The organism is Pseudorhizobium xiangyangii (assembly GCF_020531965.1).
Lineage (GTDB): Bacteria > Pseudomonadota > Alphaproteobacteria > Rhizobiales > Rhizobiaceae > Neorhizobium > Neorhizobium xiangyangii.
This window is the reverse complement of sequence record NZ_JAJAWH010000005.1, coordinates 1-55,368: the sequence shown is the minus strand read 5'-3', so window position 1 is coordinate 55,368 and position 55,368 is coordinate 1. Positions and strand designations below refer to the sequence as shown.

Sequence of the window (55,368 nt, the reverse complement as noted above, 5' to 3'; positions counted from 1 at the left end):
GAGGCGGTCAGGCTGGCAAAGGCCACGGGTGCCGACAGGATAGAGCTCTATACCGGCCCCTATGGCGGCTGCTTCGATCATACGGAGCGCGCTGTGGGGATCATCGAGAAGCTCGGGCGGACGGCGGATGCCGCCCATGCCGAGGGTCTTGGCGTCAATGCCGGGCACGACCTGACGGTTGCCAACCTGCCGGCTCTGGTGAAGCGTATTCCTTCTCTCGCGGAAGTCTCGATCGGGCACGGCCTGACTGCGGATGCTCTCGAATTTGGGATGGCGGAGACGGTGCGGCGCTTCCGCCGCGCCTGCGGCCAGGAAATCTGACGCCGTTTCAAGAGTTGACGAATGCCAAGACAGATCAATGTTGCACACCTGCAGCATGAGTTGCCGGCCATTCTCGTTCAGGAAGCATCGTTGTGGGAAAGCATAAGGTCGTCGTCGTCGGAGGGGGATTCGGGGGTCTCCAGCTCGTGCATGGACTTGACGGCGCCGATGTCGAAATCACGCTGATCGACCGCCGCAACCACCATCTCTTCCAGCCGCTTCTCTATCAGGTCGCGACCACCGTTCTTGCAACATCCGAAATCGCCTGGCCGATCCGGCGGCTGTACCGCGACCGCAAGGAGGTGACCACGCTGCTGAATGAGGTTGTGGGCGTTGATCGGGGTACGAAGACGGTTACCTTGAGGTCCGGCCAGTCCGTCCCCTATGATACGCTGGTTCTCGCCACTGGCGCTCGTCACGCCTATTTCGGAAGGGACGAATGGGAGGACGTAGCACCCGGCCTGAAGACGCTCGAGGATGCGACCACGATCCGCCGTCGCGTGCTGCTTGCCTTCGAGCAGGCGGAATCTGCGGTGAAAACCTCCGAACTCGACGCGCTGCTGACTTTCGTGATCATCGGGGCCGGACCAACCGGGGTCGAGCTGGCCGGCATGATTGCGGAACTGGCCAATGCCATCCTGCCGCCGGAATTCCGCAAGATTGACACGACCCGAACTCGCGTCCTGCTGGTTGAAGCCGGCCCGCGTGTCCTGCCTACATTCTCCGAGGATCTGTCGGCCTATGCCAAGGCATCGTTGGAGAAACTTGGTGTCGAAGTGCGCCTGGGGCAGCCGGTCACGGCGATCAGCGAGGAGGGCGTCACGATCGGTGACAGCTTCGTCGCCTGCCGGACAGTCATATGGGCCGCCGGCGTGCAGGCATCACCGGCCGCCAAGTGGCTCGACGTGCCGGCGGATCGTGCCGGTCGGGCGATTGTGAAATCCGATCTCACGATCGAAGGGGACGAGAATGTCTTCGTCATCGGCGACACCGCACTCGTGATGCAAGACGACGGCAAGCCGGTGCCGGGTATCGCCCCGGCGGCCAAGCAACAGGGCGCCTATGTGGCAAAAGTGATCCGCTCGCGGCTCGGCGGCAAGGCGGCGCCTGGCCCGTTCCGCTACCGGCATCAGGGGAGCCTTGCCACCATCGGCAAGCGGGCGGCGGTCATCGACTTCGGCCGGATCAAGCTGAAGGGCGGCCTTGCCTGGTGGATATGGGGACTGGCTCACATCTACTTCCTGATCGGCACCCGGTCACGGCTTGCAGTGGCGTGGAGCTGGCTGTGGATCTATCTGTCCGGGCAGCACAGCGCACGCCTGATTACCCAGAAGGAGACGCTCAAGAGCGAGCGTTGACCCCTGCATTTACTCGGCAGCGAGCAGGCCTTCCTGACGCGCCAACGCAAATTCCACCGCGGCGCGCGCATGGACCGTGGTCGAATCGATGCCGGGGAGTGGCAGGTCCTGAGGGTCGAGCAGCATGCATATTTCGGTGCAGCCGAGGATAATGCTGTCGGCACCCGCAGCTTTTGCTACTTCGATCAGTGCGATGGCCGTGTCACGCGAGGCGTCGCGAACGATACCGGCGCAAAGCTCGTCGAATATGATGTCGTGCATTGCGCCGCGGCCCTCGCCATCTGGGACCATGACGTCTATGCCGAACGTCCGCATGCGCTCGGCATAAAAGCCGTGCTCCATCGTGTAGCGCGTCGCCAGCAGGAGGGGGCGCTTGAGCCCTCGGTCGAGAAGAGCGGCGGCCGTCTCGTCGATGATATGAATCAGAGGTACCGATACGCCTGCCGCGACGTCCGGGGCGATCAGGTGCATGGTGTTGGTGCAGATCAGCACGCAGTCCGCGCCGGCGTCTTCCAGGCGCCTGGCGCTCTCCGTCAGGGTTTCGGCCGCGAGGTCCCAGCGACCGGCCTTTTGCAGCGCGACGATCTCGGCGAAGTTAACGGAATGAAGGACGACGTCTGCGGAGGCCAGGCCGCCCAGGCGTTCGCGGACCAGCTCGTTGATGATTCGGTAGTAGACCGCTGTGCTTTCGAAGCTCATGCCGCCAATCAGGCCAATCGTCTTCATGTCTTTTTCCTTCTGCAGTTGGAGGAAATGATAACGCGGACCGGCAGTGGATTGCATGCGTTTGCGGTTGCCAGAGAAATGATTCGCGCACGTCGATTGCATGAAAATGGCATATCGTGCAGTTTCAATTCGAGAACGGAGACAATTGTGATGCTTGACGAGCGTGATCGCCGAATCCTCGATTTATTGCAGAAGGACGCCACGTTGCCGGTGGCCGAGGTGGCGGATCAGGTGGCGCTGTCGGCCTCTGCCTGTTCGCGGCGGATTCAGAAGCTGGAGGAGGCGGGCTACGTCGAACGGCGCATCGCGGTGCTTGATCGCGAACGCATCGGCGTGCCGACGACCGTGTTCGCGCTGATAAAGACGGCGCACCATTCGGATGACTGGATCGAGAGTTTCCGCAAGGCGATCAGCGATATAGGCGAGATCGTCGAGGCGCATCGCCTGACCGGCAGTTACGACTACATCCTCAAGGTGGTGCTGCCCCGGGTCGAGCACTATGATGTCGTCTATCGCCGCCTTGTGAAACGGATCGAGCTTTTCGACGTATCCGCCTTCATTTCCATGGAAATCCTGAAGAGCGGACACGCGTTGCCGGTCGATTACGCAGAATAGGCCGTGCGGACGCCTGAATAGGCGCCCGCGTTGGGTTCAGGAAAATCTGGAGCGATGCTCCGTAAGAAAGTTCCTGAGGGTTTGCGGCTCGGCGCCTGTCAGCGTCTCGAAATCGTCGGTGACAAGGTCGAAATTGCCTGCGCGAATGTTGGCGTCGGCGGAGACCAGCATCGAGACGACGAAGTCGGGAAGGCCTGCGGCCCTTATCCCCTGCGCCAGTTGCTCGTCCGAAACGGGGACCACAGAAAGCGGCTTGCCAGTGACTTCCGATAGCAGTGCGGCGATCTCGGATGCGGCGAGGGCTTGCGGCCCGGTGAGCGTGAGCGTCTGGTTTCCGGCTGGTGGATTGGTGAGCGCGACCGCTGCGGCCTTTGCGCAGTCATCTCTCGAGATGTTCGACACTCTGCCATCGCCCATCGCGGTGAACCATTGACCGGATGCGAGATTGTGCGGCATCGAAGCGAAGTAGTTGTCGGAATACCATGCGTTGCGCAGGATCGTGTAATTCAGCCCGCTAGCCTTGATCGCCTCTTCGGTTCCAAGGTGATCCGGAGCGAAGCTGACAAGAGAGCGGTCAGGGTTTGGCATCGAGGTGTAGACGAGGTGCTTTACGCCGGCCTCAACGGCTGCCGCCACGGCATTCCGATGCTGCGTGATACGTTTGCCGGGGGAGGCCAGTTCGTCGGTGGAAATGATAAGGACGCGGTCCAGACCGGTGAATGCGTTTACCAAGCTTTCGTAATCGTCGAAGTCGGCCTTGCGGGCTTCGATACCACGAGCTGTAAGCTCGGCGAGCTTCGACGGATCGCGGCTCCCAGCTACGAGTTCAGCCGGTGCGGCCCCTTTTGTCTCCAGAAGGTGACGTAGAACGGCACGTCCGAGATGGCCGTTGGCGCCGGTAACGAACAATCTTGTCATTAGTCTTCTCCAGATCTTCTAGTATGGTCTCAAAAAGAGACTAGCACTATAAAAGGATTTGACGAGGATCTGTAAAGAAGGCAGGTTTCCGGGAGATTGTTACCAAAAGGGAACCACCCATGACCGCAGCGGCGCACAGCCAATCGGCTTCCTTTAGTGCGAATAACGATGGCGAGCGGAGTGATTGGGACGCAGGCAATTGCCCGGTGCGTGACGTGATGAACCAGATTTCCGGAAAGTGGTCGACCCTGCTGTTCGAGGCACTGGCGGCAAAGCCGCATCGGTTCGGCGAGTTGCGGAGGATGGTGCCGGATATTTCGCAGCGTATGCTGACGCAGACGCTGCGCGACCTGCAGCGGGACGGCTATATCGAGCGGACGGTGTTTCCGACGAAGCCGCCGAGCGTCGAGTATCGGATGACGCCGCTCGGCAGTTCGCTGTTCGAGCCACTGTCGAAGGTCCTGGAATGGGCTGCCGCCAATCACGCTTCCATCAAGGACGCGCGGAAGGTGTACGACGAGAGCGGGCTGGCGTGAACGGAAAAGGGCGACCGAAGCGGCCGCCCTTTGTGCTTTCGTTGATGCCGGTCGTCAGGCCGCCAGCGACGCCATGTCGATGACGAAACGGTAGCGGACGTCGCTCTTCAGGACGCGCTCATAGGCTTCGTTGACCTGCTGTATGTTGATCGTCTCAATCTCGGAGACGATGTCGTTCTCGCCGCAGAAGTCCAGCATTTCCTGGGTTTCCTTGATCGAGCCTATCGTCGAGCCGGAAATGCTCTTGCGGCCGGGAATGAGGGAGAATGCGTGGACCGGCACCGGATGTTCCGGGGCGCCGACGACGACCATGGTCCCGTCGATCTTCAGGAGCCCGAGATACTGGTTCCAGTCGATGGCGACGCCGACCGTGCAGATGATCAGATCGAATGTGCCGGCCAGCTTCGTGAAGGTTTCGGCGTCGCTGGTCGCATAATATTCCCTGGCGCCGAGCTTCAGGCCGTCGTCCTTCTTGGACAATGTCTGGGAGAGGACGGTGATATCCGCGCCCATCGCCGCGCCGAGCTTGACGCCCATATGGCCGAGCCCACCCATGCCGACGATTGCGACCTTCTTGCCGGGGCCGGCATTCCAGTGGCGCAGCGGCGAATAGAGCGTGATGCCGGCGCATAGCAGCGGGGCGGACGCGTCGAGCGGCAGGTTTTCCGGGATCGACAGGACATAGTCTTGCTTGACGACGATATGGTCGGAATAGCCGCCCTGGGTCGCCGTCTTGCCGTCAGCCTCGACGCTGTTGTAGGTCAGGACCAGACCCGGCATGTACTGCTCGCGGTCGAGGTCGCGGCTGGCGCAGCCGACGCAGCTATCGACGAAGCAACCGACGCCGACGCGGTCGCCGACTTTGAATTTCGTAACCTTCGAGCCGATGGCAGTCACGATGCCGGCGATCTCGTGGCCGGGAACGATCGGGTAGACGGCGTTGTGCCACTCGTTGCGGACGGTGTGGATGTCCGAATGGCAAATGCCGGCAAACTTGATGTCGATAACGACGTCGTCGTCATTCGGCTCGCGCCGTTCGAACGTGAAGGGTGTTAGAGGTTTGGATGCGTCGGTAGCGGCATAGCCTCTCGCGATTGCCATGAACAGCTCCATTCGTTTTGTGGGTGCGGGGAATTGGACAAATGGGACTATGCCAGCAAGAGGCAAGGGTCACTAGACCGATCCCGCGAGGTTCTTGCACGATCCTGCGAAATGCCTCGTTGAGGCGTATCCGGCGGCACGAGCAAGGATGCCACACATTGCAAATTCCACTTGACGGGCCGCGTAGGTTTCACCTAGAAGGATCACGAACCGTACCGTACGGTACCTACTTGGGGGCTATTGCAGTGATCGCTGACGCGAGCCAGATGCCGGATTTCACGCCGCGCCAGAACGAGGTTCTGGAGCAGGCGCTGCGTCTTTTGGTGGAGGGCGGGGACAAGGCGTTGACGACCTCCGGTCTGGCGCGCGCTGCCAACTGCTCCAAGGAAAGCCTCTACAAGTGGTTCGGCGACCGGGATGGGCTGCTGGCGGCCATGATTGCGCACCAGGCAAGCAAGGTGCGGACGTTCGAGCGCGGCAAGGAGCGGCTGACCGCCGAGAGCCTGCATGACCACCTCGAGCTTTTTGCCCGCGATCTTCTGGAAGTCCTCTCGGGCGACGTATCGCTCGCGCTCAACCGACTGGCGATCGGCCAGTCCAGCCGTGACGGATCCAAGCTCGGCAAGCTGCTCGTCGAGCACGGGCGACGCCAGATCGACCGGCGTGCAATGGCGCTGATCGATTCCGGCAAGCGCGCAGGCCTTTTGCGTTTCGACGACGCCGATGGTGCCTATCACACGCTTTACGGCCTGATCGTTTCCGACCTGCATGTGCGCATGCTGCTTGGCGAACCCGGCCTCAAGGACAATGCGCGCCAGGCGGAGAAGGCGGTTGCCGCCTTCCTGACGCTTCATGGCACGCGGCAGGAATCGGGGGAGACGCTACGCTTCTCCTCCGGAAGATGAATACCAGCAACAACGAACACGCATAGGGAAGGAACACTACGATGCGCGTCTATTACGATCGCGATGCCGATCTCAACCTCATCAAGTCCAAGAATGTTGTCATCGTCGGCTATGGCAGCCAGGGCCGTGCGCACGCGCTGAACCTCAAGGACTCCGGCGCTACCAATGTTGCAATCGCCTTGAAGGCTGGCTCTGCCACCATCAAGAAGGCCGAGGCCGACGGTTTCAAGGTCATGACCGTTGCCGAAGCCGCCAAGTGGGGCGATCTCGTGATGATGGCAACGCCTGACGAATTGCAGGCCGACATCTACAAGGCGGAAATTGCCGACAACATCCGTGACGGCGCAGCAATCGCTTTCGCACACGGCCTGAACGTTCACTTCGGCCTCATTGAGCCGAAGGCTTCGCTCGACGTTGTCATGATCGCACCAAAGGGCCCTGGCCACACGGTTCGCGGTGAATACCAGAAGGGCGGCGGGGTTCCTTGCCTCGTTGCCGTTCACCAGAATGCGTCGGGCAATGCTCTCGAAGTTGCTCTCTCCTACGCCTGCGGCGTTGGCGGCGGTCGTTCGGGCATCATCGAAACCAACTTCCGCGAAGAGTGCGAAACCGACCTCTTCGGTGAACAGGTCGTTCTGTGCGGCGGTCTCGTCGAGCTGATCCGCGCCGGTTTCGAAACCCTGACCGAAGCCGGTTATGCACCGGAAATGGCCTATTTCGAATGCCTGCACGAAGTGAAGCTGATCGTCGACCTGATCTATGAAGGCGGCATCGCCAACATGAACTACTCGATCTCGAACACGGCCGAGTGGGGCGAATACGTCACCGGTCCTCGCATCATCACGGCCGAAACGAAGGCTGAGATGAAGCGCGTTCTCAACGACATCCAGACCGGCAAGTTCACCTCGGACTGGATGCAGGAATACCGCGCCGGCGGCGCCCGCTTCAAGGGCATTCGCCGCATGAACGACACGCACCAGATCGAAGAAGTCGGTGCAAAGCTGCGCGGCATGATGCCCTGGATCGGCAAGAACAAGCTGGTCGACAAGGCTGTCAACTAAGCTACGTCTTGGATTTGAATACCGAAGGCCGGGGCGAAAGCTCCGGCCTTTTCTTTATGACCGGCCTTTTCTTTATGAAATGAATGCGGGCTCTCTTCCTACCGGAGAGTAACCCTCATCCCTTCGGCGGAATGACGCCCTTGGTGATGAGGAAGCAGCCATAGAAGCGGGTTTCGCCGGTGGCTATGACGCAGTAAGCCTGCTTTGCCTGCTCATAAAATGCAAAGCGCTCGATGCCGTACATCGGGGCCGAGCCGCCCTCGGCGGCATCGATTTCTTTCTGGACCTCCTGCTGCACGTCGGTGATCGTCTCGCGCTCTCCCATCACTTCCATGCGGCCGACAGACGGTTGCAGAGGCGTATCCAGCGGCAGGACCGAGAGGATCGCCTTCATGGCGCGGGTTGCCGAAACGTTGTCGATGCGCAGGAGTTCACCGAGGATGGTGTGACGCGCGACGGAATCGGCCGGGAAATTGGTGTCGACGAGCGCCAGCGTATCGCCGTGTCCCATGGACCGCAGGGCGTGCAGGACATCGGCGTTTAGCGCGGGATCGAGATTCTTGAGCATGGTGTTCCTCCGTTCATGCTGCAGGTTCGGTATCCTGCTAGCACATCCGTCGCGCTCGTGCTCGCGGTGATACCCATACAATTTTCTCCCCGAGCGTACCAAAAGTCGATAGGTCAGCATTGTTGACCTATCGACTTTTGGTTAGCGTCGGCGCCATCAAGTCAGCTGGAGGAACGCAGGTGCTCGACTGGGAACATATCTTTGCAAACCGGTCCATGAGGATGCGGGCATCGGAAATCCGCGAACTGCTGAAACTGCTGGAGCAGCCAGACATCATTTCCTTCGCCGGCGGCATTCCCGATCCGGCCCTGTTTCCCGGCGAAGCGTTCGGCCGAGCCTATGCGGAAATTTTCGCCGGGCCCCAGGTGAATGCCGCGCTCCAGTATTCGGTCAGCGAATTCTACAAGCCGCTTCGTGAGTGGCTGGTCGGCGAGATGGCAAAGATCGGCATTCCCTGTGGTGTCGATAATGTCTTCATCACCTCCGGGTCACAGCAGGCGCTGGATTATCTCGGCAAGCTCTTCCTGTCGCCGAAGGATACGGCGCTGGTCACATGGCCGACCTATCTCGGAGCGTTGCAGGCCTTCAATGCCTATGAGCCCAGCTATGACCAGCTTTCGGTGACCGGCAACCGGACGCCGGAAGGTTATCGGGAAGCAGCAGCCAAGGCCGGCGGCGCGGTCAAGTTCGCCTATCTTTCTCCCGAATTCGCCAACCCGACAGGGGAAACGGTGAACCGGGCGGAGCGTGAAAAGCTGCTCGATCTTGCCTGCGAACTCGACATCGCCCTCATCGAAGACGGCGCCTATCAGAACCTGCGCTATGACGGCGAGCCTGTACCGCCGATCATGGCTCTCGACATCGCGCGGAGCGGTGGGATCGAAAAGACCCGCACGATCTACAGCGGCAGCTTCTCCAAGACGCTGGCACCGGGCCTGCGGGTTGGCTTCGTGGTTGCCGCGATGCCGGTCATCCGCAAACTCGTGCTGATGAAGCAGGCGGCCGACCTGCATTCCTCGACGATCAACCAGATCGCCATTGCCAATGTTGCCGAACGGATTTTCCCCGAACAGGTGGCAAAGATCAGGCAAGCCTACAGCGCCCGGCGCGACGCGATGCTTGCCGCGCTTGCCAAGCATATGCCTTCCACCGCAAGCTGGACGAAACCGGAGGGTGGCATGTTTATCTGGGTCCGGCTGCCGGAGGGAATGGACGGGGCCGAACTTCTGGCCCGTTCTATAGAGACCGAGCGGGTGGCGTTCGTTCCCGGCCGAGCCTTCTACGCGGACGGCTCTAACAACAATACGCTGCGGCTGTCCTTCTCCTGCGCCAGCGAGGCTATGATCGAGGAAGGTATCCAGCGGCTCGGCAGGCTGATCAGCAATGTGGTGGCGGAGGCCGCCTGAATAGGTCCCATATTTTCCGTTGGTTGAGTTGTCTCCTTGGTTGCGGTATTTTGGTTGTGCTGCGACGGAGGGGACCATGGATGAGAATTCATTGCAGGAGGTCCAGAGCAGGGTATTCAGCGAGGTTCTGGGCTTCGAGGAACTGCCGTTCATGGCCGCGGCCTCGCTGGGAACCAATTTTGCTTCCGCCTTCGTCGATCACGAGTTGCTCAACCCGCTATCTGCGCGAACTGTGCGGCGTCAGCGCCGATTGCAGCGCGACATCGCGCTCGGCACCGCTCCGGGAGCGGATGGCAAGGATCTGAGGCTTGCCGTCCTTGTGCAGGATCGCGCCTTGATGGCCGACGCGTCGGTGGCGCAAGTCAGTTCGATTGCCAAAGGCGAGGTGGAGGTCATCTTCATCGGACGTCAGCAGCCGTTTTGGACAAGGAGCAAGCAGCGTCCGCTCAAGATGGGCTCGAGCATATCTCCCGCCGACGCTGGCTATAGCGGCACCTTGGGCTTCTTCGCTCGTTCGACGACGAACGGTCACGTCGGCATAGTCTCCAACAACCACGTCCTCGCGAACGTCAACAAATATCCCCTGGGCACCACGATCGTGCAGCCGGCCGACGGAGATGGCGGTGGAAGTCCCACGGACGATATCGGCATACTTTCGAATTTTATCCCTATCCAGTTCGGCGGTTTCGCAAACGCCGTCGATGCTGCCTTCGCGGAGTTGGGCAATTCCGTTGTCTATGACGCCATCAACATATACGGAAACGGCAACACGCCCCCGGCCGTCGGCTCATTGAGTCCTGCAGGGACGGCAGCGGTTCTCCCGCGACTTGAAGTCATGAAAACGGGCCGCACGACCGGTCACACGCAAGGCCAGGTCAGGGCGATCAACGTCAACAACTACGTTGTGAACATGGGGCGGCAAGGTCTTGCCCGCTTCGATGGACAGGTGCTGTTCGAGGCGGATCCCAATTCTGGCGGGCGGTTCTCTCGTCCGGGCGACAGCGGTTCGCTGATTACCGATCGAACGGGCATTCCGGTCGCCCTGCTGTTTGCCGGCTCCCAGTCCGGTGGACAGGGAAACCTTGGTATTACGGCCGGAAATCCTATATCCACCGTACTGTCTCAGTTACAGGTGTCGTTCGTCTAGAGGTGATGAATGTCGATCGAAGCGCGTGCATTTGAAGCGGCGATGGCGATCCAGAAGGAATTCGAGGATCGATTTGCTGCCATGCCTGATATACTCGGCGTCGGGATCTGTCTGAATACGACATCCGACGGTCCGGCTCTCAATGTCCAGGTGACCGATGAACCGGCAAAGGCACATTTGCCTCTCACCTTCCGCGAATTGGAAGTGATCGTGGATGTGGTCGGGGAAAATCGGCGTTTCTGAAGTGCTGCAATCATACAGCGTAAGACCTGCCACACCGTCGGCCCGTCGTTGCCGGCGTTCGCCAGCCTGTGCGGGAGGAGGAGGTCTTTTTCCGTGATCATTCACTCGGCTTGGCGGTTGTAGGGTGTCGGTTCCGTGGGCATAACGGAAGGGCTCAATCGGGAAATGCGCATGTCCGTTCGCCTTGCCACCTTCAACGTCGAAAATCTCATCACGCGTTTCGATTTTTCCGGCTTGCACAATCAGTTGCGGCAGGATCGGGTGCTGCGCCTCTATGACGTGACGAGCAAGGAAGCCTACCAGCAAATGGAGCAGGCCCGGGTGATCGCCGCTACCGACGACACGCGGCAGCTATCCGCACTCGCGATCGCCGATACGGACGCCGATATCTTGTGCCTGCAGGAAATCGACAACATGCCGGCGCTGCAGGCTTTCGAGTATGGCTACCTGTTCCGGATGGTCGGGCACGGCTACCGGCAGAAATATCTGGTCGAAGGCAACGACTCTCGCGGTATCGATGTCGCCGTGCTGATGCGGGAGAAAACCCGCAACGGAGAACCGATCGAACTCGTGGACATCCGCAGCCACGCTATGCTGACTTATGGGGACCTCGATCTCTTCGATGAAACCCTCGCCGGCAAGGCGAACAGTTACGACAAGATCTTCAAGCGCGATTGCCTGGAACTCGACCTCAAGATCGGTGGAAAGCCGCTCACCCTCTATGTGGTTCACTTCAAGTCTATGGGTAACGCGCGCGAGCCGGGCGACGGGCGCCTGACCACGATGCCGATCCGCCAAGCCGAGGCGAAGGCGGTCAGGAGGATCATCGAGAAAAGGTTCGGTGCGGAGCGATGTGCCGAGATGAACTTCGCCATCTGTGGCGACATGAACGACTATCAGGAGAAGGTCATCGTTTCGGGGGCACGGCGCTCCGGATACGAGTTTACCTATCAGCGCGAGGAAGAGAGTGCGCTCGACGTCTTCAGCACAGACGGATTTGCGGAGAACGTCGTCATGCGTCGCGATGCGCTCGATCGGTGGACCCTCTATCATGCTCGCGGACCGGAAGAGCAGCATCTCTGCCAGCTCGATTACATCTGGCTGTCGCCTGCACTTGCGGCGCGCAACGCGCAAGTGAGCCCGGAGATCATTCGCGGCGGGCAGCCCTATCGCACGCCGTTTCCGCCCGGCCAGGAGGTCGAGCGATATCCGCGGATCGGCTGGGATCGACCGAAGGCTTCCGACCATTGCCCCGTCGTGATGGAAATCGCCCTTTAGGGCGGACTGTAACAAGTCGCTAAAATAACACATGCGGGCGGTTGCGCAGCCATGCCGCGTCGTGCAGGTTGCGGGAGATTGACTGTGAGGAGGGGACATTGCCGCGGCGCTACGGTATCTACGACGTTTTCACCGACAAGGTTCTGGCCGGCAACCCGTTAGCCATCATTTTCGATGGAGAGGGACTGGATGACGAGGTCATGCAGGCTGTCGCGCGGGAAATGAACCTCTCTGAAACAGTGTTCGTCCTGCCGGCCACCAATCCTGCCCATACGGCCAAGCTCAGGATCTTCACACCGGGGCGGGAACTGCCCTTTGCCGGCCACCCGACCGTCGGGACGGCCGTTGCACTTGCCGAACTGCATAAGGGCGGCGAAGGGGATGTCGACATGGTCTGCATGCTGGAGGAAAATGTCGGCCCCGTGCGTTGCGCCGTCCGACTTCGCAGCCGGGCCGCTAGTTTCGCCGAATTCGACCTGCCACGAAAGCCGGCACGGATCGACCTGCCGCTCGACCGGCAGGGGATCGCAGATGCCTTGAGCATGAATGCCAATGCCATCGGCTTCGAGAACCACAAGATCTCCGTCTGGACGGCTGGGGTGCCGTTCGTGATGATCCCTGTGCACAACGTCAACAGCATCCAGACGCTCGATTTCGATCCGACGCTCTGGGAGAAGGTTGCTCCGTTCGTCGAAGGGGCTCTGACATCCGCCTTCGTCTACTGCAGAGGTGGCGTAAACCATCAGGCGCGTTTCCATGCGCGGATGTTTTCTGCCGACATGGGCACTGAGGATCCGGCGACCGGCTCGGCAGTGGCAGCCCTGGCAGGCGCCATCCATCATTTCGACGCATTGCCGGATGGCCATCACCCGGTTTTGGTCGAACAGGGCGTGGAGATGGGACGACCCTCCTACATTCATCTGCATATCGATGTGAAAGAAGGGGAGATCGCCAAGGCAAGGATCGGCGGCCAGGCCGTACGCCTTGCTCGCGGGACGCTTGAGCTCTGATTTACTTCGTAAATCCGCTCATGCACAGGTTCTTGCGCAAGTGTCGAATTATTTTCGAGGAAGCGCTAGACAAGAGAAACGTTCCCCTTTATACGCGCTCACACACCGGCGGCGCACGGAGCGCGCCACAGACGGTTACGGGTGATTAGCTCAGTTGGTAGAGCAGCTGACTCTTAATCAGCGGGTCGTAGGTTCGAGCCCTACATCACCCACCACTATTTTTCTCACGACAGATCATAGAATGCCAAAGGGCTTGCAGACGCAAGATCCCTCGGGGTGTCGACTGCGATTTTTATCCGGACGAGCCTACATCGAGGCGTGCGATGCCGGGATCGCGACGCTTTCGGCGCTTCAGGTCGGCGCGTCTCACTTGCGGGCGACTTTGAAGGGGCGGGCGCATGGTTTCCTCGACGAAATGCCCGCCCTTGTTCGATCCATCTGAAAGTCTGGACAAGGGGGCACGCCGCCAAGGCTCCCCATTCATGTTCGACCACGCGTGAATGATCGGATCTGGCGATTTGGTGCCTATTTGGAATTGAAACGATCACGCATTCTCCTATGTCGCTCAAAGGCTAGGAGGAATTTCTTGATGTTGAAATTGGCACTGACGACAGCTCTTGTGGCGGCTCTCTCGTTCGGTCTCTCGCATGCTTCCCAACCTGGAAAGGTTCTGGAAGGGCAGAAGATGCAGAGCACGATCCTGAAGAAGGCGGTGGATTACACCATCTACTTCCCGCCAGGCTACGAACCGGGAGAACGGGACTACCCGGTCATTCACCTGATGCACGGCGGTGGAGATGGCCAGAACCAGGACTGGTATCGCTACGGCGCTGCCAATCAGGTTTTCGACCGGCTTATCGAGAGCGGTGACGTTCCGCCATTCATAGCCGTCACGCCCGAGGGGCGTCGAGACGAGGACAACAAGTTCAACACCTACTACATGAACGACGCGGACGGCGCCTACCTGTGGCAGGACATGTTCGCCCAGGAATTCGTCAGCTACGTTGAAGAAAAGTACGATGTAATTCCTGGTAAGGAGAACCGCGCGATATTGGGGCTTTCCATGGGTGGCTATGCCGCCATGGCGTTTTCGCTCAAGTATCCCGACATGTTTGTCGGTGCAGCGGCGCTGAGCGCAGCGTTCCGCACGGATCAGCAGATCGTCGAACTGGATCAGCCGGGCTACGACAGGCGGTACGGCAAGGCGTGGGGTGTCGGGCTTAAAGGCAAGGACCGCCTCAACGATGCCTACTATGCCAACAGTGTGCTCGATCTGGTCGACAAAACGCCGGCCGACAATATCAAGGAGACGGCCATCTATATCGATTGCGGCGCCAGCGACGACTTCTTCGTCGGTAATTCCGAGCTGCATCTCAAACTGCAAAAACTGGAGATCGAACACCGGTTCATGGCTCGCGAAGGCGGGCACGACTGGACCTATTGGCGCACCGGACTTCCAGAGGCCACACGCTTCATCGGCGAGCTGTTCAGGAAGTAGACAGACGTCGGGGAGGCGGTCGATGAGGCCCCGAACGATTGACTTCCTCCCGAAGTGACCCATGTTCCCATCAAAGGGGCGAATAACATGGCATACGGAATCGACGGCAGACTATCAGCCGAGCAAATCAGCGTCATATCGGGTGCTCATCGCGAATGGTGCGAGCTACGGTCCATTGATCCGCAAAGCAGCCACGGTCTTGATGCTGCACGCGGGATGACGACCCTGTACCAGAGCGGCAAGATCTGGCGACACGAATTGGTCGCCTATTCCTGCGCCGAGCAGGTCAAGCGGCCAGCCTCATCGGCCTGACCGTCACGGTCGGCTTGATCGCAGTCATGCGATGTCGACGGTAGAGAAATCCCAGAAGTAAGAACGGAAACGGGCCGGACTGTTGAATCAGTCCGGCCCGTTTCCATTCATATGTGTCTGCGGGTCTAGTGCAGGATCTGGCTCAGGAAGAGCTTGGTGCGCTCATGCTGCGGATTGTCGAAGAATTCGGCAGGTGAATTCTGCTCGACGATCTGTCCCTGGTCCATGAAGATGACACGGTTGGCGACCTGACGGGCAAAGCCCATTTCGTGGGTCACGCACAGCATGGTGATGCCGTCTTCGGCAAGGCTCACCATGGTGTCCAGTACTTCCTTGACCATTTCCGGGTCGAGAGCCGATGTCGGCTCGTCGAACAGGAGGATTTGCGGCTTCATGCACAGCGAGCGGGCGATTGCCACACGCTGCTGCTGACCGCCGGAAAGCTGGCCCGGATACTTGTGCGCCTGCTCCGGGATCTTGACGCGCGTCAGGAAGTGCATCGCGACCTCTTCAGCTTCCTTCTTCGGCATCTTGCGAACCCAGATCGGTGCCAGAGTGCAGTTCTCCAGGATCGTCAGGTGCGGGAAGAGGTTGAAGTGCTGGAACACCATGCCGACCTCGCGGCGCACTTCGTCGATCTTCTTCAGATCGTTGGTCAGTTCCTTGCCATCGACGAAGATGCTGCCCGATTGGTGTTCCTCCAGGCGGTTGATGCAACGGATCATCGTCGATTTGCCCGAACCCGAGGGGCCGGCAATGACGATGCGCTCACCGCGCATAACCTTGAGGTTGATGTCGCGCAGAACGTGGAAGTCGCCGTACCACTTGTTCATGGCGATGATTTCGATTGCGACATCGGTTGCTGAAACCGTCAGTTTTTTTGTTTGGGCTTCTGCCATGAGATTTCCCCTTATCGTTTAAGTCCGGTGTCGAGATGCCGTTCCATGAAGGCAGAGTAACGCGACATGCCGAAGCAGAATATCCAGAAAATGAACCCGGCGAAGATGAGGCCGGTAATCGGCGTCACGGGCGTGATCCAGGTCGTGTCGGTAAAGTTCAGGCGAACGATGCCGAGCAGATCGAACATGCCGATGATCGACACGAGCGACGTATCCTTGAACAGGCCGATGAACGTATTGACGATCCCTGGAATGACCAGCTTGATCGCCTGCGGCAGGATGATCAGACGGATCTTCTGCCAGTAGCTCAAGCCGAGTGAATCGGCGCCTTCGAACTGCCCTTTCGGAATTGCCTGCAGGCCACCGCGGATGACCTCAGCCATGTAGGCGGAGGCAAACAGCGCCACACCGATCAGCGCACGCAGGAAGTTGTCGAACGTCCAGCCAGTCGGCAGGAACAACGGCAACATCACGTTGGCCATGAACAGAACGGTGATCAGCGGCACGCCACGCACCACTTCGATGAACGTGACGCACAGTATCTTCACCACCGGCATTTCGGACCGGCGACCGAGTGCCAGAAGAATGCCGAGCGGTAGTGAAACGGCAATGCCGACGAAGGACAGGATGAGCGTCACCATCAGGCCGCCCCAGAGCGGGGTCTCGACGACGCGAAGGCCGAAAACACCGCCATGCAGCAGGAAGAAGGCGACGATCGGAAAGATTACGAAGAGCAGCAGCGCGTTGAGACCCTTGCGCGGCGCCTTCGGGATGAGCAGCGGGATGAGCAGTGCGACCATCATCAGGCCGACCAGCATCGGACGCCAGCGCTCAACGAGGGGATAACGGCCGAAGATGAACTGCGAGAACCTGTCCTGGACGAAGGCCCAGCAGGCACCGCTCCAACCATCGGGCTGGATCCCGCCCTGTGCGGCGGTGGTGCAGACCGTGCGGTCGGGTCCGAACCAGCTGGCCTGAATGAACAGCCAGTTCAGTGCACCCGGTACGATGGCGAAGATCACCAACAGGGCAAGAATGGTCAGCGCCACGTCCTTGGGCGTGGCGACCAGGTTCTTGCGGATCCAGCCGGCAACGCTGCTCTCGCTGCGCGGTGGCGGTGCCTGATCGATCATGCTGGTACGGATATATTGGATGTTGCTGGTGTTCATGAGCCTATCTCTCCACCAAAGCCATCTTGGCGTTGAACCAGTTCATGAGGAGCGATGTCCCAAGGCTGATGCTCAGATAGACGATGATCCAGATAGATACGATCTCGATCGCCTGACCGGTCTGGTTCATCGTCGTGCCGCCCGTCGAAACCAGCTCGGGATAACCGATGGCCACACCGAGAGACGAGTTCTTTGTGAGGTTGAGATACTGGCTTGTCAGCGGCGGGATGATGATGCGCATTGCCTGCGGCACGACGACGAGGCGCGTGGTCATGTTCGGCTGGAGACCCAGCGCCGTCGATGCTTCCGTCTGGCCTTTAGGCACGCCACGGATGCCGGCGCGGATGATTTCGGCAATGAAGGCCGCCGTATAGAACGACAAGGCCAGATACAGCGCGAAGAATTCCGGAAGGACTGTACCGCCGCCCGTCAGGTTGAAGCGTCCGGCAACCGGAATGTCGAAGGTCAGCGGGGAGCCGAGTGCCAGGAAGGTCAGGAGCGGCAAGCCGATGACAAGTGCAACCGCGGTCCAGATGACCGGGAACTGCTGGCCAGTCTTGCTCTGCCGGTTGCTGGCCCACTGGTAAATGCCGATACTGGCAATGATCGCTACGACAACGGATGCAGCGACGAGCCATGCGCCTTCGCCCCAGATGGGCTTCGGAAAGATCAGACCACGATTGTTGAGGAAGATGTTGAAGGGCATTTCAAGGGAATCGCGCACATTGGGAAGCGCGCGCAGAACACCGGAATACCAGAAGAAAATAACCAGAAGCGGCGGGATGTTGCGAAACACCTCGACATAGACGGTGCAGAGCTTGGCGATCAGCCAGTTATGCGACAGGCGACCGAGACCGATGATGAAACCGATAATGGTTGCGGTGACGATGCCGACGGCTGCGACAAGAAGCGTGTTGAGAAAGCCGACCATGATGGCGCGGCCATAGGTCGAGTTGCTGCTGTAAGCGATCAGCGTGTCGCCGATGTCGAAGCCGGAGCGTCCATAGAGAAAGTCGTAACCCGACGCCGTGTTGGAGCGTGCGAGGTTGGTGGCAACGTTTTGCCCGATGAACCATACGATGCCGACGACGACGACAACGGTCAGAACTTGAAAGACGATAGAACGGATTTTTGGATCGTAAGCCAATGAGCGGAACGTTAGCCCGCTGGGAGGCGCAGGTGCGCTGTAATCTGCCATGCTTTGCCAGTTCCCCGAATACGTGGCCATTTGGCCATCTTGTTATTATCCAGTGAGAAATAAGGCGGCTTGCGCCGCCTTATTCATTCGCTTGATTGCCGCTTAGCGGACCGGAGGAGCGTACTGCAGGCCGCCCTTGGTCCAGAGTGCGTTCAGGCCGCGCTCGATCTTGAGAGGGGTGCTTGCGCCGATGTTGCGCTCGAACACTTCGCCGTAGTTTCCAACGCCCTTGACGATGTTGTAGGCCCAGTCGTTGGTCAGGCCGAGGTCGGTACCGATCTTGCTGTCGACTTCAGTGCCGAGGAAGCGACGGATATCCGGGTTCTCGGAGTTCTTCATCTCATCGACATTGGCCTGGGTGATGCCGAATTCCTCGGCCTGAACCATGGCGTACTGTGTCCAGGAGACGATATCGAACCACTGGTCGTCACCCTGACGAACGGCCGGTCCGAGCGGCTCCTTGGAGATGATTTCCGGCAGGATCATGTGGTCGTCCGGAGCCGGCAGCGACAGACGGATGGAATACAGACCCGACTGGTCGGTCGTGTAGACGTCGCAACGGCCAGCCTGATAGGCCGCGTTGACTTCTTCGAGCTTTTCGAAAACCACCGGGTTGTACTGCAGGTTGTTGCCCTTGAAGTAGTCGGCGAGGTTCAGTTCGGTGGTGGTGCCGGACTGTACACAGACAGCCGCGCCGGACAGCTCGAGAGCAGACTTCACATTGAGGCTCTTCGGAACCATGAAGCCCTGGCCGTCGTAATAATTGACGGTACGGAAGTTGAAGCCGAGCGCTGTGTCGCGATTGATGGTCCAGGTGGTGTTACGGGCCAGGAGGTCAACTTCACCTGACTGCAGGGCCGTGAAGCGGCTCTGGGCGGTGGTTGGTGAATACTTCACCTTCGTTGCGTCACCGAAAACGGCGGCGGCAACAGCCTTACAATAATCGACGTCGAAACCAGTCCATTCGCCAGCGGCGTCCGGTGCTGAAAAGCCCGCAAGACCCGTGTTCACGCCGCACTGGACGAAGCCCTTTGCCTTGACGTCGTCAAGCGTGGCGGCCGAAGCAGAGGAGCCCAGACCCAGTATCGCTGCGCCAATCGTGGCCGACAGAAGCGTCTTTTTCATTTTTTCCCAACCTTTATCTTTTGATTATCTGATCTCACTACGCAGCGGTTCAGTCTGATGAACGCGGCGTAGTGGCCCGCCAACCTCCCGGATGCGGGACCGCTATCACAGTCGCAAATGGTGACATGGTCAAGCCTGCGCCGCCAAATTGTGTCCCAAAAGAGTCGAATGTCCTTAATCTGCCTTCTTCTCAGGCAATCGATCGATTTTTTGTGCGCGATGTGCCGAAAGGCGCGGCGTCTTGCGCCCCGGGCGCCCAATGCGTGTCGAACTGCCGACGCTGGAGGCTTGACCACTTTTGGCCTAGCCTGCAAACATCGAGTTCTTCCGTCCGCAAAGAAAGCTCCCCACGCATGAACAACAAGGCCATCCTGTCCGCCGACCTCGGCGTCAACACACGTCTTGCCCACATCGGACATGATCCGTCCAGCTATCACGGCTTCATCAATCCGCCCGTGGTCCATGCTTCCACCGTCCTTTTCCCGGACTGCCACACCATGGAGACACGCGGTCAGAAATACAGCTACGGCACTCGGGGAACACCAACGACTGATGCCTTGTGCGAGGCGCTGGATGAACTCGAGGGCTCGGCTGGAACCATTCTCGTGCCGTCGGGCCTGGCGGCGATTTCCGTGCCATTCCTCGCATTCCTGTCTGCGGGCGACCACGCGCTCATCGTGGATTCCGTCTATGCGCCCTGCCGGCTGTTCTGCAATGCGATGCTGAAGCGACTGGGTGTCGAGATCGAATACTACGATCCCGAGATCGGGGCAGGGATCGAGACACTCATCAAGCCGAACACGAAACTCGTCCACACGGAGGCACCGGGCTCCAACACGATGGAGATGCAGGACATTCGGGTGATCTCGGAGGTTGCCCACAAGCACGGCTGCGTCGTCACCATGGACAATACCTGGGCCACGCCGCTCTATTTCCGGCCACTCGACTTCGGCGTCGACGTGTCGATCCATGCGACGACCAAATATCCGTCGGGGCATTCGGACATCATCATGGGGTCCGTCTCCGCCAATGCGAAGTACTGGCCGCAGTTGCACGAGACGGCGATCATCATGGGGATCTGCGGTTCACCGGATGATTCCTACCAGATCCTGCGGGGCTTGAGGACCATGGGCGTGCGGCTTGAGCACCACCAGCGCAGCGCGCTCGATATCGCACGGTGGCTGGAGAGCCGCGATGATGTGGCGCGGGTTCTTCATCCTGCATTGCCGAGCTTTCCGGGACACGAGATCTGGAAGCGCGACTTCAAGGGTGCCAGCGGCGTCTTTTCCTTCGTGCTGAAGGTCGACGATTCGGCGAATTTCAAGGCCAAGGCACATGCCTTGCTGGACACGCTGTCCCTGTTCGGGCTCGGCTATTCCTGGGGTGGCTTCGAAAGCCTGGCGCTTCACGTCAATCTTTCGGACCGGACGATCCGGAAAGCGCCGAAGGATGGACCGTTGATCCGCCTTCAGATCGGTCTGGAAGACGTGGCTGACCTGAAGAGGGACCTGGAGGCAGGCTTTGCCGCGGCGGCGGCCGTCTGATCATTCGCCGATGCGGTAGCCGTAGAGCCAGTCCAGATCCGCCGCGAGAGATTGCGGCGGCTTCAACGACAGGACGATGTCGCGGCCGATCCGGATCGGGCCGCGCGCGTGATAGGCAAAGCGGTTGAACTTTCCGCGGGCACGAACGCGGGCGGCCCTTGCGGTGCGCTCGCTTTCGAATTCGGCCAGCGCCGTTGGCAGCGAGGGGCGCCGGACGACTTTCTCGGCAAGAAGGAATGCGTCCTCGATCGCCATGGCCGCGCCCTGTGCCGCGAACGGCATCATTGCATGGGCGGCATCGCCGATAAGCACGGCGTCCTTGCCATTCTGCCAGCGGCCGTTCGAAACCTGGCAGAGTGGCCAGAAGGTCGGACGTTCGGTATTTTGCAGAAGTTCGCTCACCCGTCGGTCCCATCGGCGAAACTGGGTCGCCAGCATGCGCCTTTGAGCCTCGCTTGCTTCGGCATCCCAGATCTGGCCAGCGCTGATGCCGGAGGAGATCGCCACGATATTGACGCTCTCCATGTCGTTCAAAGGGTAGGCGACCAGATGTGTGGACGGCCCGAGAAAGGCTGTCACCTGGTCGAGCGGCAGCCATGCCGGGGCACGGTCCTTCGGCACAGTGAAGCGCCATGCCACGTTGCCGGAAAAGTCCGCGGTTGGGCTGCCCTGCACCTGGGAGCGGAAATTGGACCAGACGCCGTCCGCACCGACGGCAAGGGGATATGTCTTGCCGTTTACGATCCGGGGCGAGGGGCTTCCATCGAGGCGAACGGGGGAGCCGAGGTGGAGCGTGCAAAGGGCGTTTGCCTCAACGGCGGCCAGAAGCACCTTCTGCAGCGTGGCCCGGTGAAGAACGCCATACGGCGCGCCCCAGCGCTCGCGTGCAAAGCGGCCGACAGGGACATAGGCGAGCTGCTTCAGTGAAGTGCCGGATACCAGCGCGATCCGTTCAGGTTCCGTCCAGACGGCTTCGAGAGCCGGCAGGACGTCGAGTTCCGCAAGAATCCGGGACGCATTTGGCGAAATCTGCAGACCTGCACCGACTTCGCGAAGCTCTGTTGCTTCCTCGAAAATATCGGATGCGATGCCGTGACGCGCAAACGAAAGAGCGGCTGTCAGCCCCGCGACGCCGCCGCCGATGATCGCTACGTGTTCAATGGGCATGTCGTGGACCGATCTGGGATCAGGCTGCCTTCACGTGAAAGACACAGCCGGCAGGGTCCGTCTGTCCCGGCTTCAGGGCAGGATTGTAGCGGTAAAGGGTGGAGCAATAGGAGCAGACCTTTTCGACGTCGTCACCCATGTCGATGTAGATATGCGGGTGGTCGAAGGGAACGGATGCCCCGGTGCACATGAACTCCTTCACGCCGATCTGGATCACGCGGTGACCGCCGTCGTTTTGGAAGTGGGGAATGCCGTGTCCAGCCATGATAGTCTCCGATGCTTATTCTTTGCGGCGGACATTATCGCCGCGACTCGAGAATGTGTAGTGGGAAAAACAGTCGCGGTGGGGTGGAATCTGCATGCTGCGCGGTTTACATGCGGCCAACCCACCCCCCTTGGTCCGGACAAGGTCGTCTCATGAACCTCAATGCTCCCGCTTTCACCTCCTTCACCCATGACGGGCTGGAACTCTTCTATTTTGATGAGGGCAATCCGGCCGGCGATCCGATTCTCCTCATTCACGGCTTCGCCTCCAGTGCGCTGGTGAACTGGGTCCACCCGGGCTGGCTGAAGACGCTCGGCGATGCTGGGTATCGCGTCATTGCCATGGACAACCGGGGACATGGGCTGAGCGATAAACCGCGCGACCCCGAGGCCTATCGACCTTGGGTCATGGCGGATGATGCCGCTGCTCTCCTCGACCATCTTCGGATATCTGAAGCCCATGTCATGGGCTATTCCATGGGTGCCCGGATCTCGGTCTTTCTCGCGCTCGCGCATCCCGAGCGGGTGCGATCGCTGGTTCTGGGTGGTCTTGGCAGCGGTATGACCGACGGCGTCGGAGATTGGGACCCGATCGCGGACGCGCTTCTGGCGCCCTCGCTCGACGCTGTTTCGCATGAGCGCGGGCGGATGTTCCGTGCCTTCGCTGATCAGACGAAGAGCGATCGCGAAGCGCTTGCGGCCTGTATCCGCGGCTCGCGTGACCTTGTCTCCGAGGCGGATATGGGGCGGATCGAGGCGCCGACACTGATTGGTGTGGGAACGAAGGACGATATCGCCGGTTCTCCGCAAACGCTTGCCGCACTGATGCGTGACGCGCGCGCGCTGGACATACCCGGCCGAGATCACATGCTGGCTGTCGGTGACCGGGTGTTCAAGAAGGCGGCGCTCGAGTTCTACGAAGGTTTATGAACAGGACCGATGCTCTCTGAAAACAAGCATCAACGGAATGCGATTCCGCCGCCGTTGGTCTTCTGGTAATGTTCTTCTATAATAACCTCACCTGCAAACGAGGAGACGGCCATGGCCGCAAGAACCGAGATCCGCACGCAAGAACTGGTCGCCAGTGTGGACCCGATCTGGGACACAATGCGGCAGGAGGCGCGTACGGCAGCCGAAAGCGACCCGCTGCTGGCCGCCTTTCTCTTTTCGACGGTTCTCAATCACACCTCGCTTGAAGACTGCGTCATTCATCGCATTTGCGAGCGGCTGGACCATCCGGACATGCAGGCGGTTCTGCTGCGCCAGACTTTTGCGGAAATGATGGCCGACTGGCCGGAATGGGGTGCAGTCCTGCGGGTGGACATCCAGGCGGTCTATGATCGCGACCCGGCATGCCTGCGCTTTCTGGAGCCGGTGCTGTATTTCAAGGGCTTCCATGCCATCCAGACGCATAGACTGGCGCACTGGCTGCTCAGCCGTGGAAGGAGGGACTTTGCCCTCTATCTGCAGAGCCGTGCCTCCAGCGTTTTCCAGACGGACATCAATCCAGCGGCCCGGATCGGCAGGGGCATATTTCTTGACCATGCGACGGGCCTTGTCGTTGGCGAAACCGCGGTCATCGGCGACAACGTCTCGATCCTTCATGGGGTCACGCTCGGCGGCACCGGCAAGGAAGGTGCGGAACGTCATCCGAAGATCGGCAACGGCGTTCTGATTGGTGCCGGCGCAAAGATCCTCGGCAATATCGAGATCGGCTCGTGCTCGCGCATCGCAGCGGGCTCCGTCGTGTTGAAGCCTGTTCCCACCATGACAACGGTTGCCGGGGTGCCGGCCCGCGTCGTGGGCACTGCGGGCTGCTCGGAACCGGCGCGCCTCATGGACCAGCTGTTGACCTCCGACGAATAACCGACAGGGGCGCGATGTCTTCGGCTCCGGCGCGAAATGTGCCGGAGCGTTCGTCGTCGCCTTTACTTTGGCCGCGATGGCGTGGCACAAGCCCCGAAAACGAAGCGCTGATGGAGAAGACATCGTGAAACCAGACGAAATCAAGAAGCTCGACGCCTATTTCAAGCGGACGTTCAACCCGCAGATGATCGTCAAGGCAAGGCCGCGCAAGGACGACTCCGCTGAGGTGTATCTCGGTGAGGAATTCCTCGGTGTCGTCTACATCGACGACGAAGATGGCGACCGCTCGTACAATTTCTCGATGGCCATCCTGGACGTCGACCTCTGATCATCGCTGAAGCAGCCCGCCTTCTGCCTGGTGTTTGTGCGTCGCACAAATTTAGTTGACAGGCAGCGTATCGGACCGTTCTATGAGCAAGTCCGAATGAACAAGGGGCACTGCTATGTTCAATTTTGATGATGCAAGTCAGAAGAGCAAGGAAGCCATGGAAGGGATGCTGAAAGGCTATTCCGACATGGCCAAGGGTTTCCAGGCGATCGCCGCGGAGACCAGCGACTATTCCCGCCGGTCCTACCAGGACATGGCCTCATTCATGGAATCCCTGGTGTCGGCGCGCAGCCTGGACCAGGCGTATCAGTTGCAGACGAATTATATGAAGTCCTCGTACGATGCGCTGGTTGCGGAAACGACCAAGCTCAGCGAACTTTACGCAGACCTGACGAAGTTTGCCTACAAGTCTCATGAGACGGTTGTGCCGGTCGTATCCAAGCCGGCCGTTGCGGCCGAAGCGGCCTGAACGTAGTCCATCGAAGCGCGTATGAAAGACCGGTGGCGGAAGCGTCACCGGTCTTTTGATTCCAGTGTTTGGCCATCGTTTTCCGGGGAGAGGGCGGATCGGCGCGGAATAGTGATTGCGCTGCGGCGAGGGGGGCTTAAAATTGCCGCCCAATGAACTAAGTTAGTACGATCTGATGTCCGCGCCGAGCCGATGGATCGTTTGACGGATGATTGGGGAATGAATGGAAATGATCGTACGGCCGATCTTGATGCAAGACGACAAAAGCGGCGACGGAGATAACGCCAATCGCGGCACCTCCGTTATCTCCCGCACGAAGCCGAAGACCAAGAAGCCAAATCTGTACCGCGTACTGCTGTTGAATGACGATTATACGCCTATGGAGTTCGTCATCCATATCCTGGAGCGTTTCTTCCAGAAGGATCTCGAAGCAGCCACGCGGATCATGCTCCACGTTCATAACCATGGCGTGGGGGAATGCGGAATCTACACGCATGAAGTGGCGGAGACAAAGGTCAGCCAGGTCATGGACTTTGCCAGGCAGCACCAGCATCCGCTACAGTGCGTGATGGAAAAGAAGTGAGGAACCCACGTGCCAACTTTTTCGCCTAGTCTTGAAAAGGCGCTACACCAGGCACTGACCTACGCGAACGAGCGGCATCACGAGTATGCCACGCTCGAGCACCTGCTTCTGGCATTGATCGACGATGCCGATGCAGCCGCGGTCATGGGTGCTTGTAACGTCAACCTCGAAGCCCTGCGCAAGACGGTTGCCGACTATGTCGACACCGAGCTTGCCAACCTGGTGACAGGTTATGACGAGGATTCGAAACCGACATCCGGCTTCCAGCGCGTCATCCAGCGCGCCGTAATTCACGTCCAGTCCTCTGGTCGGGAGGAGGTCACGGGCGCAAACGTGCTCGTCGCAATCTTCGCCGAACGGGAAAGCCACGCGGCATTCTTCCTGCAGGAGCAGGAAATGACCCGCTATGACGCCGTCAACTACATCAGCCACGGGATCGGCAAGCGCCCCGGCTCGTCGACCGTTCGCCCCCCGCGCGGTGCGGAGGAAAGCGACGCGGACGCCAAGCCTTCGCGCGAGCAGGAAGAGGGACCCGGAAAAAAGCCGGCCGAGGCCCTGAAGGCTTACTGCGTCAACCTCAACGAGAAGGCCAAGAGCGGCCGGATCGACCCGCTGATCGGGCGCCACGGAGAGGTCAATCGCACCATCCAGGTCCTGTGCCGCCGCTCGAAAAACAATCCGCTCTACGTCGGTGATCCGGGCGTCGGCAAGACCGCCATCGCGGAAGGCCTGGCCAAGCGGATCGTCGAGGGCAAGGTTCCCGAGGCTCTCGCCGACGCGACGATCTTCTCGCTCGACATGGGCACGCTGCTTGCCGGCACCCGCTATCGCGGCGACTTTGAAGAGCGCCTGAAGCAGGTTGTGAAGGAACTCGAGGACTATCCGGGCGCGGTCCTGTTTATCGACGAGATCCATACGGTGATTGGTGCCGGCGCAACCTCCGGCGGCGCGATGGATGCTTCGAACCTGCTGAAGCCGGCTCTGTCTTCCGGGCAGATCCGCTGCATCGGCTCGACCACCTACAAGGAATACCGTCAGTTCTTCGAAAAGGACCGGGCACTGGTGCGCCGATTCCAGAAGATCGACGTCAACGAACCGTCGATCGACGATGCCATCGAGATCATGAAGGGCCTCAAGCCGTACTTCGAGGACTATCATAAACTCCGCTATACGAACGAGGCGATCAAGTCGGCAGTCGAGCTTTCGGCTCGGTACATTTCCGACCGCAAGCTGCCGGACAAGGCGATTGACGTGATCGACGAAACCGGTGCGGCGCAGATGCTGCTGCCGGCCTCGAAGCGCCGCAAGCTGATCACCGAGAAGGAGATCGAGGTCACGATCGCCACGATGGCACGGATACCGGCAAAGACCGTTTCCAAGGACGACGAGATGGTTCTCGCCAACCTGGAGAAGGAACTTCGCTCGGTGGTCTATGGCCAGGACAGGGCCATCGAGGCGCTTTCGACAGCGATCAAGCTGGCGCGCGCCGGCCTGCGCGAGCCGAACAAGCCGATCGGCGCCTATGTCTTTTCCGGCCCGACCGGCGTGGGCAAGACGGAGGTTGCAAAGCAGCTATCGACGTCGCTCGGCGTCGAACTCCTGCGTTTCGACATGTCGGAATACATGGAGAGGCACACGGTTTCGCGGCTGCTTGGAGCACCTCCCGGCTATGTCGGCTTCGATCAGGGCGGCCTGCTGACCGACAGTGTCGACCAGCATCCGCATAGCGTTGTGCTGCTCGACGAGATCGAGAAGGCGCATCCGGACATCTTCAACATCCTGTTGCAGGTCATGGACCACGGTTCATTGACCGACCATAACGGCAAGAAGATCGACTTCCGCAACGTCATCCTGATCATGACGACGAATGCGGGCGCGTCGGAAATGGCCAAGGCTGCGATCGGCTTCGGCTCTTCGAAGCGCACCGGCGAAGATGAGGAGGCGTTGAACCGCCTGTTCACACCGGAATTCCGCAACCGTCTGGATGCGGTCATTCCGTTTGCGCCGCTGCCGACCGATGTCATCCATCAGGTTGTGCAGAAGTTCGTGATGCAGCTCGAAACGCAGCTTTCGGAGCGCAACGTCACGTTCAACCTCACGCCCGAGGCGGTCGCGTGGCTGGCCGACAAGGGCTACGACGAGCGTATGGGCGCGCGGCCCTTGGCACGCGTCATCCAGGAGTACATCAAGAAGCCTCTGGCCAACGAGATCCTGTTCGGCAAGCTCCGCAAGGGCGGCGTCGTTCACGTCACCGTCGGCAAGCAGGAAGATGGTTCGGACGGGCTGGTCCTCGAATGCGTGTCTGAAGCGACACCCGTGAAGCCGAAACCGGAGGCCGAAGTGGAGGGTGCTTCCGAAGAAGCCGGAGGCAAGGCCAAGAAACCCCGCAAGGCCAAAAAGGCGTCCAGCAAGGATGGCGAGGTCAAGGCACGCGCCATGGTCGACGCCAACGTGGCCACGTCGGCGGAGCCGCCGAAGACGCCGCCGCGAAAGGGAAGCATCGTTCCCCGCGTTCCGAAGTCGAAGTAACCTGGACAACACATATGCAATGCCGGGCTCACTGCCCGGCATTGTTCGTTTGCGCCTCTCCCCACACTCTCTGCCACCCTGGTATGTCCATGTCTCCAAGCAGTGATACTCGGCTCACCTTATTCTGGTTCCTGTCCGGAATGCGGGGTATCACATCGCTTCCCGCACTGATCCTCATGACGTCGTTTGTGGGTTTCAGCGCCTTCGCTTTCGAATCCGGCATTACCCGGGGCGAGGCGATTTTCATGACGATTTCGATCTGGGCGCTGCCCGCGAAGATGATCCTCGTCGGCATGATGGCGAGCGGGGCTCACATCGCCGCCTGCTTTCTCGCGGTGACGCTGTCTTCCATTCGTATGATGCCGATGGTCGCGTCTATCGTGCCGGAGATGCGGACGGAAAAGACGCCGACCTGGGTCCTCCTGCTCCTCTCGCATTTCGTAGCCATCACAGCCTGGGTCTTCGCCATCCAGAGGCTGAAGGATGTGCCGCATGAGCATCGGACCACGTTCTTTGCCGGGTTCGGGATCACGCTGACGCTGACCAACACGCTGATCGTCGCCGTCTGCTACGGTGTGGTCGAGACATTCCCGCCGGTTGTTTCGGGCGCGCTGTTCATGCTGACCCCCGTCTACTTCCTGGCATCCATCTGGGCGACCGCCCGACAGACCGTGGTGAAGCTTGCCTTCGTGATCGGGGTGATCGCCGGTCCTGTGATGGCTGTTCTCGAACCGGACTTCGACGTGCTCTACGCCGGCATCGGCGGTGGAACGCTGGCTTATCTCATCGACCGGTTCTGGATGCGCAAGCGCAGGCCGGCCGTCGAGGCTGGAGACGCTTCATGAACGGCGAGTGGTGGTGGGCTTACGTGGTCATTGCCGTGGCCGGCTGGCTGGCGACCGACATCTGGCGCTGGTTGGGCGTGTTGACCGGCAACCGGCTGGATGAGGATTCCGAGGCGCTCTACTGGGTGAGGGCGGTTGCCACCGCGCTCGTCATGGCGGTGACCGCGAAACTGATCGTCTTTCCCGCAGGAACGCTTGCGGACGCCCCCTTGTGGCTGCGGGTTGGCGCCGCCGGGGTAGGGTTCGCAGCCTTTCTCCTGGCTGGCCAGCGGGTGGGCGTGGCGGTCGTCACCTCGACGCTGCTGCTTGGCGCCGGGCTCTACTGGTTGGACTGAGGCCGCTTGTTGCTTGCCCCCAAATTATCGGGTGCACCGGTCGCTCATGGCTGAAAATAGGCTTGCCAGTCGTACCCCTCTTGCGCAGTCTCACGCGCATTAAGCCACTGAGCCCTCCCTGCACGGACACGACATGACAGACACGATGCTCAACCATCAATCGCAGACGCCCGCCGATGCGGCCGAACGGCGGGCTCGCAAGCCTGTCGTCGTCTATCCCAACGGGACGCTGGTTCCCCCGGATCTGGCTGTTCTGGCGCAGGCACGAAGAACACTGGAGAAGATCGACGAGGTGATCGTGCCGCCGCGCGATGGCCGGGCCTTCTCGGTGCCGAAGGGGCATTTCTTCCGGATCGTCAGCATCGACGGTCCACAGGTGGGGGACCTCAATCTCTGGAACGCGAACGATCTGAACGAACGCTTCTTCAGCGGCAAGACGCGGGCGCTGCATGCCACGCACGTGTCCGCCGGCGATCGGTTGTGGAGCACGCTGCCATCGTTGCAACCGATGGCGACGATCACCCATGACACGCTTGGCTGGTATGGCTGGGACGATGACGGGGCCGGCGTGCATGATGTGATAGGAACGCGTTGCGATCCCTACACCAATCAGCTTCTCAACGGCACCGAGTATCACAATTGCTGCCATTCCAATCTCAGCCGGGCGTTGGCGGGCGCGACGGGGTTGCCGTTCGGCGAGGCCGAGCCCCATGTGCATGACGTGCTGAACGTGTTCATGTGCACCGGTTTCACCAAGGACACGCATCAGTACTTCATGAAGGCAAGCCCGGTTCGTCCTGGCGATTATCTGGAGTTCTTCGCGGAAATCGACCTGCTGGGAGCGCTGTCGGCCTGCCCTGGCGGCGATTGCGGCGCGACGCACTCCAGCGATACGGCGGCGTGCCATCCGCTGAAGGTGGAGGTCTTCCGACCGGATATGAATCTGTTGAAGGAGTGGCCGTTTCCGCAGCGGAGCGGCTATGTGAACCCTGCCTGATGACTGCCGGACAAGAGATAGCGGCCCTTGAGCCGCCATCTCGATTGCACTTGCTCTTGTCAGAGGGCGGCTTTGACCTTCTCGGCATTGGCCCTCAGGACTTCGCCGTCTTCCATTTTGCCGGAATGCGGTTTCAGCGGCTCGCCCTCGTTGCGCGGGATCACGTGGAAATGCAGGTGGTAGACCGTCTGGCCCGCTGCGGCCTCGTTGAATTGTGCAACGAACACGCCGTCCGACTCGAACGCTTCCTGCGCGGCCTGCGCCAGCTTCTGGACGATAGCGATCGTCTTTGCCAGGACGGCGGGATCCGCATCGAGCAGATTGCGTGACGGTGCTTTCGGCACCACGAGAAGATGTCCCGGCGCCTGAGGCATCACGTCCATGAAGGCGAGGGTGTGGTCGTCCTCGTAGACCTTGTGCGAGGGGATCTCGCCACGCAGGATTTTCGCGAAAATGTTGTTTTCGTCATAGGGCTGGCCGCTCATTGGCATTCCTCTCCTTCGTCTATTGCTTTGTCTTGCTGCCGCTCGCCCTTCCTGAAAGGGCTGTGGGCCTCCAGATAGTCGCCGACATCTTCCACATCACGCCGCTCGCGCTCGAGGTAGTCGGCCACGGCGCGCCTCAAGCCGGCATGGGCGATGTAGTGCGCCGAATGCGTCGTCACCGGAAGGTAGCCGCGCGCCAGCTTGTGTTCGCCCTGCGCTCCGGCTTCGACCCGCTTCAGCTTGTTGGCGAGCGCAAAATCGATGGCCTGATGGTAGCAGACTTCGAAGTGCAGGAAGGGATGATCTTCGGTACATCCCCAATGTCGGCCGAAGAGGGTGTCTGAGCCGATAAAGTTGATCGCGCCGGCGATGTAGCGCCCGTCGCGCTTGGCCATCACCAGCAGGACGTCCACAGCCATGCGTTCGCCGATCAGCGAATAGAAGCTGCGGGTGAGGTAAGGGCGTCCCCATTTGCGGCTGCCCGTGTCCATGTAGAAGGCGAAGAACTGGTCCCAGACGTCCTCGGTCAGGTCGCTGCCCGTGAGCCAGTCTATGGTAATGCCGTTCTCCAGCGCTGTACGCCGTTCCTTTTTCAACGCCTTGCGCTTGCGGGAGGTGAGCGTGTCGAGGAAGGCGTTGTGGTCTGCGTAGCCGTCGTTGATGAAGTGAAACTGCTGGTCTGTCCGGTGCAGGTAGCCCGCCTCCTCGAACGCTGGAAGTTCGTTCTCCGGCAAGAACGTCACGTGTGCGGAGGAGACGCCGAGCTGACGTGTCACCTGCTGGAGACCGGTTGCAAGCACCAGCTGGATTGCCTCCCGGTCTCCGGTATCCACCGTCAGGAGGCGTGGACCGGTGGCGGGCGTGAAGGGTATGCTGCATTGAATCTTGGGGTAATAACTGCCGCCAGCCCGCTCGAAAGCATCCGCCCAGCCGTGATCGAAGACGTATTCGCCCTGGCTATGGCTCTTCAAATAGCTGGGGATGGCACCGAGCAGTTCGCCGTCCTCGTTTTCAAGCATCAGGTGGTTTCCCAGCCAACCCGTTTTCGCAGACGCCGAGCCGGATTCTTCCAGTGCTGAGAGGAAGGCGTGGGAGACGAACGGATTGTAGGCGCCGGGAGTGGATCTCGATGTCCCGGAAAGCCGCGACCAGCGCTCCGGCGCGATCGCGGCAAACTTGTTTTCGATGCGGATGGATAGAGGTCCTGTCATCCTAGGCGATTACGGTCTCCCGTGGGTCAAAGCCCTCGAAGGTCATCTGGTCCGCATGAGTATAGGTATGTGCGCAGGCGTTTTCATCCCTCACCGTCCATGTGATTATCGGAATGCCAGACTGTCTCTGGGCGGTGACAAAGCTGTTGGGCAGGTGACCGTGGAAGTAGGAGATGAAGTCCAGCCCGAGATGCATGGCCTCGTCATGCCGGAAGAAGTCTTCCGGTTTGGCCCCTTCGGCGGTCAGGCCGAAAGGGTAGGGTGCGCCGGCTGCCTTGAGATCTTTCAGGATATGATGGTCGAAGCTCATCAGCGCGACCTTTCCCTCGTATCCCTCCAGCACCTCCAGAACCGCCTCGACGAAGCCCTCGTCCTCGCCGGGGCGCCCCTTGATCTCGATGACGAGCGGAACCTTGCCGGCGACCCGCTTGAGCATCTGTTTCAGCGTCGGGATCTTGTCGGCGGTTCCGCCGACGGAGAGCAACCCGAGTTCCTGCGATGTGCGCTCTCTGACGTCGCCGTTGATGCCGCAGAGCCTCTCGAGGGTGTGGTCGTGGAAGACGACCGGCACGCTGTCGGACGCAAGCTGCAGGTCGCATTCGATCGCGAAACCCGCCTCGACGGCTCGGGAGAAGGACGAGAGCGTGTTTTCCCAAACGGCCTTGTTCATGTCATGATAGCCGCGATGGGCGACGGGAACGTCCTTGATCCAGGATGCGGACGTCATGCGTCGATCTCGATGATGGCGTCGATTTCGACGGACGCGTTGAGCGGCAGCGCAGCCATGCCGACGGCGGCGCGGGCGTGCTTGCCGGCATCACCCAGGAGATCGGCGATGAGGTTCGAGGCTCCGTTCATGACGAGATGCTGTTCCGTGAACTCCGGCATGGACGCGATAAAGCCGTTGAGTTTCAGGATGCGGCGAATGCGGCCGAGGTCTCCACCGAGCGCCGCCTTGGCCTGCGCGAGGATGTTGATGGCGCAAAGTTCAGCGGCGCGCTGGGCGGCTGCGACATCGACATCGCGCCCGACAATGCCGGTGACCGCAACTTTGCCGTTTTCCATGGGCAGTTGGCCTGACAGATAAAGTGTGTTGCCGCTGATGGTGAACGGCAGATAGTTCGCCGCGGGGGCTGCCGCAACAGGAAGTGTAATGCCTCGGTCCTTGAGGCGGCTCTCGATGGTGTCGGACATGTTCGGCTCCAGGTTTGTTGTCAAGGTAATGAAAATCCGGCATTCAAGGCCATAACCTTGCTGGATGGCGTTCTTATAACACCGGCGATGAGTCCAACAGGAGATAATGAATGTACTACTCGGGGCGAGCAGCGATCCTGCTTCTTGGTTTCGCTGCTGGAGGGCCGGCACCGGCTTGGGCCGGGGTGGAAGGGGCGGCCGGTCTTGTGCCGCACCGTGCCGTCTATGATCTTGAGCTCAAGGACTCCTCCGAGCGATCCGGCATCGATGGCATGAGCGGCCGGATGGTCTATGAATTCACCGGCTCGGCATGCACCGGCTTCACCACCAACTTCCGGTTCGTGACCCGCATCAATACCGGCGAGGAAAGTCGGCTGACCGACCAGCAGACGAAGACATTCGAAGACCTCGACAAGCGCGAGTTCCGCTTCGAGACGAAGTCGTTTACCGACGAGCAGCTCGATAAGGAAGTTAGCGGCGAGGCCACCGAGGCCGATGCCAAGGTGAAAGTCGCAATCACGCAGCCGGATGCGCGGGAGGTAGAGCTCGTCGCCAGCGATTTCCCGACCGAGCACATGCTGGAGGTCATCAAGAACGCGCGTGCCGGAAATCGCTTCTTCGAAACCCGACTCTTCGACGGATCGGAGAATGGCGACCAGAGCATGATCACCAATACCGTGATCGGACCCCAGCAGGCGCCCAAGCCTCAGGATGCCGACGATGCCGGAAAGGCCGGCGAATTCGCCAAGGCCACCTACTGGCCCGTCACCATCGCCTATTTCAGCGAGGGTACATCGGGAGACACGACACCGGTCTACAGCATGTCCTTCAAACTTTACGAGAATGGCATCACACGCGACCTGACCATGGACTACGGCGATTTCGTTCTGTCGGGCAATCTGTCGAAGCTTGAGCTTCTTGAAAAGCAGAGCTGTGATCCGCGATAGCCGGAAAGATCAAGCGACACGCACTTCGGGAACCCTTGTCGATGGGGGCGATGCCCGCTATTGCGGCCTGCGAAACGGACGGATTGAGAATGTCAGGCACAAACAGCGAGCGTAAACTCATTGCGGAAGGGCCGGCAATTATCCTGGTCGAGCCGCAACTCGGCGAAAACATCGGCATGGTTGCACGGGCGATGGCCAATTTCGGCCTGGCCGAACTGCGCCTCGTCAAACCGCGTGACGGTTGGCCGAGTGAGAAGGCGCGTTCGGCGGCATCCAAGGCCGATCACGTGATCGATGCGACTCAGGTTTTCGAAACGCTGGAGGAAGCGGTCGCCGACCTCAACTTCGTTTACGCCACGACGGCGCGCGAACGCTACGGGTTCAAGCCGGTTCGGTCGCCGGTTTCGGCTGCCGACACACTGAGAACGAAATTCAACGAAGGCGAGAGGACCGGCATTCTGTTCGGCCGTGAGCGCTGGGGCCTCTCGAATGAAGAGGTGGCTTTGGCGGACGAGATCGTCACTTTCCCCGTCAACCCTGCTTTCGCGTCGCTCAATATCGCCCAGGCTGTGCTTTTGATGTCTTACGAGTGGATGAAGACGGGTATCGAGGACCTGTCCGCCACGGCGTTCGATCCGGTCAGTCAACGCCCCTCGACCAAGGAGCAGGTGTTCGGCCTTTTCGAACATCTGGAAGAGGCACTCGATGCCCGCGGTTATTTCCATCCTCCCGCGAAGAAGCCCAAAATGGTCGACAACCTCCGCGCCGTCATATCGCGCCGGGGGTTCTCCGAGCAGGAAGTCAGCGTCTTTCGCGGTGTAATCTCGTCGCTCGATCGGTTCCCGCGGAAGTGGGCCAAAAAGGTGGTGCCTAGACAGAAGAAAGCCGCGGATGCGGGGGAGATCGAGGGGAATGACGGCGAATAATGGCTCGAGGCCGGTGCTGATGTTCGATTCGGGCATCGGCGGTCTGACGGTGCTGCGTGAAGCGCGGGTACTGATGCCGGAGCGCCACTTCATCTATATCGCCGACGACGCCGGTTTTCCCTATGGCGGCTGGGAGGAAGGACTGCTTCGCGAACACATCGTGAAGTTGTTTGAAGGCCTCATCGCCAGATACGATCCGGAGATTGCGGTCATCGCCTGCAACACGGCATCGACGCTGGTTCTTGCGGATTTGCGCGCGGCATTTCCGAACACGCCGTTTGTGGGGACTGTTCCCGCGATCAAGCCGGCGGCAGAACGCACCCGATCGGGTCTGGTCTCGGTGCTCGCAACTCCCGGCACCGTGAAACGGCAATATACCCGCGACCTGATCGGTGAGTGGGCGTCGAAGGTGCATGTCCGTCTCGTCGGCAGCGAACGCCTGGCTGGGCTCGCCGAGATTTACATGCGCGACGGTTTTGTCGATGAAGCTGCCGTCAGGGAAGAGGTCGAGCCCTGCTTCATCGAGCAGGACGGACGTCGCACCGATATCGTCGTACTTGCCTGCACCCACTATCCGTTCCTCGTCAACCGGATGCGCAAAGCCGCGCCCTGGCCGGTCGACTGGATCGATCCCGCTGAAGCTATCGCCCGTCGCGCCATATCCCTGCTGCCGCAGCAACGCAGCGGCCCGCGAGAACCTCTGCTCTCCGAGCCGGATTTTGCGGTGTTCACCTCGGGCACTCCGGATTTTGCGACGCGCAGGCTCATGCAGGGGTTTGGGCTTAAAGTTCTCTAGTTGCAGACACTTGCCAATCGCGGAATTCGGTGGCTTGCTTCCTCCATCCGAGGAGGGATCCCATGACTATCGAAAACTGGCTCGCCTTTGTCGCTGCGTCGGCCGTGCTGCTTGCCATCCCCGGCCCGACTATCCTCCTGGTGATTTCCTACGCGCTCGGGCACGGCCGGAAGGTGGCGACGGCAACGGTAGCGGGCGTGGCGCTCGGGGATTTCACGGCGATGACCGCGTCGATGCTCGGGCTGGGAGCTTTGCTCGCGACGTCTGCTGCGCTCTTCACAGTCCTGAAATGGGTCGGTGCAGCCTATCTGATCTATCTCGGCATCAAGCTCTGGCGCGCGCCGATCACGGAAAAGGTGGATCTGGATGACGCTGCGGTGGCGAAGGAACGGCCGTTTCGCATATTCCTCCATACCTATGTGGTGACGGCGCTTAACCCGAAGAGCATTGTCTTTTTCGTCGCCTTCCTGCCGCAGTTTCTTGACCTGTCCCAGCCGTTGTTTTTCCAGATGGCGGTGTTCGAAACGACTTTCCTGGTTCTTGCGACGCTGAATGCGGCGCTCTACGGCATGCTCGCCTCCATGGCGCGCGACACGATCCGCAAGCCGAAGGTGCAGCGGATCGTCAACCGCACCGGAGGTTCCTTGATGATCGGGGCGGGTTTGTTGACGCTCGGCTTCAAGCGCGCCGCTGCCGCGTAACCCGTCGCAAGGGGGTATTGCGGCAGGTGGAATCGTTTCGGCTGTTTCCGGCACTTCAATTTCGCATGGCTGCAAAGCCTGTGCATTTTCACTGTTGCGGGGCGAAACGAATCTAGAACCCTGCTAAGCATCGAAAGTCGCGAACGCCGCGTCACCATCCAGAGACAGTATACGAGGTTCGCGCAGTGCAGGTCGGCATCGATATGGGGACAGTGTCCGGGGGCACTCCGGCCAAGCTCGATATCGAAGAGCTGCTGGCGACGCGCCTGCTTGTCCAGGGAAATTCCGGTTCGGGGAAGTCGCATCTTCTGCGTCGGCTTCTCGAACAGTCTGCGCAGTGGGTGCAGCAGGTCATCATCGATCCTGAGGGCGACTTTGTCACGCTTGCCGACAAGTACGGTCATGTCGTCGTCGATGGCGAACGGACAGAAGCCGAGCTGATCGGCATCGCGACACGTATTCGGCAGCACCGCGTGTCGTGCGTGCTGTCGCTGGAAGGTCTCGACGTCGAGGAGCAGATGCGCGCAGCCGGTGCGTTCCTCAACGGCCTCTTCGATGCCGACCGCGAATACTGGTATCCCGTCCTGGTGGTGGTGGACGAGGCACAGATGTTTGCTCCGTCCGTCAGCGGCGACGTGTCCGAAGAGGCGCGCAAGATGTCGCTCGGCGCGATGACCAACCTGATGTGCCGCGGCAGAAAACGCGGCCTGGCCGGCGTGATCGCCACGCAGCGCCTCGCCAAGCTTGCCAAGAACGTGGCGGCCGAGGCCTCGAATTTTTTGATGGGCCGAACCTTTCTCGATATCGACATGGCGCGCGCCGCCGATCTGCTCGGCATGGACAGGCGGCAGGCGGAGATGTTCCGTGATCTGAAGCGCGGAAACTTCGTGGCGCTCGGCCCCGCGCTGTCGCGCCGTCCGCTGCCCATTGTCATCGGCACGGTGGAGACGTCGGCCCGATCGTCGAGCCCGAAGCTTGTGCCGCTGCCGAATGCGCCGCAGGACGTCGAGGACCTGATCTTCACGCCCGACCCGGAGGAATTCACGCGGCCACTCGTCCGTCGCGCTCCGCCGGCACCGCGTCCGACGACCGACATCCTCGCTGAACTTTCGCGCGCGGCACCGGCAGCAGCCCCGTCTCCGGCCGAGCCAAGAGTGGCCCAGCCCGAGCTTTCGCCCGAGGAACGCGAGGAACGGCTGACTGGCGTCTTGTCCGAGATCCTCGATGATCCGCAATCCGGCTATCGGACGGACGCCGCGCTCTACCAGGACTTTCTGGTACGGGCACGGATGCGGCGATTGCCCGGTCCGCCCATGGCGCTGTCGGACTTCCGTCGGCGCGTAGCGGTTGTCCGCGCCGGCGTCGATCCGGAGATGGCCTCGACCGAGGCATGGGCCACGGCACTATCACTGTCCGCTGATGTCTCGGACGACCTTCAGGGTGTCTTCCTCATGATGGCGAAGGCTGCCATTGGCGGCGAGGCGTGCCCTTCGGATGCACGAATTGCCAAGGCATATGGCACTCATTCGGCCCGTCGCGCCCGTCGCCTGCTTGGCTATTTCGAAGAGCAGGGACTGGTCGTCGTCCATTCGGACTTCTCCGGCAAGCGCGTTGTCGCGTTTCCGGACCTTCAGGCGGAAACTGCGCCGGGTGCGGCCGATGCGCCGGACATTGACGAAGCGCGCGCAGCCGCAGAATAAGTTCACAGAAAGCTCTGGATCACCTTCTCATTGGCGTGGATGCAGGTGAGCTCCAGCCTGCCGTCGCCGATATTCTTGAAGCAATGCGGCGTGTTGGGGTGGACGACGACGATGTCGCCGGGCTTTGGCTCTATCGTTTCCTCCCCGACCGTGAAGCGTGCGCGCCCGGAACGTACAATCCACGTTTCGGCATAAGGATGCACGTGCAGGTCCGGACCTTGCCCCGGCTCATTGTCGATCAGGAACAGAGAGAGCGGGACCCCGAATTCCCCGCCTTCGAAAAGGATCGTCCTGTTCTTGAACTGCTGCTGGCTTTCCTGCGGAATGACGTGAAACACGGCTGCCTCCCTGAGTTCTCGTCGATGACGGACAATATATCTTTACGAGAAGATAGTTGCTTGTATTTGTCTTCACGTCAAGACACACCGCTGACATCAAAAGACAGGACAGGCATCGCGATGACTTCAGGTGGAAGGCGGTGTATATGAAGGATCCGATCGTCATGGATCGCGGGCGTTGGCCGAGGCGCTCCGCAGGCGCCATCCAGAGCCAGGATGGCTATGGGACTGCGACCGACTGGGGTCTCCGAGGCAGATTCCGTTTGACATCCCCACGGCATCCGCCTAAAGACCCGACCAGCACCGGGTGGCAACGCCCGGTGTTTTATTTGACATGTCCCGTGGCCTTTTCCGGAGCTTCCGTGAGTGGCCTGTCAGGACTCCAAGAGCGGAGTTCAGAGGAGGGCGTGTTTCCTTGATCCGATCTGGCAACAGATCGGTGAAACCTGTTGAAAGGAAATACGATGAGCAAGCGCGCGTCGTCTAAGTACAAAATCGATCGCCGTATGGGCGAAAACATCTGGGGTCGTCCGAAGTCCCCGGTCAACCGCCGCGAATACGGCCCGGGCCAGCACGGTCAGCGCCGCAAGGGCAAGCTTTCCGACTTCGGTGTGCAGTTGCGCGCCAAGCAGAAGCTGAAGGGCTACTACGGCGATATCCGCGAGAAGCAGTTCCGCGCAACTTACGATGAAGCCAACCGCCGCAAGGGCGACACCGGTGAAAACCTGATCGGCCTGCTCGAGTCGCGTCTTGACGCAATCGTCTACCGCGCCAAGTTCGTACCGACCGTCTTTGCTGCCCGCCAGTTCGTCAACCACGGCCACGTGACCGTGAACGGCGTTCGCGTCAACATCGGTTCGTACCGCTGCAAGGCCGGCGACGTCATCGAAGTTCGCCAGAAGTCGAAGCAGCTGGTTACGGTTCTGGAAGCCGTATCGCTCGCCGAGCGTGACGTTCCGGACTACATCGATGCCGACCACAATAAGATGGTTGCCACCTTCGTTCGCATTCCGACCCTGTCCGACGTGCCTTACGCCGTCATCATGGAACCGAACCTGGTCGTCGAATTCTACTCGCGTTAATGGATATGGGCCCGCATCGCGGGCCCTGCCAATATCCTCAGAAAAGCCGCGTCAGTTCGACGCGGCTTTTTTCATGTCGGTGAGGGCGCTGTCGAGCGATTGGCCGGTCGCGACAGGCGCTTCCTTGGGCCCTTCGCCCATGCGGTTCCACGCGTCGAGGCCGGCGATCTTGTAGGCTTCCGCCAATGTCGGGTAGTTGAACGTGTTCTCGACGAAATAGTCGACCGTTCCCTTGAGGTTGAGCACTGCCTGTCCGATGTGGACGAGTTCCGTCGCGCCTTCGCCGACGATATGCACGCCAAGCAGCCGGCGTGTCTTGCGCGAGAAGATCATTTTCAGGAGGCCGCTGTCGAGGCCCATGATGTGGCCGCGTGACGTCTCACGGAAATGCGCGATGCCCGTTTCGTAGGGAATGTTGCGCTCGCCGACTTCCTCTTCCGTGAGACCGCAGGTGGAAATCTCCGGAACGGCGTAGATGCCGTAGGGGAAATATTGCGGCGGCTCGCTTGCCGGCGCGCCCACAGCATGGCGGGCCGCAATGCGCCCCTGTTCCATGGACGTGGAGGCCAGGCTCGGGAAACCCACGACGTCGCCAGCTGCATAAATATGCGACACCGCCGTCTGGAACGTTTCCGGATCGACCTTCAGGCGTCCACGGCTATCCGCTTCGAGACCGGCGGCGGCCAGGTTGAGGCTGTCGGTGGCACCCACACGGCCAGCCGCAAACAACACCATTTCCGATTGCAGGGCGCGCCCATTGCTGAGCTCGATGCGGCACTTGCCGCCTGCATCCTTTTCGATCTTTTCGACGGACTGTCCGAAGATCAGCTTCATGTTGCGGTCGCGCAGCTGATAGGTGAAGTCCTCGACGATCTCACGGTCGATGAAGTCGAGCATCGTCTGCCGAGGCTCGATGACCGTCACCTGGGTGTCCAGCGCACTGAAGATGGTTGCGTATTCGATGCCGATGACGCCGGCACCGACGACGATGAGGGATCGTGGAACCGTGTGGATTTCAAGCAATTCGTCGCTATCGATGATGGATTTTCCATCGAATGGAATGTGCGTCGGTCGATAGGGGCGCGTGCCCACAGCAAGCAGGACGGACTTGCCAGCAACGCGCATCACTTCGCCATCGGTCTTTTCGACTTCGAGCGTGTTCGGGTCGATGAAATGGGCGGCCCCGCGGACATGCTGGACCCGGTTGCGGGAAAACTGGTGCTCGAGGACTTCTACCTCGTGGTCGAGCGTGATCAGCAGCCGCCGGCGCAGGTCGTCGGCGCTGATGTCCTGCTTGACGCGGTATGACTGACCGTAGAAGCCGCGCTCGCGCCAGCCCGTCAGGTTCAACGCCGTCTCTCGCAAGGTCTTCGACGGAATGGTCCCCGTATGGACGGAAACGCCTCCGACGCGCCGACCCCGTTCGATGACGAGAACGCTTTTCTCCAGCTTGGCGGCCTGGATTGCGGCGCGACGCCCGGCTGGACCGCTGCCAACAACGATGAGGTCATAATGGTTCATGAAATGCTCCGCTTGCTGGTCTCGACGGTCGCGCGCGACCGGTCTGCGTGACCCTTACCAGCCTTGCCTTACGGTTTGATTTAGGTGCGCAGGCAAAACGGCCCAAAGCACCCTTTGTTCACCGACAATGCAACAAGTGCGCCGGTTAGCGAGCGATCAGACCAGCCGCAGCCCCTTGAGGCTGGCGTGGCCTTCCTTGCCGATGATAATGTGATCATGGACGGTGATGCCGAGAGGCTTGGCCGTCTCGATGATCGTCTTGGTCATGTCGATATCGGCCCGCGACGGCGTTGGATCGCCGCTCGGATGATTGTGAACCAATATAATGGCGGTCGCCGACAGCTCCAATGCCCGCCGCACCACCTCTCGCGGATAGACCGGCGTATGGTCGACGGTCCCCATTCCCTGCACTTCGTCGGCGATCAGCGCGTTGCGCTTGTCGAGGAATAGGACTCGGAACTGCTCTCGCGATTCGTAGGCCATTGCCGCGTGGCAGTAGTCGATCACCGACGACCAGGAGGAGAGAACCTGCTTGCCGCGCAACTCGCTCTTCAGCATGCGGTGGCCGACGGTTGCGATCAGCTTCAGGTCGAGCGCCACCGTCTCTCCGACGCCCGGTACCTCCTGCAGCCGAGCAGACTGGGCGCCGAACACACCTGCCAGGTTGCCGAAGCGCTCGATCAGCGCCTTGGCGATCGGTTTCGTATCGCGGCGCGGGATAAGGCGGAACAGCAGAAGCTCGAGGATCTCGTAGTCCGCCAGCGCAGTATCGCCGTGGTCGCGGTACCGTGCTCGCAAGCGATCCCGGTGACCATGATAATGCGCCTGCTTGTCGTCTCCGGACAGCACGCCGCTGCGTTTGAGTGAGCCTGACCTTGCGGGCTGGTCCGCGAAGAAACCGCGCTCATTCGCCTCCTCTTCCATGGTTGGCTGGTCGCCGTCATGTGGAGGGGAGGAGCGCGTCATCGTGTGCTACCTTGTCAGCGGCGGAAGGCCGGGCCGGTCGAGCCCCGCCGGGGACAGGGTGAAGATCTCGCAGCCGGTGGCCGTGACACCCACCGCGTGCTCGTACTGAGCTGAAAGAGAGCGATCGCGCGTGACGGCGGTCCAGCCGTCGGCCAGCACCTTCACATGCGGCTTGCCGAGGTTGATCATCGGTTCGATGGTGAAGATCATTCCTTCGCGCAGCTCCGGTCCTTCGTCGGCGCGACCATAGTGCAGGATATTGGGGGTGTCGTGGAAGAGCCGGCCGACTCCATGGCCGCAGAAATCCCGGACGACCGAGCAGCGCTCTGCTTCCGCAAAGGTCTGGATCGCCTGGCCGATCGCGCCCGTCCGCGCGCCTGGACGAACGGCGGCGATGCCGCGCATCAGGCATTCATGGGTAACTTCGAGCAGGCGTTCCGCCGCACGCTTGAGCTGCCCGACCGGATACATGCGGCTGGAATCGCCGTGCCATCCGTCAAGGACATAGGTGACGTCGATATTGACGATATCCCCGTCGCGCAACGGCTTGTCATCCGGCATCCCATGGCAGACCACGTGATTGATGGACGTGCAGACCGAGTATTTGTAACCCCGGTAGTTCAGTGTCGCGGGAAGAGCGCCGTGCTCCATGCCGAAATCGAAGACGAAGCGATCGATCTGGCTCGTGGTCACGCCAGGCTTGACGATGGACGCAAGTTCATCGAGGCAACGCGCCGTCAAAAGACACGCTTTCCTCATGCCTGCGAAATCGTCCGCACTGTAGAGGCGGATGGCTCCGGTGTTCTTCAAGGGGGCGTCAACCGCGTCGATATAGGTTACCATCCGGTCGCTCTTTCAATCTTGTCGTTCATACTGCATGCGGGCAGATGTCGTCCATCTCGATAAGGTGGGTGGCGACGATTTCCGACGGCGTGACCTTGCAGCGCAGGGCGTAGGCCTCGACACCGCGATCGGCTGCTCGCCGGAAAGCAGCGGCATAACCCGGATCGAGATCGCTGCAAAGTCGAAAGCGATCACAATCCTGCCGCTGGATCACGTAGAGCATCACCGCGCGGTGACCGAGTTCCACCATGTCGCCAAGTTCCTCGAGATGCTTGGCGCCTCGTTTGGTCACCGTGTCCGGAAATTCTGCAAGGCCCGCATTGCGGATGAAGTGTACGTTCTTGACCTCGACGTAGGCATCAGGCCGGCCCGGCACCGCCAGCAGGAAGTCGATGCGCGAATTCCTGCCATAGCGCTGCTCACGGCGGATTGTCGTGTAACCGGCGAGCGGAGGTACTCGTTCGGCGCGGATTGCTTCTTCCGTCAGCCGGTTGGGCAAGCCGGTATTGATGCCGACCGGCGTTCCATCCACATCGACCATTTCCAGCATGTGCCGGTATTTTCGAGTGGGACTGTCGTGGAGCGACATCCAGATGCGCGATCCCGGTGCTGTCAGACCCTGCATGGAGCCGGTGTTGGGGCAGGAGCCCGTGATCGGCGTGCCGTCATCGAGGACGGCGTCGAACAGAAAGCGTTTGTAACGCTGGACAAGCGTTGCGGAAACAAGCGGCGGATCGAAGATCATCGGCCGCCGCTATGCCCGTTCCAGCACGTAAGCGCCGGGAGCATCGCCGATGGCATTCAACGCCTCGCCACCGGGATTGCGCGCAGGAACCTGATCGTCATCCCGCTTGCTGACCCAGGCATGCCAATGGGGCCACCAGGAGCCGCTCGTTTCCTGTGCCTTGGCAAGCCAGTCGTCGAATTCACCCTTCGGTTTGCCACTGGTCCAATACTGGTACTTCTGTTTGTCCGGAGGATTGACGACGCCGGCGATATGGCCGGATCCGCTGAGCACGAATTCGACCGGTCCGCCGAACAGCGCAGATCCACGGAAGACCGAGCGGGGAGGCGCGATATGATCCTCTCGGGTGGCAAGGTTATAGATCGGGATCTTGACGTCCTTGAGGGAAATGACCTGACCCGCGAGCGTCATCTCACCCTTGCCCAGCCGGTTGTCGAGATAGCAATTGCGCAGGTAGTAGGCGTGGTTGGCGGCTGCCATGCGCGTCGAATCGGCGTTCCAGTACAGGAGGTCGAAGGGCAGGGGCTCCTTGCCCATCAGGTAGTTGTTGACGACGTAGGGCCAGATAAGTTCGGACGCGCGCAGCATGTTGAAGGCATTGGCCATTTTCGAGCCTTCGAGATAACCGGTGCGGTTCATCTGCTTCTCTATGGCCGCCAGTTGCTCCTCGTCGACGAAGACCTTGAGATCTCCGGCAAGCGTGAAATCTACCTGGGTGGTGAGGAAGGTGGCCGACGCGATGCGCCGATCCTTCTTGCGTGCATGAAGCGCCAGCGTCGCCGCCAGAAGTGTCCCGCCGACGCAATAGCCGATGGCGTTGACCTTGTTTTCGCCGGTGGCCTTTTCGACGGTGTCGAGAGCGAATTCGATGCCTTCCTCGATATAGGCTTCCCAGTTCTTGGTGGCGTGACGGGCATCCGGATTGACCCAGGAGATCACAAAGACGGTATGGCCCTGGTCGACGCACCATTTGATGAAGCTTTTCTGCGGCGTCAGGTCGAGGATGTAGAATTTGTTGATCCATGGCGGCACGATCAGCAACGGCCGCTTCAGAACGGTCTTTGTGCTCGGATCGTACTGGATTACCTCGCATAGATCGCTCTGGGCGACTACCTTGCCGGGCGTCAGCGCGAGATTCTGGCCGACCTTGAACTTGCTGGGATCCGTGTGGCGCAGGCGCAGTTGGCCGCCGCCGGCGGAAATGTCCTCCGCCAGCATGCGCATGCCTTCGACGAAGTTGGCGCCACTGCTGGCGACCGTCTGTCGATAGACCTCCGGATTGGTCAGCGCGAAGTTGGCGGGAGACAGGGCAGCCGTCAGTTGCCTGACGTAGAAGGCAGCCTTTTGGCGTGTGTGATCGTCGAGCCCCTCGGCATCGGCAACGAGTTTTTCCGCCCAGGAGGCTGTTACCTGATATGCCTGTCGCAGGAAGGCGAAGAACGGGTTCTTCGCCCACTCGTCATCCGAAAATCTCTTGTCTTTCGGAAGATCCGCGGGCTCCGGCGTTTGTTGTCCGGCCGCCTGCGAAAGCGTACGCGTCCAGATGCCGATATAGCTCGAGAACAGGAGGGTCTGTGCCTCCAGTGTCCTTTGCGGCTCGGATACCCAGTAATTGACGACGTCCGAGAGCGTCTTGACGAGATCGGTTATCGGATCGGCTGCTGGGTCAGGGATTTCGCCACGTTCGCGTGGGCCGAGCCATTCCGAGGCGGCGTGGCCGAGATGTTCGAGCGCCCGCGCGAGGTTCATGGCCAATGCATGCGGGTCTTTCACCATGTAGGGGGCGATGGACTGCGGATCGAAACCGGGAATGTCTTCCACTCCTGGCTGGGTCTCCTCCCTCTTGTCGGCCAATCGCTCCTCCACAACAGAAGTGTTTCTTGTTGTTTGAATTCTTTTGTACATTGTGCCCGAAAATGAATACAAGTGCCAGCAATCGGCGCCACGGGCGTCGGCTTTTTTGAACGCCGGGAATGGGGGGATGAGATGGACGAATTGAGGCGCATGGCAGCTTGTCTGCCGGTTATTCTGTGTATCGGTGCAGTGCCTGTCCTGTTGGCGGGCTGCAACAACACCTTTGCGCTTGACGATGGTGTGCCAAACACCGCGCCCGCGGCAACGGTCGTCGCGGATGCGCCTACGCCTCCGGCGACGCCGTTCACGAAGCGCGATTCCGGCACCTATCCGACCTTCGGTCGCACGTTGACCGCCGCGAATACGCAGATCGGCGACGAAGAGGCTGCCGGCTCGGAAGCCCAGCTTTCCGCACTTGGGAAGGCGCGCGCCGACGGCAGCGTCTCCGAGGCCGAATACCAGCGCCGGCTTGCCGAACTGCGACGCCTGGCTGCTGAGCATGGCCGCGACGCCGAAGCCGCGATCGCCAATTAGCACTTGCGTTTCGGGCGGTTTGGTCGCAAATCACGAAATCGCCGATAGGGCGAAAATCCCTGCGCTGCCTTGGGGTGGCGCGAGCTTCCACGGGGAGAGTTATGGAAGAGTTTCACAAGGTCCGCCGACTACCGCCATACGTCTTTGAACAGGTCAACCGTTTGAAGGCCAGCGCACGAGCGGGGGGGGCCGACATTATCGATCTCGGCATGGGAAACCCCGACCTGCCGACGCCGAAGAACATCGTCGACAAGCTGTGCGAAGTCGTTCAGGACCCACGTACGCACCGGTATTCGTCCTCCAAGGGCATTCCCGGCCTGCGCCGTGCACAGGCTGGCTATTACGCGCGTCGATTCGGCGTGAAGCTCAATCCGGATACGCAGGTCGTGGCGACGCTGGGGTCCAAGGAAGGCTTCGCGAACATGGCCCAGGCGATTACCGCGCCGGGCGACGTTATCCTGTGCCCGAACCCGACATATCCGATCCATGCGTTCGGCTTCCTGATGGCCGGTGGCGTGATCCGTTCCATGTCCGTGGAACCGGACGAAAGCTTCTTTCCGCCGCTCGAGCGCGCCGTGAAACATTCGATCCCCAAGCCGCTTGCGCTGATCATCAACTACCCGTCCAACCCGACGGCGCACGTGGCAACGCTCGATTTCTACAAGGACGTTATCGCGTTCGCCAAGAAGCACGATATCATCGTGCTGTCGGACCTTGCCTATTCGGAGATCTATTTCGACGAGAACGCCCCGCCGCCTTCGGTTCTCGAAGTGCCGGGCGCGATGGATGTCGCGGTCGAATTCACGTCCATGTCGAAAACCTTCTCCATGCCCGGCTGGCGCATGGGCTTTGCCGTCGGTAACGAGCGGCTGATCGCGGCGCTGACGCGGGTGAAGTCCTATCTCGATTACGGCGCGTTCACGCCAATCCAAGTGGCGGCAACCCATGCGCTGAACGGTGACGGATCCGACATCGCGGAAGTCCGCAATGTCTATCGCCGCCGTCGCGACGTGATGGTCGAGAGCTTCGGCAAGGCCGGGTTCGAGGTTCCACCGCCGGCGGCAACCATGTTCGCCTGGGCGAAGATTCCCGAAAAATTCCGTCATCTCGGTTCGCTGGAGTTCTCCAAGCTCCTGGTCGAGAAGGCCGATGTCGCGGTCGCACCCGGCGTTGGCTTTGGCGAAATGGGCGACGACTACGTCCGCCTCGCGCTCGTGGAGAACGAGCACCGTATTCGCCAGGCGGCCCGCAACATCAAGAAGTTCCTTTCGACGGCAGACGAAACCATGCACAACGTGATTTCGCTGAACGCTCACCGTTGATCGTAACCTAGCATTCTGGGCGGCCCGTCCGGGCCGCCAATTTCTCGACAATCAGGAATATAGCTATGGCAGATGCCCTCAAAGTCGGCATTGCGGGTCTTGGAACCGTTGGCGCGTCGCTGGTCAAGATCATCACCGCGCGCACAGACGAACTCGCTGTCACTTGCGGTCGTGCCATAGAAATTACCGCTGTCAGCGCCCGCGACCGGTCGCGTGACCGTGGGGTGGACCTGTCGAACATCGCATGGTTCGATTGCCCCGAAACGATGGCCGCCGAGGCGGACATCGATGTCTTCGTCGAACTGATCGGCGGAGCGGAGGGCGCGGCAAGCAAGGCCGTCAGCACAGCGCTGTCGCGTGGTCTCCACGTGGTGACGGCGAACAAGGCGCTGCTGGCCAGGCACGGCGTCGAACTCTCCGTCATTGCGGAAGAAAAGGGCGTCCTCCTCAACTTCGAGGCGGCCGTGGCCGGCGGCATCCCTGTCATCAAGGCCCTGCGCGAATCGCTCACAGGCAACAAGGTTTCCCGCGTCTATGGGATCATGAACGGCACCTGCAACTACATCCTGACCCGGATGGAGAAGGAGGGGCTGACATTCGAGGAATGCCTGAAGGAAGCGCAGCGCCTTGGTTACGCCGAGGCCGACCCGACCTTCGACATCGAAGGTAACGATACCGCCCACAAGCTCGCCATCCTGACGACGCTCGCCTTCGGCACGAAGATCGCAGCGGACGAGATCTATCTCGAGGGCATCAGCAACATCTCGATCCAGGACATCGAGGCGGCGGCTGATCTCGGTTATCGAATCAAGCTGCTTGGCGTTGCGCAGAAGACCGAAACCGGCATCGAGCAGCGTGTTCACCCGACCATGGTGCCACGCGACAGCGTCATTGCGCAGGTTGATGGTGTGACCAACGCGGTGGCCATCGAATCCGACATCCTCGGCGAACTGCTGATGGTCGGCCCCGGCGCCGGTGGTGACGCGACTGCGTCCGCAGTACTCGGCGACATTGCCGACATCGCCAAGAGCCGCCCCGGCGAGCAGCGCGTTCCTGTCCTCGGAACGCCCGCCAAAGCTCTGGCACCCTATGTCCGCGCTCGCATGCGCAGCCATGAAGGCGGTTACTTCATCCGCCTGACCGTTGCCGACCGCACCGGCGTGTTTGCAAGCGTGGCGAGCCGGATGGCCGAAAACAACATTTCGCTGGAATCGATCGTGCAGCGGGCCAATCCCAGCGTGCAGACCTCCGATTCCAAGACCATTATCCTGGTGACGCATGCGACGACGGAAGAGTCGGTCCGCAATGCTGTGTCGGCGATCAAGGCGGAAAGCTATCTGGTCGGCGAGCCGCAGGTAATCAGAATCGAGCGCCCGAAGGCTTTCTAGCAGGCCGTTTGCACACGACGTTGAAACACGGCGTGCCGTGTTTCAACGCGCACGCTACCTGTCACTGGTCGGCGACGGCGGCGCCGCGAAAAATATTCCGTTCGACAGGTTCATAAGCTACTAGTGGCGGATGAACCCGACACATCTTCCCACCATCAAAATCACCGAAGAACAGGTTGATCCCGTGCCGCGCGCCTTTCTGGGCGTAGAGCGATCGGCTTCTGGCCAACGCTGGGTCTCGCGGCTCGATCAGGCCGCGCAGAACAGGGCGCTCGCCATCTCGCAAGTCCACGGCATTCCCGACCTTGTGGCGCGCGTTCTTGCGGGGCGTGGCGTCGGGCTGGACGATGCCCTGGCCTTTCTCGATCCGACCATACGCGGGCTGATGCCCGAACCCTACAAGCTGACGGATTGCGAGAAAGCAGCAAAACGAATCGCACTGGCGGTCGCGCGCGGCGAAAAGGTTGCCATTTTCGGCGATTACGATGTCGACGGTGCAGCGTCCTCCGCGCTGCTCTATCGTTTCCTGACGCATTTTGGGGTGTCGGCGGAGATCTATATCCCGGATCGCGTCTTCGAGGGCTATGGCCCGAACGCGGGAGCGATACGGCAGCTCATCGCTAACGGTGCGCAGTTGATCGTGACGGTCGACTGCGGCTCGACCAGCCATGAGGCGCTGCAAGCGGCGCGGGACGAGGGGTGCGATGTTGTGGTCATCGACCATCATCAGCTTGGTCACGCGCTTCCGCCCTGTCTGGCGCTCGTCAATCCGAACCGGGAGGACGACCTCTCGGGGCAGGGACATCTCTGCGCCGCGGGCGTGGTGTTCATGGTGCTGGTCGCAACTGCGCGGTGCCTTCGCGAACAGGGCGATCCTCGCGCGAAATCTCTCGATCTGCTTGCATGGCTCGATCTGGTGGCCCTTGCGACCGTTTGTGATGTCGTGCCTCTCAAGGGCCTGAATCGGGCCTTTGTCGTGAAGGGCTTGATCGCAGCGCGCCACATGAACAATGCGGGTCTTGCGGCACTGTTCAGGAAGGCTGGCCTTGGCGGGCCGGTGACGCCGTACCATTTCGGCTTTCTGGTCGGCCCACGCATCAATGCCGGAGGCCGCATCAGCGATGCAGCGCTCGGCAGCCGGCTGCTGACGCTGGACGATGTTCCCGAAGCCGACGAGATCGCCGGTCGTCTGGACGAGCTGAACCGCGAACGCCAAGCGATGGAAGCCGCCATGCTGGCGGAGGCGGAAGCCGAGGTCATGGCGGAATACGGCGACGGGCAGTCGGCGACCGTGCTGGTGACGGCGCGCGATAACTGGCATCCGGGGATCGTCGGCCTGCTGGCAGCGCGTCTCAAGGAAAAGTTCAAGCGGCCAGCCTTCGCGATTGCCTTCGATCCGAACGGCAAGGGCACGGGCTCCGGCCGCTCGATCAATGGCTTCGACATGGGCAAGATGGTGCGCGCTGCCGTCGACGGGGGGCTTCTGGTCAAGGGCGGCGGACATGCCATGGCCGCCGGCCTGACAGTAGAGAAAAGCAATCTTGGGCGCTTGCGGGCGTTCTTCGACGAGGTGTCCGGCGCCAGCGTACCTGCGCTTGTCGCCAATCACGTGCTCAAGATAGACGGCGCGCTGTCAGCTTCGGGCGCGACCTTTGAATTGTTCGACCAGATGGAGAGGGCCGGCCCCTTTGGTTCGGGTCATGCCCAGCCCGTTTTCGCCATTCCGGCACACAGGCTGAAGGATGCGCGTCTGGTTGGTACGGCGCATGTGAAGGCGACACTGGAAGCTGCTGACGGAACGCGCCTGGATGGGATCGCCTTCCGCGCAGCGGAGACGCCGCTTGGGAATTTGCTGTTGAACTCGCGAGGCTCGCAGCTACATGTCGCCGGCTGTTTGACTGCCGATCAATGGCAGGGCAATCGCCGCATTCAGCTGCGCATCCTGGATGCCGCGCCGACGCTGTAAAACATTGATAAACTGAAAGAAGTGGCACGCCCTAGGGGAGTCGAACCCCTCTTTCCAGAATGAAAATCTGGCGTCCTAACCGATAGACGAAGGGCGCGTGCGCTGTGTGGCGCCCTTATAGTCGGGGGTCAGATTCCCTGCAAGCGCCAATTTGCAATTTTCCGCATGAAAACGACAAAAAAATCATAAGGCCACCAAAGCGAAATGGCATAGTCAGCGCTTGGTGGAAAGCGCTTGAATAACAGTAACTTGAAGGGGAGGAAGTGGCACGCCCTAGGGGAGTCGAACCCCTCTTTCCAGAATGAAAATCTGGCGTCCTAACCGATAGACGAAGGGCGCGTGCGCTGCGGTGAGCGACCTTATAGAGGGGTGATTTCGAACCCGCAAGCGGCAAAATTCGATTTTCTGCAAAAAAATGACGGTTTGATTTTCGGCGCGCTGGCGTTGAAGAAAACAAGCCGGATCAGCAGCTTATCGGATACCCCAGACCATCCGTCCCGCATCCTTGGGGCACGGATGGTGCGCTGAAGACACTGCCGGTTCGCGCGTCGACGCGTCCGGGCGCCGCAGGCGCTGCAGTCGTCTCGGCTACCGGTGGCTCGGGGGCGGGGGGGGCGGCATTGGAAAAGATACTCATCGAACCCGCGCGGATGCCGGTCGGCTGTGTCACCACCCCTTGGCCCATCGCCTCCCCGGGAGAGGTTGTGGCGTTCGACGTTCCGCTATCGTCGGCAGCCCGACCGGATGTCTGCGCCGCAGACGACGCGGACACCAGAGCCGGATCGACATAGCCGCTGGAAGCGGTCTTGCCACTCCTGGTGTGGCCCGCCTTCTTGGATGGACTGTCCCCCGCGACTTGAACTTCCGCAGAATCGGTCGCCTTGCTGGTGGAACATCCGGAAAGGCTGGCAAGCATAAGGCCCGTCGCCATTAGCAGCGGCAGCGGCAAGCCTTGGAAGTGTCGGGCGCTATCGGGCATCATGCCGTCCTCTGCATTGCAGCGCAGTGCGCCAACTATGGTTTTGAGCCGATGCGCAAGAATGCGAATCGGCTCAAGCGTGCATCGGGCACGCGGCAAGGACAAGCCCGGCGGGCAGGAAAGGAGCCGTTACCAGGAGCCGGTATTGGTCATGGATGCCCAGGGTTCGGCGGGCGCCTTTGCCTCACCCTTCTGCAGGATCTCGATGGAGATCCCGTCCGGCGAGCGGACGAAGGCCATGTAGCCATCGCGGGGCGGGCGGTTGATGGTGACGCCGTTATCCATCAACTTCTGGCAGAACGCGTAGATATCGTCCACTTCATAGGCGAGGTGACCGAAATTACGCCCACCCACATAATCTTCTGCATCCCAGTTGTAGGTGAGTTCGACACATGGTGCCTTGCTGGCGCGGGCGGCATCGACGTCGTCCGGGGCGGCGAGGAAGATCAGCGTAAACCGGCCTTTCTCGTTCTCGATACGGCGGACCTCCTCAAGCCCGAAGAGTTCTGTGTAAAATCGCATCGAGGCGTCGAGATCCTTGATCCTGACCATGGTATGTAGATAGCGCATCAGCGGTGGTCTCCAGTTTCCAGTGGCCATATGGCGCGATGCACCAGCTACGGACAAGCCATCGAAGATAGGAACGGGGTGGATAAATCCAAGGCGGGGACTTGCGCTGGAGGGTTAACGCGATGTTAATCTAACCTCCAGAATCAGTTACCGAGGCTGTAGCGCGTAATCGAGGGGCCGAAACAGATGGCAGACAGGATGTCAGCAAAAGGCATGGCCGAATTCGAAGATATGGCCGGCGAGCCTGTCGACCTGATCGAGATTACCGGCATCGTCAAATGGTTCGACGTGGCGAAGGGATTCGGCTTCATCGTTCCCGACAACGGGATGCAGGATGTTCTCCTGCATGTGACCTGCCTGAGACGTGATGGTTACCAGACGATTCTCGAAGGCACGCGCATCGTGGCGTTGATCCAGAAACGCGAGCGCGGCTACCAGGTCTTCCGCATTCTATCGATGGACCAGTCGACGGCGGTGCATCCTTCGCAGCTGCCACCGGTTCGCACGCACGTCCATGTAACGGCGACAAGCGGACTGGAGCGGGCGCTCGTCAAGTGGTTCAACCGGACCAAGGGGTTCGGCTTCCTGACGCGGGGCGAGGGGACGGAGGACATTTTTGTCCACATGGAAACACTGCGCCGATTCGGCCTGACGGAACTGCGGCCCGGCCAGGTGGTGCTGGTTCGCTACGGGCCGGGGGACAAGGGGTTGATGGCCGCGGAGATTCACCCCGACAATCCCAATCCGATCGCTCGGGCACATTGATGCGCACGCGACCGGACATCATGATCAAAGGCGCCCTCGCGGCGCTTTTTCTGTTTTTCGCGGGCTATGCCTATGCACAAGCCACCTTCGAGACGCAGGAACTGCTGATCCAGACGGCATCGGGCAAAACACACAGCTTTACCGTCGAACTGGCCCTGAAGCCTGATCAGAGGGCGCAGGGCTTGATGCACCGGGAGAGCATGCCGCTCGATCATGGCATGCTGTTCGACTTCGGTGAAGCACGCCCGGTGTCGATGTGGATGCAGAACACGCCGCTACCGCTCGATATGGTGTTCATCCAGCGAGATGGAACGATCTCGCATATCCACAGGAAATCGGTTCCTTTCTCCCAGGCGATCATAGATTCGCGCGGTCCGGTCAATTTTGTCCTGGAATTGAACGGTGGACGCGCCGCTGCGCTCGGTATTTCAGTCGGGGATCGGGTCCTTAGCAAGCGCATCGAGCAGGGCAAATGACGGCAAATCTGTATCCAACGTCTTTTCGTTGATTTTGCTGTTGCAGGCCGACGGTGAAGCGTGTATCCCGCTCACCAACGTGGAATACGGAGTGTAGCGCAGTCTGGTAGCGCATCTGGTTTGGGACCAGAGGGTCGGGAGTTCGAATCTCTCCACTCCGACCACGCGTTGCGCCGGATGAGGCCAGCAGTCCGGCCCATTCAGGGAGCGCCGTCGGGAATGTCCGCAAAAATCTTTCGTCCTGCGAAAACTGCCATGCAATCCGGCAAGGCGAAGACCCACCTCTGGGTTCTTGAATTCGACCAGGAAACTCCACGCAGCATCGATCCGATCCTTGGATACACGTCGTCTGGCGACATGCACCAACAGGTTCGCCTGACCTTCGAAAGCCAGGAGCAGGCGGAAGCCTACGCCAAGCGCGAAGGCATCGAATACCGCGTGATCGCGCCGAAGGAAGTTGCGCGCCAGATCGTCTCCTATACGGACAATTTCCGCTATAATCGCATCCAGCCCTGGACCCACTGATTATTGCGCCCACGGCGCAGGATCGGCCCCTTAGCTCAACTGGATAGAGCAACTGCCTTCTAAGCAGTAGGTCGCAGGTTCGAGTCCTGCAGGGGTCGCCAGTATCTTCAATCGCTTAGCTGCTTTATTTTGCTCATATGCGTTCGGGCCCGTCAGCGGGAGAAGGGTAGGGACAAGCTGATTCCGCTGCTCTCGCTCTGGTGGCGTCCGGTGGAAATCGCTTGACCTATGCGTGCAGTTCACCGTGTATTCATTCGGCTAAGGTATTCAGGCTTTTGCTGCCCAATTGTGGGCTGGCGAATGGGAGACCACTCCCAGGGGGGCTGATTTGCTTAAATATACTCGTATGCTGGTTTCGGCTGGCATTATTGCTGCTTGTGGCGTTAGCGCACATGCACAGACAGCCGGCGATTGGGTGCTGGGGAATTACAAAGGCGCCGGGTATTGGTTCCCTGGTATCGTCGTGAAGAGCGGCAATGATAAGATCACGATCCGTTATGACGACGGAGATGTCGAAACCGTAGCGATTGGCGACATCCGTCCATACGATTGGATGATCGGAATGAAAGTTGAATGCAACTACAAGGGTGCTGGTAAATGGTATGCGGGTAAGATTGCCTCGCTAGCGGGCGAGAAGATCGGGATCGCTTACGATGACGGCGACAAGGAGACCACCAAGACTGGCCGTTGCCGGTCGCAGTGAAATACGGGTGAGGTGTAAGCCTCCTTTATTGTCTGATGCTTTGGCCGCCTTCGGGCGGCCTTTTCGTTCGCAGCAGAAGCCCGTCGCCGGGTGACAGAGACCCGGCGACGGGGTGTACGATCACTTCTTCTTAATAGTGCTCTCGCTGTTCTTTACCTGCGAGCCGAGGGTGGCTGATCCCGCCTTCTCGGCCTTGTCCTTCTTCGGCTTGCGAGCCTCTTTGTTGCTTCGAACTTGACCTTTAGCCATCACCTGAACTCCTCTGGTTGATGGACGAGTATTACCCGCATTCATCTCGCTGTCCAAGGGGATGCTCCGCAGGTGCTGCCACCGCTTGATCGTACGGCCGTCGGCCGAGTATGCGAACTTGATGATCGGTTTCGCGGCTTATTGAGACTGGATGACGTTCCAGGCACATTTCGCAAGCCATGTCATGCGCCGACCAGCGGGCGACCTTGGCGGGGAGTGTGACATTCCAATTTTGCGACCACAAACAATGTCAAAGCTGAA

General features: G+C 60.4%; 60 protein-coding genes and 5 tRNA genes (1 of these 65 only partly in view). 40 read left to right on the top strand and 25 right to left on the bottom strand.

Translation table 11 applies throughout. The features are described from left to right. Together LH464_RS05745 and LH464_RS05740 are read left to right on the top strand one after the other, a co-directional pair. Positions 1-321: the final stretch of a pyridoxine 5'-phosphate synthase gene (locus LH464_RS05745; RefSeq protein WP_226785413.1), read on the top strand. The gene continues 432 nt to the left of window position 1, outside the view; 321 of the gene's 753 nt are visible here — the last part of the coding sequence; its start codon lies beyond the left edge, outside the window; its stop codon occupies positions 319-321. Between the two features lie 92 nt (positions 322-413). Then, positions 414-1,679, top strand: a complete 1,266-nt coding sequence (locus tag LH464_RS05740) for an NAD(P)/FAD-dependent oxidoreductase (RefSeq protein WP_226785412.1) — start codon at positions 414-416, stop codon at positions 1,677-1,679. A gap of 9 nt (positions 1,680-1,688) precedes the next feature. Here the strand turns inward: LH464_RS05740 and LH464_RS05735 are convergent, their stop codons facing one another. After that, positions 1,689-2,405 (bottom strand): aspartate/glutamate racemase family protein, encoded by a 717-nt coding sequence (locus tag LH464_RS05735; protein ID WP_226785411.1) that lies wholly within the window; start codon positions 2,403-2,405, stop codon positions 1,689-1,691. 150 nt (positions 2,406-2,555) lie between these two features. Between LH464_RS05735 and LH464_RS05730 the strand changes: the two genes are divergently transcribed. Continuing rightward, positions 2,556-3,020 carry an Lrp/AsnC family transcriptional regulator gene (locus LH464_RS05730; protein ID WP_226785410.1) on the top strand — a complete coding sequence of 155 codons (465 nt, stop codon included), beginning with the start codon at positions 2,556-2,558 and terminating at the stop codon, positions 3,018-3,020. 36 nt (positions 3,021-3,056) lie between these two features. Here the strand turns inward: LH464_RS05730 and LH464_RS05725 are convergent, their stop codons facing one another. Next, positions 3,057-3,938 carry an SDR family oxidoreductase gene (locus LH464_RS05725; RefSeq protein WP_226785409.1) on the bottom strand — a complete coding sequence of 294 codons (882 nt, stop codon included), beginning with the start codon at positions 3,936-3,938 and terminating at the stop codon, positions 3,057-3,059. Positions 3,939-4,057: 119 nt separating this feature from the next. On the opposite strand from LH464_RS05725, the gene LH464_RS05720 reads away from it, so the two are divergent. Then, positions 4,058-4,474, top strand: coding sequence for a winged helix-turn-helix transcriptional regulator (locus tag LH464_RS05720; RefSeq protein ID WP_226785408.1), 417 nt, complete (start codon positions 4,058-4,060; stop codon positions 4,472-4,474). Between the two features lie 54 nt (positions 4,475-4,528). On the opposite strand, the gene LH464_RS05715 is transcribed toward LH464_RS05720, so the two are convergent. After that, entirely contained in the window at positions 4,529-5,575 is a 1,047-nt protein-coding gene (locus LH464_RS05715; RefSeq protein WP_226785407.1) for an NAD(P)-dependent alcohol dehydrogenase, read from the bottom strand. A 266-nt stretch (positions 5,576-5,841) separates the two neighbouring features. Between LH464_RS05715 and LH464_RS05710 the strand changes: the two genes are divergently transcribed. After that, positions 5,842-6,480, top strand: a complete 639-nt coding sequence (locus LH464_RS05710) for a TetR/AcrR family transcriptional regulator (RefSeq protein ID WP_226785580.1) — start codon at positions 5,842-5,844, stop codon at positions 6,478-6,480. 41 nt (positions 6,481-6,521) lie between these two features. After that, entirely contained in the window at positions 6,522-7,541 is a 1,020-nt protein-coding gene (ilvC, locus tag LH464_RS05705) for a ketol-acid reductoisomerase (RefSeq protein ID WP_226785406.1), read from the top strand. A 115-nt stretch (positions 7,542-7,656) separates the two neighbouring features. Here the strand turns inward: ilvC and LH464_RS05700 are convergent, their stop codons facing one another. Continuing rightward, positions 7,657-8,109, bottom strand: coding sequence for an RbsD/FucU family protein (locus LH464_RS05700; protein ID WP_226785405.1), 453 nt, complete (start codon positions 8,107-8,109; stop codon positions 7,657-7,659). Between the two features lie 179 nt (positions 8,110-8,288). Between LH464_RS05700 and LH464_RS05695 the strand changes: the two genes are divergently transcribed. From LH464_RS05695 to LH464_RS05660, 8 genes are all read left to right on the top strand, one after another. Further along, positions 8,289-9,515, top strand: coding sequence for an aminotransferase-like domain-containing protein (locus LH464_RS05695; RefSeq protein WP_226785579.1), 1,227 nt, complete (start codon positions 8,289-8,291; stop codon positions 9,513-9,515). Between the two features lie 76 nt (positions 9,516-9,591). Then, positions 9,592-10,662, top strand: coding sequence for a S1 family peptidase (locus tag LH464_RS05690; protein ID WP_226785404.1), 1,071 nt, complete (start codon positions 9,592-9,594; stop codon positions 10,660-10,662). Positions 10,663-10,671: 9 nt separating this feature from the next. After that, positions 10,672-10,905, top strand: coding sequence for a hypothetical protein (locus tag LH464_RS05685; RefSeq protein ID WP_226785403.1), 234 nt, complete (start codon positions 10,672-10,674; stop codon positions 10,903-10,905). 171 nt (positions 10,906-11,076) lie between these two features. Then, complete coding sequence (locus tag LH464_RS05680; protein WP_226785402.1) at positions 11,077-12,183, top strand: endonuclease/exonuclease/phosphatase family protein; 1,107 nt, start codon at positions 11,077-11,079, stop codon at positions 12,181-12,183. Between the two features lie 98 nt (positions 12,184-12,281). Then, the gene (locus LH464_RS05675) at positions 12,282-13,193 is read left to right on the top strand and encodes a PhzF family phenazine biosynthesis protein (protein ID WP_226785401.1); all 912 of its coding nucleotides are present in this window, start codon (positions 12,282-12,284) and stop codon (positions 13,191-13,193) included. A 139-nt stretch (positions 13,194-13,332) separates the two neighbouring features. Next, positions 13,333-13,408 (top strand) — tRNA-Lys (locus LH464_RS05670). Between the two features lie 374 nt (positions 13,409-13,782). Beyond that, positions 13,783-14,691: an alpha/beta hydrolase gene (locus tag LH464_RS05665; RefSeq protein ID WP_226785578.1), complete on the top strand. Its 909-nt coding sequence runs from the start codon at positions 13,783-13,785 to the stop codon at positions 14,689-14,691. An 87-nt stretch (positions 14,692-14,778) separates the two neighbouring features. Then, positions 14,779-15,003 carry a hypothetical protein gene (locus tag LH464_RS05660; RefSeq protein ID WP_226785400.1) on the top strand — a complete coding sequence of 75 codons (225 nt, stop codon included), beginning with the start codon at positions 14,779-14,781 and terminating at the stop codon, positions 15,001-15,003. A gap of 125 nt (positions 15,004-15,128) precedes the next feature. On the opposite strand, the gene LH464_RS05655 is transcribed toward LH464_RS05660, so the two are convergent. The 4 genes from LH464_RS05655 to LH464_RS05640 form a co-directional block, all read right to left on the bottom strand. Then, complete coding sequence (locus tag LH464_RS05655) at positions 15,129-15,902, bottom strand: amino acid ABC transporter ATP-binding protein (RefSeq protein ID WP_226785399.1); 774 nt, start codon at positions 15,900-15,902, stop codon at positions 15,129-15,131. An 11-nt stretch (positions 15,903-15,913) separates the two neighbouring features. After that, positions 15,914-17,071: an amino acid ABC transporter permease gene (locus tag LH464_RS05650; RefSeq protein ID WP_226785398.1), complete on the bottom strand. Its 1,158-nt coding sequence runs from the start codon at positions 17,069-17,071 to the stop codon at positions 15,914-15,916. Positions 17,072-17,075: 4 nt separating this feature from the next. Then, a complete protein-coding gene (locus tag LH464_RS05645) occupies positions 17,076-18,269 on the bottom strand; it encodes an amino acid ABC transporter permease (RefSeq protein WP_226785397.1) in 1,194 nt (397 codons plus the stop codon). A gap of 102 nt (positions 18,270-18,371) precedes the next feature. Then, positions 18,372-19,394 carry an amino acid ABC transporter substrate-binding protein gene (locus LH464_RS05640; RefSeq protein WP_226785396.1) on the bottom strand — a complete coding sequence of 341 codons (1,023 nt, stop codon included), beginning with the start codon at positions 19,392-19,394 and terminating at the stop codon, positions 18,372-18,374. Positions 19,395-19,747: 353 nt separating this feature from the next. Here LH464_RS05640 and LH464_RS05635 point away from each other — a divergent pair, with 353 nt between their 5' ends. Beyond that, entirely contained in the window at positions 19,748-20,938 is a 1,191-nt protein-coding gene (locus tag LH464_RS05635) for a cystathionine beta-lyase (protein WP_226785395.1), read from the top strand. Here the strand turns inward: LH464_RS05635 and LH464_RS05630 are convergent, their stop codons facing one another. Together LH464_RS05630 and LH464_RS05625 are read right to left on the bottom strand one after the other, a co-directional pair. Next, on the bottom strand, positions 20,939-22,105 hold the full coding sequence (locus LH464_RS05630) for an FAD-dependent monooxygenase (protein WP_226785394.1): 1,167 nt from the start codon (positions 22,103-22,105) through the stop codon (positions 20,939-20,941). Positions 22,106-22,124: 19 nt separating this feature from the next. Continuing rightward, on the bottom strand, positions 22,125-22,370 hold the full coding sequence (locus tag LH464_RS05625) for a zinc-finger domain-containing protein (protein WP_226785393.1): 246 nt from the start codon (positions 22,368-22,370) through the stop codon (positions 22,125-22,127). Between the two features lie 152 nt (positions 22,371-22,522). Between LH464_RS05625 and LH464_RS05620 the strand changes: the two genes are divergently transcribed. The 9 genes from LH464_RS05620 to LH464_RS05580 all read left to right on the top strand — a co-directional run bounded on the left by LH464_RS05620 (position 22,523) and on the right by LH464_RS05580 (position 30,321). After that, on the top strand, positions 22,523-23,299 hold the full coding sequence (locus tag LH464_RS05620) for an alpha/beta fold hydrolase (RefSeq protein WP_226785392.1): 777 nt from the start codon (positions 22,523-22,525) through the stop codon (positions 23,297-23,299). A gap of 111 nt (positions 23,300-23,410) precedes the next feature. Next, positions 23,411-24,235 carry a serine O-acetyltransferase gene (gene cysE / locus LH464_RS05615; protein WP_226785391.1) on the top strand — a complete coding sequence of 275 codons (825 nt, stop codon included), beginning with the start codon at positions 23,411-23,413 and terminating at the stop codon, positions 24,233-24,235. 124 nt (positions 24,236-24,359) lie between these two features. After that, positions 24,360-24,563 carry a DUF3126 family protein gene (locus LH464_RS05610; protein WP_226785390.1) on the top strand — a complete coding sequence of 68 codons (204 nt, stop codon included), beginning with the start codon at positions 24,360-24,362 and terminating at the stop codon, positions 24,561-24,563. 115 nt (positions 24,564-24,678) lie between these two features. After that, positions 24,679-25,032, top strand: coding sequence for a phasin family protein (locus tag LH464_RS05605; protein ID WP_226785389.1), 354 nt, complete (start codon positions 24,679-24,681; stop codon positions 25,030-25,032). 229 nt (positions 25,033-25,261) lie between these two features. Continuing rightward, positions 25,262-25,615 carry an ATP-dependent Clp protease adapter ClpS gene (gene clpS, locus LH464_RS05600; protein ID WP_226785577.1) on the top strand — a complete coding sequence of 118 codons (354 nt, stop codon included), beginning with the start codon at positions 25,262-25,264 and terminating at the stop codon, positions 25,613-25,615. A 9-nt stretch (positions 25,616-25,624) separates the two neighbouring features. Beyond that, positions 25,625-28,144, top strand: coding sequence for an ATP-dependent Clp protease ATP-binding subunit ClpA (gene clpA, locus LH464_RS05595; protein WP_226785388.1), 2,520 nt, complete (start codon positions 25,625-25,627; stop codon positions 28,142-28,144). A gap of 89 nt (positions 28,145-28,233) precedes the next feature. After that, complete coding sequence (locus LH464_RS05590; protein WP_226785387.1) at positions 28,234-28,989, top strand: AzlC family ABC transporter permease; 756 nt, start codon at positions 28,234-28,236, stop codon at positions 28,987-28,989. Further along, positions 28,986-29,324, top strand: a complete 339-nt coding sequence (locus tag LH464_RS05585; protein WP_226785386.1) for an AzlD domain-containing protein — start codon at positions 28,986-28,988, stop codon at positions 29,322-29,324. The genes LH464_RS05590 and LH464_RS05585 overlap by 4 nt, the downstream gene beginning before the upstream one ends. A gap of 133 nt (positions 29,325-29,457) precedes the next feature. Next, positions 29,458-30,321 (top strand): urea carboxylase-associated family protein, encoded by an 864-nt coding sequence (locus tag LH464_RS05580; RefSeq protein ID WP_226785385.1) that lies wholly within the window; start codon positions 29,458-29,460, stop codon positions 30,319-30,321. Positions 30,322-30,380: 59 nt separating this feature from the next. Here the strand turns inward: LH464_RS05580 and LH464_RS05575 are convergent, their stop codons facing one another. The 4 genes from LH464_RS05575 to LH464_RS05560 are packed head-to-tail and all read right to left on the bottom strand — an operon-like array spanning position 30,381 to position 33,211. Then, on the bottom strand, positions 30,381-30,806 hold the full coding sequence (locus LH464_RS05575; RefSeq protein WP_226785384.1) for an HIT family protein: 426 nt from the start codon (positions 30,804-30,806) through the stop codon (positions 30,381-30,383). Then, the gene (locus LH464_RS05570) at positions 30,803-32,017 is read right to left on the bottom strand and encodes a GNAT family N-acetyltransferase (RefSeq protein ID WP_226785383.1); all 1,215 of its coding nucleotides are present in this window, start codon (positions 32,015-32,017) and stop codon (positions 30,803-30,805) included. Before LH464_RS05570 ends, LH464_RS05575 begins: the two co-directional genes overlap by 4 nt. 1 nt (position 32,018) lies before the next feature. Continuing rightward, a complete protein-coding gene (locus LH464_RS05565) occupies positions 32,019-32,744 on the bottom strand; it encodes a glycerophosphodiester phosphodiesterase (protein WP_226785382.1) in 726 nt (241 codons plus the stop codon). After that, positions 32,741-33,211 carry a RidA family protein gene (locus LH464_RS05560; protein WP_226785381.1) on the bottom strand — a complete coding sequence of 157 codons (471 nt, stop codon included), beginning with the start codon at positions 33,209-33,211 and terminating at the stop codon, positions 32,741-32,743. Before LH464_RS05560 ends, LH464_RS05565 begins: the two co-directional genes overlap by 4 nt. A 110-nt stretch (positions 33,212-33,321) precedes the next feature. Between LH464_RS05560 and LH464_RS05555 the strand changes: the two genes are divergently transcribed. The 5 genes from LH464_RS05555 to LH464_RS05535 all read left to right on the top strand — a co-directional run bounded on the left by LH464_RS05555 (position 33,322) and on the right by LH464_RS05535 (position 38,281). Continuing rightward, complete coding sequence (locus LH464_RS05555; protein ID WP_226785380.1) at positions 33,322-34,158, top strand: cell envelope integrity EipB family protein; 837 nt, start codon at positions 33,322-33,324, stop codon at positions 34,156-34,158. Between the two features lie 89 nt (positions 34,159-34,247). Beyond that, entirely contained in the window at positions 34,248-35,084 is an 837-nt protein-coding gene (locus LH464_RS05550) for an RNA methyltransferase (RefSeq protein ID WP_226785379.1), read from the top strand. Continuing rightward, a complete protein-coding gene (murI, locus tag LH464_RS05545) occupies positions 35,071-35,880 on the top strand; it encodes a glutamate racemase (protein ID WP_226785378.1) in 810 nt (269 codons plus the stop codon). Before LH464_RS05550 ends, murI begins: the two co-directional genes overlap by 14 nt. Positions 35,881-35,942: 62 nt before the next feature. Beyond that, positions 35,943-36,581 (top strand): LysE family translocator, encoded by a 639-nt coding sequence (locus LH464_RS05540; RefSeq protein WP_226785377.1) that lies wholly within the window; start codon positions 35,943-35,945, stop codon positions 36,579-36,581. A 185-nt stretch (positions 36,582-36,766) separates the two neighbouring features. After that, complete coding sequence (locus LH464_RS05535; RefSeq protein WP_226785376.1) at positions 36,767-38,281, top strand: ATP-binding protein; 1,515 nt, start codon at positions 36,767-36,769, stop codon at positions 38,279-38,281. A gap of 2 nt (positions 38,282-38,283) precedes the next feature. On the opposite strand, the gene LH464_RS05530 is transcribed toward LH464_RS05535, so the two are convergent. Next, the gene (locus LH464_RS05530; RefSeq protein ID WP_226785375.1) at positions 38,284-38,619 is read right to left on the bottom strand and encodes a cupin domain-containing protein; all 336 of its coding nucleotides are present in this window, start codon (positions 38,617-38,619) and stop codon (positions 38,284-38,286) included. 464 nt (positions 38,620-39,083) lie between these two features. Here LH464_RS05530 and rpsD point away from each other — a divergent pair, with 464 nt between their 5' ends. After that, entirely contained in the window at positions 39,084-39,701 is a 618-nt protein-coding gene (gene rpsD / locus LH464_RS05525) for a 30S ribosomal protein S4 (RefSeq protein WP_226785374.1), read from the top strand. Between the two features lie 51 nt (positions 39,702-39,752). Here rpsD and sthA read toward each other — a convergent pair whose 3' ends face one another. From sthA to LH464_RS05500, 5 genes are all read right to left on the bottom strand, one after another. Further along, on the bottom strand, positions 39,753-41,222 hold the full coding sequence (sthA, locus tag LH464_RS05520; RefSeq protein WP_226785373.1) for a Si-specific NAD(P)(+) transhydrogenase: 1,470 nt from the start codon (positions 41,220-41,222) through the stop codon (positions 39,753-39,755). A 156-nt stretch (positions 41,223-41,378) separates the two neighbouring features. Continuing rightward, positions 41,379-42,188, bottom strand: coding sequence for a RadC family protein (gene radC / locus LH464_RS05515; protein WP_226785372.1), 810 nt, complete (start codon positions 42,186-42,188; stop codon positions 41,379-41,381). Between the two features lie 6 nt (positions 42,189-42,194). Then, complete coding sequence (gene map / locus LH464_RS05510; RefSeq protein WP_226785371.1) at positions 42,195-43,031, bottom strand: type I methionyl aminopeptidase; 837 nt, start codon at positions 43,029-43,031, stop codon at positions 42,195-42,197. Between the two features lie 25 nt (positions 43,032-43,056). Beyond that, entirely contained in the window at positions 43,057-43,776 is a 720-nt protein-coding gene (gene sfsA / locus LH464_RS05505) for a DNA/RNA nuclease SfsA (protein ID WP_226785370.1), read from the bottom strand. 9 nt (positions 43,777-43,785) lie between these two features. After that, positions 43,786-45,681 carry a PHA/PHB synthase family protein gene (locus LH464_RS05500; protein ID WP_390624926.1) on the bottom strand — a complete coding sequence of 632 codons (1,896 nt, stop codon included), beginning with the start codon at positions 45,679-45,681 and terminating at the stop codon, positions 43,786-43,788. Positions 45,682-45,762: 81 nt separating this feature from the next. On the opposite strand from LH464_RS05500, the gene LH464_RS05495 reads away from it, so the two are divergent. The 4 genes from LH464_RS05495 to recJ all read left to right on the top strand — a co-directional run bounded on the left by LH464_RS05495 (position 45,763) and on the right by recJ (position 50,840). Beyond that, entirely contained in the window at positions 45,763-46,164 is a 402-nt protein-coding gene (locus tag LH464_RS05495; protein WP_226785368.1) for a hypothetical protein, read from the top strand. 101 nt (positions 46,165-46,265) lie between these two features. Further along, entirely contained in the window at positions 46,266-47,486 is a 1,221-nt protein-coding gene (locus tag LH464_RS05490; protein ID WP_226785367.1) for an LL-diaminopimelate aminotransferase, read from the top strand. Between the two features lie 65 nt (positions 47,487-47,551). Then, positions 47,552-48,874: a homoserine dehydrogenase gene (locus LH464_RS05485; protein ID WP_226785366.1), complete on the top strand. Its 1,323-nt coding sequence runs from the start codon at positions 47,552-47,554 to the stop codon at positions 48,872-48,874. Between the two features lie 130 nt (positions 48,875-49,004). After that, entirely contained in the window at positions 49,005-50,840 is a 1,836-nt protein-coding gene (recJ, locus tag LH464_RS05480; RefSeq protein ID WP_226785365.1) for a single-stranded-DNA-specific exonuclease RecJ, read from the top strand. A gap of 22 nt (positions 50,841-50,862) precedes the next feature. On the opposite strand, the gene LH464_RS05475 is transcribed toward recJ, so the two are convergent. The 4 genes from LH464_RS05475 to LH464_RS05460 form a co-directional block, all read right to left on the bottom strand. Next, positions 50,863-50,937 (bottom strand) — tRNA-Glu (locus LH464_RS05475). Positions 50,938-51,104: 167 nt separating this feature from the next. Further along, a tRNA-Glu gene (locus LH464_RS05470) sits at positions 51,105-51,179 on the bottom strand. 124 nt (positions 51,180-51,303) lie between these two features. Continuing rightward, on the bottom strand, positions 51,304-51,822 hold the full coding sequence (locus tag LH464_RS05465; protein ID WP_226785364.1) for a hypothetical protein: 519 nt from the start codon (positions 51,820-51,822) through the stop codon (positions 51,304-51,306). Positions 51,823-51,948: 126 nt separating this feature from the next. Continuing rightward, positions 51,949-52,389, bottom strand: coding sequence for a VOC family protein (locus LH464_RS05460; protein ID WP_226785363.1), 441 nt, complete (start codon positions 52,387-52,389; stop codon positions 51,949-51,951). A 186-nt stretch (positions 52,390-52,575) separates the two neighbouring features. Between LH464_RS05460 and LH464_RS05455 the strand changes: the two genes are divergently transcribed. The 6 genes from LH464_RS05455 (at position 52,576) to LH464_RS05430 (ending at position 54,858) form a co-directional block, all read left to right on the top strand. Continuing rightward, positions 52,576-53,154 carry a cold-shock protein gene (locus LH464_RS05455; RefSeq protein ID WP_226785362.1) on the top strand — a complete coding sequence of 193 codons (579 nt, stop codon included), beginning with the start codon at positions 52,576-52,578 and terminating at the stop codon, positions 53,152-53,154. After that, a complete protein-coding gene (locus LH464_RS05450; RefSeq protein WP_390624925.1) occupies positions 53,154-53,630 on the top strand; it encodes a DUF192 domain-containing protein in 477 nt (158 codons plus the stop codon). The genes LH464_RS05455 and LH464_RS05450 overlap by 1 nt, the downstream gene beginning before the upstream one ends. Before the next feature lie 87 nt (positions 53,631-53,717). Beyond that, positions 53,718-53,794 (top strand) — tRNA-Pro (locus tag LH464_RS05445). A gap of 55 nt (positions 53,795-53,849) precedes the next feature. After that, positions 53,850-54,155: an ETC complex I subunit gene (locus tag LH464_RS05440; RefSeq protein ID WP_226785361.1), complete on the top strand. Its 306-nt coding sequence runs from the start codon at positions 53,850-53,852 to the stop codon at positions 54,153-54,155. Positions 54,156-54,179: 24 nt separating this feature from the next. After that, positions 54,180-54,256: transfer RNA gene (locus LH464_RS05435), tRNA-Arg, on the top strand. A gap of 227 nt (positions 54,257-54,483) precedes the next feature. Then, entirely contained in the window at positions 54,484-54,858 is a 375-nt protein-coding gene (locus LH464_RS05430) for a tudor domain-containing protein (protein ID WP_226785360.1), read from the top strand. 120 nt (positions 54,859-54,978) lie between these two features. Here the strand turns inward: LH464_RS05430 and LH464_RS05425 are convergent, their stop codons facing one another. Continuing rightward, positions 54,979-55,164, bottom strand: a complete 186-nt coding sequence (locus LH464_RS05425; protein ID WP_226785586.1) for a hypothetical protein — start codon at positions 55,162-55,164, stop codon at positions 54,979-54,981. Between the last annotated feature and the right edge of the window lie 204 nt (positions 55,165-55,368).

Excerpts from the sequence above, each read along its gene's own strand:
- LH464_RS05730 (WP_226785410.1), top strand. The coding sequence starts at position 2,556 with ATGCTTGACGAGCGTGATCGCCGAATCCTCGATTTATTGCAGAAGGAC.
- LH464_RS05655 (WP_226785399.1), bottom strand. The coding sequence starts at position 15,902 with ATGGCAGAAGCCCAAACAAAAAAACTGACGGTTTCAGCAACCGATGTC.
- LH464_RS05630 (WP_226785394.1), bottom strand. The coding sequence starts at position 22,105 with ATGCCCATTGAACACGTAGCGATCATCGGCGGCGGCGTCGCGGGGCTG.
- ilvC (WP_226785406.1), top strand. The coding sequence starts at position 6,522 with ATGCGCGTCTATTACGATCGCGATGCCGATCTCAACCTCATCAAGTCC.
- cysE (WP_226785391.1), top strand. The coding sequence starts at position 23,411 with ATGGCCGCAAGAACCGAGATCCGCACGCAAGAACTGGTCGCCAGTGTG.
- LH464_RS05555 (WP_226785380.1), top strand. The coding sequence starts at position 33,322 with ATGTACTACTCGGGGCGAGCAGCGATCCTGCTTCTTGGTTTCGCTGCT.
- LH464_RS05495 (WP_226785368.1), top strand. The coding sequence starts at position 45,763 with ATGGACGAATTGAGGCGCATGGCAGCTTGTCTGCCGGTTATTCTGTGT.
- LH464_RS05560 (WP_226785381.1), bottom strand. The coding sequence starts at position 33,211 with ATGTCCGACACCATCGAGAGCCGCCTCAAGGACCGAGGCATTACACTT.
- LH464_RS05565 (WP_226785382.1), bottom strand. The coding sequence starts at position 32,744 with ATGACGTCCGCATCCTGGATCAAGGACGTTCCCGTCGCCCATCGCGGC.
- LH464_RS05725 (WP_226785409.1), bottom strand. The coding sequence starts at position 3,938 with ATGACAAGATTGTTCGTTACCGGCGCCAACGGCCATCTCGGACGTGCC.
- LH464_RS05650 (WP_226785398.1), bottom strand. The coding sequence starts at position 17,071 with ATGAACACCAGCAACATCCAATATATCCGTACCAGCATGATCGATCAG.
- LH464_RS05440 (WP_226785361.1), top strand. The coding sequence starts at position 53,850 with ATGTCCGCAAAAATCTTTCGTCCTGCGAAAACTGCCATGCAATCCGGC.
- LH464_RS05640 (WP_226785396.1), bottom strand. The coding sequence starts at position 19,394 with ATGAAAAAGACGCTTCTGTCGGCCACGATTGGCGCAGCGATACTGGGT.
- LH464_RS05635 (WP_226785395.1), top strand. The coding sequence starts at position 19,748 with ATGAACAACAAGGCCATCCTGTCCGCCGACCTCGGCGTCAACACACGT.
- sfsA (WP_226785370.1), bottom strand. The coding sequence starts at position 43,776 with ATGATCTTCGATCCGCCGCTTGTTTCCGCAACGCTTGTCCAGCGTTAC.
- LH464_RS05735 (WP_226785411.1), bottom strand. The coding sequence starts at position 2,405 with ATGAAGACGATTGGCCTGATTGGCGGCATGAGCTTCGAAAGCACAGCG.
- LH464_RS05465 (WP_226785364.1), bottom strand. The coding sequence starts at position 51,822 with ATGATGCCCGATAGCGCCCGACACTTCCAAGGCTTGCCGCTGCCGCTG.
- rpsD (WP_226785374.1), top strand. The coding sequence starts at position 39,084 with ATGAGCAAGCGCGCGTCGTCTAAGTACAAAATCGATCGCCGTATGGGC.
- LH464_RS05690 (WP_226785404.1), top strand. The coding sequence starts at position 9,592 with ATGGATGAGAATTCATTGCAGGAGGTCCAGAGCAGGGTATTCAGCGAG.
- LH464_RS05540 (WP_226785377.1), top strand. The coding sequence starts at position 35,943 with ATGACTATCGAAAACTGGCTCGCCTTTGTCGCTGCGTCGGCCGTGCTG.
- LH464_RS05460 (WP_226785363.1), bottom strand. The coding sequence starts at position 52,389 with ATGCGCTATCTACATACCATGGTCAGGATCAAGGATCTCGACGCCTCG.
- LH464_RS05700 (WP_226785405.1), bottom strand. The coding sequence starts at position 8,109 with ATGCTCAAGAATCTCGATCCCGCGCTAAACGCCGATGTCCTGCACGCC.
- LH464_RS05665 (WP_226785578.1), top strand. The coding sequence starts at position 13,783 with ATGTTGAAATTGGCACTGACGACAGCTCTTGTGGCGGCTCTCTCGTTC.
- clpS (WP_226785577.1), top strand. The coding sequence starts at position 25,262 with ATGATCGTACGGCCGATCTTGATGCAAGACGACAAAAGCGGCGACGGA.
- LH464_RS05685 (WP_226785403.1), top strand. The coding sequence starts at position 10,672 with ATGTCGATCGAAGCGCGTGCATTTGAAGCGGCGATGGCGATCCAGAAG.
- LH464_RS05590 (WP_226785387.1), top strand. The coding sequence starts at position 28,234 with ATGTCTCCAAGCAGTGATACTCGGCTCACCTTATTCTGGTTCCTGTCC.
- recJ (WP_226785365.1), top strand. The coding sequence starts at position 49,005 with ATGAACCCGACACATCTTCCCACCATCAAAATCACCGAAGAACAGGTT.
- LH464_RS05710 (WP_226785580.1), top strand. The coding sequence starts at position 5,842 with ATGCCGGATTTCACGCCGCGCCAGAACGAGGTTCTGGAGCAGGCGCTG.
- LH464_RS05585 (WP_226785386.1), top strand. The coding sequence starts at position 28,986 with ATGAACGGCGAGTGGTGGTGGGCTTACGTGGTCATTGCCGTGGCCGGC.
- LH464_RS05605 (WP_226785389.1), top strand. The coding sequence starts at position 24,679 with ATGTTCAATTTTGATGATGCAAGTCAGAAGAGCAAGGAAGCCATGGAA.
- LH464_RS05500 (WP_390624926.1), bottom strand. The coding sequence starts at position 45,681 with ATGTACAAAAGAATTCAAACAACAAGAAACACTTCTGTTGTGGAGGAG.
- LH464_RS05715 (WP_226785407.1), bottom strand. The coding sequence starts at position 5,575 with ATGGCAATCGCGAGAGGCTATGCCGCTACCGACGCATCCAAACCTCTA.
- LH464_RS05580 (WP_226785385.1), top strand. The coding sequence starts at position 29,458 with ATGACAGACACGATGCTCAACCATCAATCGCAGACGCCCGCCGATGCG.
- LH464_RS05680 (WP_226785402.1), top strand. The coding sequence starts at position 11,077 with ATGTCCGTTCGCCTTGCCACCTTCAACGTCGAAAATCTCATCACGCGT.
- murI (WP_226785378.1), top strand. The coding sequence starts at position 35,071 with ATGACGGCGAATAATGGCTCGAGGCCGGTGCTGATGTTCGATTCGGGC.
- LH464_RS05490 (WP_226785367.1), top strand. The coding sequence starts at position 46,266 with ATGGAAGAGTTTCACAAGGTCCGCCGACTACCGCCATACGTCTTTGAA.
- LH464_RS05485 (WP_226785366.1), top strand. The coding sequence starts at position 47,552 with ATGGCAGATGCCCTCAAAGTCGGCATTGCGGGTCTTGGAACCGTTGGC.
- LH464_RS05645 (WP_226785397.1), bottom strand. The coding sequence starts at position 18,269 with ATGGCAGATTACAGCGCACCTGCGCCTCCCAGCGGGCTAACGTTCCGC.
- LH464_RS05620 (WP_226785392.1), top strand. The coding sequence starts at position 22,523 with ATGAACCTCAATGCTCCCGCTTTCACCTCCTTCACCCATGACGGGCTG.
- LH464_RS05570 (WP_226785383.1), bottom strand. The coding sequence starts at position 32,017 with ATGACAGGACCTCTATCCATCCGCATCGAAAACAAGTTTGCCGCGATC.
- sthA (WP_226785373.1), bottom strand. The coding sequence starts at position 41,222 with ATGAACCATTATGACCTCATCGTTGTTGGCAGCGGTCCAGCCGGGCGT.
- LH464_RS05720 (WP_226785408.1), top strand. The coding sequence starts at position 4,058 with ATGACCGCAGCGGCGCACAGCCAATCGGCTTCCTTTAGTGCGAATAAC.
- LH464_RS05455 (WP_226785362.1), top strand. The coding sequence starts at position 52,576 with ATGGCAGACAGGATGTCAGCAAAAGGCATGGCCGAATTCGAAGATATG.
- LH464_RS05660 (WP_226785400.1), top strand. The coding sequence starts at position 14,779 with ATGGCATACGGAATCGACGGCAGACTATCAGCCGAGCAAATCAGCGTC.
- LH464_RS05450 (WP_390624925.1), top strand. The coding sequence starts at position 53,154 with ATGCGCACGCGACCGGACATCATGATCAAAGGCGCCCTCGCGGCGCTT.
- map (WP_226785371.1), bottom strand. The coding sequence starts at position 43,031 with ATGGTAACCTATATCGACGCGGTTGACGCCCCCTTGAAGAACACCGGA.
- LH464_RS05575 (WP_226785384.1), bottom strand. The coding sequence starts at position 30,806 with ATGAGCGGCCAGCCCTATGACGAAAACAACATTTTCGCGAAAATCCTG.
- LH464_RS05625 (WP_226785393.1), bottom strand. The coding sequence starts at position 22,370 with ATGGCTGGACACGGCATTCCCCACTTCCAAAACGACGGCGGTCACCGC.
- LH464_RS05550 (WP_226785379.1), top strand. The coding sequence starts at position 34,248 with ATGTCAGGCACAAACAGCGAGCGTAAACTCATTGCGGAAGGGCCGGCA.
- radC (WP_226785372.1), bottom strand. The coding sequence starts at position 42,188 with ATGACGCGCTCCTCCCCTCCACATGACGGCGACCAGCCAACCATGGAA.